Origin of the sequence: Pseudomonas sp. NPDC089392 (assembly GCF_044749595.1) — a bacterium.
Lineage (GTDB): Bacteria > Pseudomonadota > Gammaproteobacteria > Pseudomonadales > Pseudomonadaceae > Aquipseudomonas.
This window is the reverse complement of the sequence record NZ_JBIVIF010000052.1, coordinates 1-40,909: the sequence shown is the minus strand read 5'-3', so window position 1 is coordinate 40,909 and position 40,909 is coordinate 1. Positions and strand designations below refer to the sequence as shown.

The following is a 40,909-nucleotide window of genomic DNA, read 5'->3' as shown; positions in this document are numbered from 1 at the left end:
GCCGCCCGCGCGGCGCTTCGCGGCTAAAGCCGCTCCTACGTTTGTTTCGGGCCAATTATTCCTGTGGGATTTGCGCGCGTACGCCTTGGCGCATGCCTCGATATCGCGTCGTACAAACAAGGCGGTCGCGCGCGTCTGCACAGGAGGGACTGGCCCGAAACAAACGTAGGAGCGGCTTTAGCCGCGAAGCGCCGCGCGGGCGGCGCTCGATCTCATAGGCACTGAAAATGTTTCGGTGAACACCTGGCGGCGCTGGATCTCACAGGCACTGAAAATGTTTCGGTGAACACCTGGCGGCGCTGGATCTCACAGGCGCTGAAAATGTTTCGGTGAACACCTGGCGGCGCTCGATCTCACAGGCACCAAAAAGGCCAAGGCGAACACCCCGACCCACCCATCAATCCTCAGCCTGGTCCTCGCCACCCTGGCGGCTCATACCATACTTGCGCATCTTCTCGACCAGGGTGGTACGACGAATACGCAAACGTTCAGCCGCGCGCGCAACGATACCGTTGGCATCGTCCAGCGCCTGCTGGATCAGGCCTTGCTCCAGGCTACCAAGGTAGTCCTTCAGGTCCAGGCCCTCTGGCGGCAGCATGGCGTGGTTGCTGAAGTTCGGCGCATGGCCGTTGATGGCCACGCGCTCTTCCAGGTCGCTGCGCAGGCTGTCGACCATCTGCTCGTCCTCGTCATCGACATAGCGGAATTTCTTCGGCAGCTCGGACACGCCAATCACCCCGTACGGGTGCATGATGGCCATGCGCTCGACCAGGTTGGCCAGCTCGCGCACATTGCCCGGCCAGCCATGGCGGCACAGCGACATGATCGAAGCGGAGTTGAAGCGGATGGAACCGCGCTTCTCGTGCTCCATGCGCGAGATCAGCTCGTTCATCAGCAGCGGAATGTCTTCTACCCGCTCACGCAGGGGCGCCATTTCGATAGGGAACACGTTCAGGCGGTAGTACAGGTCTTCGCGGAACGTACCCTCCTCGATCATGGTTTCGAGGTTTTTGTGGGTCGCGGCGATGATGCGTACGTCGATGCTCTGGGTCTTGTTGCTGCCCACGCGCTCGAAGGTACGCTCCTGCAGCACGCGCAGCAGCTTGACCTGCATCGGCAGCGGCATGTCGCCGATTTCGTCGAGGAACAGGGTACCGCCATTGGCCAGCTCGAAGCGCCCGGCACGGCTGGTGATCGCCCCGGTAAAGGCACCCTTCTCGTGGCCGAACAGTTCGCTTTCCAGCAGCTCGGCCGGGATCGCGCCGCAGTTGACCGGCACGAACGGCGCTTCGCGGCGTTTGGAGTGGTAGTGCAGGTTGCGCGCCACCACTTCCTTGCCGGTGCCCGACTCGCCCAGGATCAGCACGCTGGCGTCAGTATCGGCCACTTGCTGCATCATCTGCCGCACATGCTGGATGGCACGGCTGGTGCCGACCAGGCTGCGGAACAGGTTGGGCTCGCGCTGGCGCCCGCGCTCGCGCGCCTGGTCGTACATTTCGCGGTAGACCTGGGCACGGTGCAGCGAATCCAGCAGCTGGCTGTAGCTTGGCGGCATTTCCAGGTTGGAAAGCACCCGGCGGCGAAGGTCTTCTGGCAGGTCTGCCGAAGAAATTTCACCTAAAAGCAGAACCGGAAGGAACTCATCCCACCCAGCCACTGTCTTAACGAGCCCAAGGAGATTGCCCGGAGCGCTGACAGTGCCAACGAGCACGCAAAGCACTTCGCGACTTGAAGACAACGGTTCGACGGCCTGCTGCCAGTCCTGGCTGGAGCACGCGATGTTTTCTTCGCCGAGAAAGTTCAGCACCACCGCAAGGTCGCGGCGGCGTGCGCTGTCGTCGTCTATCAGCAGAATCTTGGTTTCACGCCACATGCAATAGCAACTTCCCTAGTCATATCGGCGCCTCATGGGCGTGCTCGACATCATTCCGACTGAATGGTCAGTGTTCGGACGTCTGAAATTCGAAAACAGCCACTAGTAAAGTCAAAAAGGCCCACACAGTCAAATTTATGGCGCCTTTTGTTAAGTTGTGCGCATCTTAACTGAACAGATGGTAAACCTTCGAAGCATTTTTCGCTTGGTTGATCTGCATCATCTCTTCGGCAATTGCCTGGCGTTCGCCGGTTGTCACGTCGAGCAGGTTGCGGTAGACCTCCAGCACCCCTTCCAGCTTCTCGCGCAGCAACGCCTGGTCCATCGCGTGGGTTTCCAGCACCTCGTCGATGCAGGTGCGGCAGGCCACATCCAGCTTGGCAATGGCATCCCAGTCGCGTTCGCCCAAGGCGCCAACCAAAGCATCACAGGTGTCATCGAGGCGTTGCAGTGCGGTCACGGTAGTCTCCTTGCCGTCAGCTGGCCGGCTGAGCGTCGGCGATGCCGTCCCAGCCGCTTTTCACGGTAATCAGCAACTGGGCAACTTCGTCGATAATGCCGGCATCGTTGTCGACGTTGGCCTGCATCAGGCGGTTGGCCATGTACACGTAAAGTGCATCGAGCTTTTCGACGGACTCGGGGTTGTCGCTTTTTTCCGGCTGCAGGCCGTCGCGCAGGCCGATGATGATGTCGATCGCCTTGCCGAGCATCAGGCCCTTCTCCGCGATGTCACCGCGCGCCATGGCCCCCTTGGCCTGGGCCATGCGATCGAGGCCGCCTTCCATCAGCATCTGCACCAGGCGATGCGGCGTGGCTTCGGAAATCTGGGCATGGGAATTGACCTTCTGGTACTGACGAAGGGCTCTCATGGGATTCATCTTGCGACCTCGTGACGGGCAGGCTTAAGGGGGAGATATTCCTTGTATCGGGCGGACGGGGCAAAACTTTACCGGCCGATGACATGAAGCCCGGCATCATGCCCGGACTTCATGCAATGTTCACCCATCAATCGTCGCTGTTCGACTTGTTCAGCGCGTTGAGCGTGCTGAGCACCGAGCTCTGCTGCTGACGCAGCTGGGTGACCAGGGTGTCCATGTTGTTGTACTTGTCCTGCAGGCTCTTCTGCAGGGCTTCCATGCGGGCGTCCAGGGTGTCCTGCTCGGTCTTGAGCTTGGTCAGGCTTTCGCTGAGGACCTTGGAGCGCTCGGCCAGGGTGCCGGTAGCGGCCTTGGCAAAGGGCTCGGTGACCTTCTGCAGGCGCGCCAGCAGGCCGTCCTTGCCATTGAAGATGCTGGTCAGGTCGGCCGCATTGGTGGCTGCAGCCTTGTCCCACTTTTTGTCGTCCAGGCTCAGCGCACCGCCATCCTGGGCAGACGTGACGCCAAAAGCAGCCAGCGATTTCAAGGTACCGTTGCCCGAAACCGCATTGAGTTCTTCACGAATGGAAGTCATCAGTGTGCGCATCGTCGCATCACCGGTCAGCGCAGCAGCGGTCATGGTGCCATCGGCATTCTTGGTGACCTTGGTTTCTGCGTTCATCACAGTGAGCAAGGCATTGTAGGTATCGATGAAACCCTTGAGGCCCGACTTCAAGGTGGTGGAACTGGTCGCCAGCGAGAGGATGGTGGCTGTCTTTTCACCACTCGTAGCGTTTGTCGGCGAAGTGCCCACCAACTTGATATTGAGCCCGCTGACGGCATCATTGATGTCGTTGGTCTTGGACTTCATGGCGATGCCGTCGAGCGTATATTCGGCGTCTGTAGGCTCATCGACAACGGTATAATCAGTGTCGATGCCCGAGTTGCCCGAAAGGGTAATGTCGGAGCCTTCACCCATTTTGGTGGAGGTCACGATCAAACGAGAGCCATTGGCATCTGTCAGCACGTTGGCACTGAGACCAGCTACACCAAACTGGCTGTTGATGCTATCGCGCACCTGCTGCAACGTTGCGCCAGGGGGAACGCTCAGATCGAAGTTCTTACCGCCTTGACTCATGGTCAAAGTGGTCGGCGCGGTGCCACCATTGACTACCGAGCCCGCACCGTTCGCGTAAACCTTGGTCGACACCTTCGACGCGGTCGCCAACTTGTCCACAATCAACTTGAACGAACCGTTGGCAGCCCCGGTACCCATGGTGACGGTCGCGACTTTTTCATCCGAAGACTTCAGGCTCAGACCACCGAAGCTGTTGCTGTCTGTCATCGTGGTGAGTGCGCCACGGAAGGCATCCAGGGCTGCCTGAATCTTGCCGATAGAGGACAACGTGGTGGTTGCCTTCAGCGTTTGGGTATTGATCTGCGCCTGCTTCGGCGCCTTTTGCGCGGCCACCAGGGATTCTACGATCGCCTGGGTATCGATGCCCGAGCCAATACCGCTGACTGTTGTACCTGCCATCATTGCTCTCCTTGTTCAGTAGCTGCCGGATCCTTGGCGGAAATATCCATCAAATGTCGACAACAACAAAAATCATGCCAGCCTACGCCTGATCATCGAACAGCAAGCTGCTGGCTTCACTGAGGCTTTGCGCCAGCTTCAGCGCAAGTTCCGACGGAAGCTGTCGAATCACCTCACCGGACTGGGTGGCAATCACCTTGACCACCACCCGGCCCGTAGAATCATCAATGGAAAAGTCCAGCTGGCGCTGGCTCGACTGGACGAAATCACGAATCTCGCCAACTGCCTTTTCCAGGTCTTCACGCGAGTGCGGCTGTTTCTCGGGAGCTGCGACTGCTTGCACTTTGGCAGGGGCTGTAGGATCCCGATCAGCTACTGGCACCTGGGGTAACACCGAAGGGTACACCTGGCTCAGCTTGACACTCATGTCCATGTTTCGAACTCCTCACGTCCAAAACGGCAAAAGGGCACGTATACGCGCCCTTTCACCCTTTACTCAGGCGCCTGAATTACTGAAGCAGCTTCAGGACCGAGGATGGCAGCTGGTTGGCCTGCGACAGGATCGCAGTCGAAGCCTGCTGCAGGGTCTGCTGCTTGGTCAGCTCGGCAGTTTCCGAAGCGAAGTCCACGTCCTGCACGGTGGAACGGGCAGCGGTGGAGTTCTTCTGGATGTTCTGCAGGTTGTCCACGGTAGTTTGCAGACGGTTCTGGGTAGCACCCAGGCCCGAACGGACGCTGTCGATCGAACCAATGGCTTTGTCAATTACCGCCAGCGCGTTCTGGGCAGTAGTTGCATCGGTGACATTGGTTTCGGCGATAGAAGTCTTGGTCGAAGTAATCGCTTGTGCGCCGGTGACAAACAGGTCTTCAACACCAGGGCCGGTCAGCGAGTAGCCTTTGGCAGAATCCAGGTTCACTGCACCAGTGACGATTAGCGTGGCTGCATCCAGCGGGGCAGCAGTGCCGAGCTTGCCGGAACCATCTTTGGCAGCAACCTGGATACCTGCAACAGCACCAGCGTCGGCGCCAGTAAACTCAAGGTTTTCACCGGTATCGGACTTGACCGACAGAGTGCCCTTGGTCTCATCGTAGTTGACACTGATACCCAGTTTAGCGGCGTTGGACTTCAGCTGGTCAGCCAAGCCGGCAGTGTCAGTGACACCAACGAAGTCGACAGTCTGGCCACCCACTTCCAGCTTGAAGTTGGCGGATGCTGGGGAGGCAGCAGCGATAGCGGCTTTGTCGATGCTGAATTCGACTTCAGTGCTTGCAGTTGCGGTCAAGCCACCCACTGCACCATTCAGGGCCTTGGCGATTTCCTTGGCGGAAGCGCCTGCAGCGAGAGTCAAGTCAGTGCTCTGGCCGTTACCAGTGATGGTGACATCGCCACCAGCAATACCATCGGCATCCGGCAGGATGCCAACGCTTTTCACTTGCTGGGACCCAATGCTCTTGGCCGAAACGTTGTCCAGGGTCAGGTTGATGGTTTCGTTGGCGTTGGCGCCGACCTGGATGGCCTTGGTGCCGTACGAACCGTCCAGCAGCTTCTGGCCGCCGAAGGTGGTGGTGTCCGAAATACGGTTCAGCTCAGCGGTCAGAGCCTGGTATTCGTCGTTGTTCGACTTACGGTCGTCGGCGCTCAGGGAGCCAGTAGCCGAGGACAGGGCCAGGGTACGCATTTTCTGCAGGATGTCGGTCGAAGCCTGCATCGCGCCTTCGGCGGTCTGGGCGATCGAGATACCGTCGTTGGCGTTCTTGACTGCCTGGCCCAGGCCATTGATCTGGCTGGTCAGACGGTTGGCGATCTGCAGGCCGGCAGCGTCGTCTTTAGCGCTGTTGATGCGCAGACCCGAGGACAGGCGCTGCATCGAAGTGGTCTGAGCGTTGCTGGCCTTGGTCAGGTTGCTCTGGGTAGTGATCGACGCAATGTTGGTGTTTACAGTTAAAGCCATGACGAAATCCTCGTTGAATGGGTACTGCGGCTTCCGGCCTTGGCAACCGCCGGATTGGCCTAGAGAACCTTCGTAATAGTTATCGTCGGGTGCGCGGGTTGCTTGAGGGGTTTTTTTGAAAAAAAATGCTGGCAGGGGGCCAGCCCTGAAAAATCAAGGGGTTAAGGGCGGTTTATTGGCGTCAAAATTCGTTCGGAACACGTCGAAATTTCTGCAAGCCGCTTTCCCCTGTGGGAGCGGGTTCACCCGCGAACACCGGCAGAGCCGGTGCCATATACCGCGTTGCCCTCTTCGCGGGTGAACCCGCTCCTACACTGGCCGTTACAGGCCAGTGATAATCTTCAGGCATTAAAAAAGCGCCGGGCGGTGGCCGCCGGGCGCTTTTTGGAGCTGCTATGGATCAATCGCGATAGAGAATGGCCGAGCCCCACGACAGGCCCACGCCGAAGCCGCTGATCGCCACGCGCTTCCAGCTGCCGTCAAGCATGTGCTTCTGCAGCAGCAGCGGTACGCTGGAGGACACGGTATTGCCGGTTTCCAGCATGTCCTTGACGAACTTCTCCGGGTGCTGCTCCTCGAAGCGCCGGGCCACGGCGTCGACAATCGCCGCACTGCCCTGGTGGATGCAGAAGGCGTCGATATCCGCAGACTTCAGGCCGCTGGCATCCAGCAGCTCGTGCAGGTGCGCCGGCACCTTGACCAGGGCAAAGTTGAACACCTGGCGGCCGTTCATGAAGAACTTGCCATCGGTAACCTTCAGGTGCTCGGCACCAGAACCGTCAGTGCCGAAACGCGCCTGGCCCAGGTTCCACACCGCGTTTTCACCCATCCAGGTAGCCGTGGCGGCATCGCCGAACAGCATGGTGGTGTTGCGGTCTTCCGGGTCGACGATCTTCGAATACGGGTCGGCGGTGATCAGCAGGCCGTTTTTCAGCCCTGCCGCTTCCATGAAGCCTTTGATGGCATACAGCCCGTACACGTAGCCAGAACAGCCCAGCGACACGTCGAACGCTGCCACGCGGGTGGACAGGCCGAGTTTGCTCTGGACGATGGCGGCGGTGTGCGGCAGGCCTTCTTCGTCGCCGTTCTGGGTGACCACGATCAGCGCATCGATCGCTTGCGGGTCGAGGTCGGGGTTGCTGGCGAACAGCGCCTGGGCGGCTTCTACGCACAGGTCGGAGGTTTCCTGTTCAGCAGCCTTGCGCGGCAGGAACGACGCGCCGATCTTGCCGAACATGAACTCTTCGTCCTTGCCGAACTTCGCACCCTGGACGTAGTTGTCCAGGCCAGCGGTGGGCACGTAACTCGCAATGCTTTTGATGCCAATCATTCTGGCTTCCCAATGAAAACAGCCAAAGACCACCACTCGATGAATTGAGGGCGCCAAATACCGGAGCGTCACCGCTGGGGGCTGAAGGCAGTGCTCGCCTGCGCACCGGTAACAAAATGCTGCAACAGCTGCTGCATAGAATACAGGGAAGATGAACGTTTTGACTCATTGGTCACATTGAAATGCTACGAAAGCCGTGCCGAGGGTGTGGGGACCGGGGTTTTCGCAGGCATGAAAAAGCTGGGGCCGCTTTGCGCCCCTTCGCGGGCTTGCCCGCTCCCACAGGAAATGCGCAGGCTTCAAGCACACGCAAAACCTGTGGGAGCGGGCAAGCCCGCGAAGGGGCGCAAAGCGGCCCCAGTGATCGAAAAGTCAGCTTAGAGCTTGTTGAACAGGCTCAATTGCGAAATACGCGAGAAGGCCAGCTGCGAGGCCTCGAGCATGGCCTGTTGCAGGGTCAGGGTGATGGCCGCTTGCGACATGTCGGTGTTGCCGATGGCGTTCTGGGTGGTCTTGTTGGCCAGGCCCAGGCTGGTGTTCTCCTGGCGCTGGATCTCCAGCGAGTTGCCACGCGCACCGATCGAACCACGGGTGATGTCCACCTGCTCACGGGCACTGGCCAGGTTGGCGATTGCCGAGGCCGCCGCATCCTTCAGCGCATTGGCCGAGCCAGCGCCGGTCACCGGGGTGTCCAGGGCCGCACGCAGCTGGCTGATGGTTTCCAGCACGTTCTGGTTCTGGTGGGTATTGGCCGTGACCGCGAACTGGTCACCCGCCTCGGGCGAACCGGACACCTGGTAGGTCACCCCTGCCACGGTCAACGACGGCGCACTGAAAGTGCCTTTGGCGACCGGCTTGCTGTCGGCCGTCATCGGTTGGGCATAGAACTCGTAAGTACCCGGGCCGGTGAACTTGATCACCGCACCATTGCTCGGGAAGGTGCTGCGGTAGGCGGCTTCATCGGTCACGCTGCTGCCGGTAACCTGGGCACTGGAGGTGTTGCTGCCGTTACGGGTGGTGTTGAACGAGTCCGGCCGTGCTTCCAGGGAGAACTCGCGCCCCGCAATGGCCGCGTCGGCATCGGCGCCCTCTTCCAGGGTAACGGTGATTTCGAATTCCACGCCACGCAGGGCAATCTTGTTGGCGCCTTCGGTCTTGCTGTCGAAGGTACCGTTGGTGGCGGTTTCGGAGGTGATGTCCTTGCCGCTGGCGTCGGTGATGGTGTACTGGGTCGCGCTGGTGAAGGTCAGCTTGTAGGGCTGGCCTGCGGTGAAGCTGTTGTTGTAGGTGGTGCTCGAAGTCAGCAGGCCTGACGACACGCCGACCACGCTATCGTCGGTCGCCGGCACCAGCAGGGTCGACTGGGTGCGGCTCTTGTTGCTGGCCGAGTCGAAGATGCTGAAACCGGTGTCGTTGGTGGCCAGGTTCAGGGTATCGGACACCTGCAGGCTCAGCTGGGTCTGGTCACCGTGGTAGCTATAGGTGCCATCGGAGTTGCGCACATACGGTGGCGTGGTGCTCTTGGAGCCGCCGAACATGTAGTCGCCGTTGGCATCGCGCGAGTTGAGCAAACCAAAGATGTTTGCTTCGATCTCTTTCAGCTCGGTGCTGATGGCCACGCGATCAGAGTCGGTCACGCCGGCACCGCCGGCACGAATCGCCAGCTCGCTGGCGCGCTGCATGGCATCGTTGATGGTGGTGAGCACGCTCTCTTCCTGCAGCAGCGAGTTGCTCACCGTGTTGATGTTGCCGCTGTACTGGTCCAGCAACGACTGCTGCTGTTGCAGCAGCAGCAGGCGCGCAGCACCGACCGGGTCATCGGCGGCAGTCTGGATACGAATACCCGACGTCACCTGGTCGTTGGTCTTGTTCATGTCGGAGAAGTTCTTGGAGTAGCTGCTGGCGCTGGCCTCATAGAACTGAGCAGTGGAAATACGCACGAGAGTCTACTCCTTACAAAGCGTTGATCAGGGTGCTGAAGGTTTCTTGCGCCGCCTTGATGATCTGCGATGACGCCGTGTAGTAATGCTGGAACTTGACCAGGCTGGCCGCTTCGTCATCCAGGTTGACCCCGGACACCGCGCTGCGGCTTTCGCTGGCGGACTTGAGCACGGCCGTGGTCGCGGTGCTGTCGATGGACGCCTGGTTGGCCTTGGCACCCACACGCTCGACCAGCGAGGCGTAGGCGGAAGTGAAGCTGGTACCGCCGCCGGAACCGGTGTTCACCGTCGACTTGGTCTGCAGGTCGAGCAGCGCCGTGGCGTTGCGGTTGTCAGCCTTGCCGTCGGCGTTGAACGACAGGGTGAAACTGTCATTGGCTGCCGGGCTGCCGCCGATGGTGGTCTCGACACTGAAGGTACGCGGGTTGCCGCTGCCGTCGAGAATCGGGTCGCCGGCAGCATCGAGCATCGGCACGGCCACCGACAGTTTGTTGTCGGTACCAGGGACCACGCTGCCGGTGCCGATCTGGGTGCCCTTGGCATCGAACAGTTTGTAACCCTGGGAGCCGCCACTGGCCGCGTCGAACACCACGCGCACCGGCATCGAGTCGCGAATCGACTGCTGGATCAATGCAGTGTCGGCACCGCCGTAAATGTCCAGCGATTCGCTCAGGGTCGGCTGGGTAATGGTGCCGGTACCGCTGTTGCCGCTGCCGGCGGCGGCGCTGACCGGCCCGGCAAACGCCAGCTTGTTGGCATCGGTCAGGATGGTGGTAATGCTACCGGCGGCCGAACGGGTGGGGATGACCTTGAAGCTGTCGCCAGCCGCCAGGCCGCCGCCTTTCAACGCCAGGCTGAAGCCATCGATGACCGGCGCCGGGTCGGCATTCAGGTCGAAGCTGCCCATGTCGGTGCCGTCGGAGCGGCGCACACTGTACTGGTTGGCGCTGGTGAACTTCACCTCATAGTCGTAGGTGGTCAGCGCGCCGCTGTCGGCAATGGTCACATCCAGGTTGCCGGAGCCTGCGCTGTTGTTCGACGAGGCCAGGCTGCGTTGGGCAATGGCGGTGGCGCTGTTGATGCTGGAGAACAGCGAGCTGCCGAACTGGCCATTGGCATCCAGGCCCTGCCCCAGCTGGCTGTTGATACTGTCGGCGACCACCAGGGCGACACGCCCCAGCTCGTTCATCGACGGCGTCAGCACGTCCTGGCGATAGCGCAGCAGGCCGCCAATCGCGCCCCCGGAAACCACCGAGGTCACGTCCGAGCTGAACGAGTCATAGTTGATGCGCAGGCTGACCTGGCTCTTGTCGGCCACACCCGGCTCCACCGACAGGGTATTGGCCTTGGTACCGGTGACCAGCGACTGGCCACTGCCCAGGTACACGTCGTAGTTGCCGTCACGCTCCTGCACCGTCACCCCGACCAGCTCATTGAGCTGGCGCACGGCTTCGCTGCGCGCATCCAGCAGGCTGTTGGGGGTATTGCCAGAGGCGCTGGCCGCAGTGATCTGCTTGTTGTACTCGGCAATGTTGGCGGTGAGCTTGTTCACCTGCCCGGCCATGGTATCGAGTTGCGAGTTGATCGTGGCGTTCTGCTGGCTCAGCTGGGTGCTCACCGCGTTGAATCGGTTGCTCAGGGTTTGCGCCTGGGTCAGCAGCAGCTGGCGCGAGGCAACGTCACCCGGCTTGGCCGCGGCAGTCTGCAGGGCCGAGAAAAAGGCGGTAAGGACCGAGCTGATGCCGGTGTCGCGGTCGGCCAGCAGCTTGTCGACGCTGGTGATCTGGTCCTGGTACGTCAGCGAGTCAGCCTGCAGCGAGGTGGCCGTCTGCAGCTGGTTGTCCAGGTAGGAGCTGTAGATGCGCCGCACGTCTGCCAGTGTGGTGCCGGTACCGATGAAGCCAGCACCAATGTTATGCGACGGGCCCGCTGCCTGCAGCGTCTGCTGGCGCGAATAGCCACTGGTCGCGGCGTTGGCGATGTTGTTACTGGTTACCGACAATGCCGCCTGGCTGGCATTCAGGCCACTCAGGCCAATCGAAATCAGGCTCGACATGATTTAGTCCTTTTATAGATTCGTGGTTCTGCCAGCCATGGCGTATTGCGGGGTTGCTTGCATTTGCTGGGCGATGCTGATGATCTTTCGTGCATAGCCCGGGTCGGTCGCATAACCTGCCTTTTGCAGCTCTCTTGCAAACTGCTCAGGGTTATCGGCCGAATTCAGTGCTTCTTGATAGCGGGAGTTGTTCTGCAGCAGGCTCACCAGGTCATGGAAGCTGTCCTGATAGGAATCATAGGAACGGAACGCGGCCGTTTCCTTGACGAACTGGCCATCGCGGAACTCGCTGGTAATCGCCCGCGCCTGCTCACCCTGCCAGTTGCCAGTGGCCTTGATGCCGAACAGGTTGTGGCTGCTGCTGCCATCGCCATTGCGCATCACCGACTTGCCCCAGCCGGTTTCCAGGGCGGCCTGGGCCACCAGGTAGCGTGGGTCGATACCAATGCGCTTGGCGGCCTGCTCGGCCATCGGCAGCATGGTGGCGACGAATTCGTCACTGTCGGCAAAGGCCTTTTTCGGCGCCAGCGGCGGCTGTGCCACGGCGCGGCCGACAATGCGCAGGCCGTTGTCCGGTACGGCAAAGGCCTTGGCCACTTGCTGGCCGTCGCGGGCCGGCACGGCGGCGGTGTTGGTGCTGCCCGCCGACGGCACGATGCCCGCCAGCAGGCGGTCGGTGAGCTTGCTCGGCAGCGCCAGGCGCCGCGCGTTGAGCGCGGCGACGTCGTTGCGGGTGGTGGCCGAACCCGTGGCATGCACCGGCTCCGCCACCTTGTTGCCCCACAGCGCCGGGCCACTGTTGTCGGCGCGCGGGAACGGGCTGGTGTTGATCGACGCACTGCGGCCCTTGGTCAGCTGGCGTACCAGCACATCCTGCAGGCCGATACCGCCGCCCTCGCGGGACATGCTCACGGCCAGCTGCTGGTCGTACATGTCGCGGTACTGCTTGACCGTTTCGGTGTTCATCGGGTTGTCGTCGGCCAGCACGTCGCTGGCCTTGCGCGACGCCTTGAGCATTTCGCTGATGAACAGCGACTCGAACTCCTGCGCCACCTTGCGCACGTTGGCTTCGCTGTCGCGGTCACCATGCTTGAGCGCGTTCAGGCGGTTGAGGTCGGTGTAGGCGCCGCTGTCGCCGCTGCCGGAAACCAGGCTTTTGCTGTTCATCCGCGCCGTCCTCAGATCACGATCAGGTCGGCCTGCAAGGCGCCGGCCTGTTTCAGGGCTTCGAGGATGGCCATCAGGTCGCTGGGCGCTGCGCCCACCTGGTTGACCGCACGCACGATCTCATCCAGCGTGGTGCCCGGGCCGAACTTGAACATCGGCTTGGCTTCCTGCTCGGCGTTGACCCGCGAGCGTGGCACCACGGCGGTCTGGCCGTTGGAGAAGGCCCCCGGCTGGCTGACGATCGGGTCTTCGGTAATGGTCACGGTCAGGCTGCCGTGGGTCACCGCGGCTGGCGACACCTTGACGTTCTGGCCGATGACGATGGTGCCGGTACGCGAGTTGATGATGACCTTGGCCACTGCCTGGCCCGGGTCGATTTCGAGGTTTTCGAGAATCGACAGGTAATCCACGCGCTGGCTTGGGTCCATCGGCGCACTGACCCGCACCGAGCCACCGTCCACAGCCTGGGCCACACCGGGGCCGAGCAGGTCGTTGACCTTGTCGACGATGCGTTTGGCGGTGGTGAAGTCGGGGCGATTGAGGTTCAGGGTCAGGCTGTTGCCCTGGTTGAAGCCGCTCGGCACGGCACGTTCAACGCTGGCACCGCCAGGGATGCGACCAGCCGACGGAACGTTGACGGTGATTTTCGAGCCGTCACGGCCCTCGGCGTCAAAGCCGCCCACCACCAGGTTGCCCTGGGCGATGGCGTACACGTTGCCGTCGATACCCTTGAGCGGGGTCATCAGCAGGCTACCGCCACGCAGGCTCTTGGAATTGCCGATCGAGGAAACGGTAATGTCCACCACCTGGCCAGGCTTGGCGAACGGCGGCAGGTCGGCATGCACCGACACCGCCGCGACGTTTTTCAGCTGCACGTTGCCGGAGCCTGCCGGCACCTTGATGCCGAACTGCGACAGCATGTTATTGAAGGTTTGCAGGGTGAACGGGGTCTGGGTGGTCTGGTCACCCGTGCCGTTCAGGCCCACCACCAGGCCGTAACCAATCAACTGGTTGGAACGTACGCCAGAGATGCTGGCGATGTCCTTCAGGCGCTCGGCCTGGGCAGCAAAGGCACAGGACAGGAGCAGGGTTGCGGCAAGCAGCTGCCTCACGTTGAACATGGTCATCCGTACTCAGAAAGGCCAAAGCGGGCTGATGAAGAAGCGGTCCAGCCACCCGGGCTGGCTGGCATCGGCGAACGAGCCGGTACCGGAATAGGTGATGCGCGCGTCGGCCACTCGGGTGGACGGCACGGTGTTGTCGGTGGCGATGTCGTCAGCGCGAACCATGCCGGCAATGCGCACCAGCTCTTCGCCGGTGTTCAGGGTCAGCCACTTCTCGCCGCGCACGGCAATGATGCCGTTGGGCAGCACTTCGGCCACGGTGACGGTAATGGAGCCGGTCAGGGTGTTGCCCTGGGTGGCCTTGCTGTCGCCCTTGGTGGCGCGATCACCGCTGTAGCCGGCTTCCAGCGACAGGTCGCCACTGCCAAACGGGTTGTTGGTGTTTGGCGTGGTGCCGAACAGCGAGGTCAGGCCGATGTCGGCCTTGCTGTTCTTGGCGATCTGCGAACCGGCGTTCTTGCTGGCCGAGGTTTTCTCGTTGAGGGTGATGGTGATGATGTCACCCACCCGGAACGCCTTGCGGTCGCTATACAGGTTCTGCTCGAAACCGGCCTGGTAGATCGAACCGTTGTTGGCCGCTGCCGGCAACGGGGTGCGCGGCAGTACCGGCGCGTAGTACGGGTCGTTGGGCTTGGGCGTCGGCGCGACGCAACCTGCCAGCAACACCGCCCCCCCCAGGGCGAACACGGACAACAGACGATTCATGACGCTTACCTCACGGGTGCAATGGAACTGCCAGGCTTGAAGCTGCCTGCCTTAAAGCTGTTGAGTAACGAACGACAGCATCTGGTCGGCGGTGGAAATGACCTTGGAGTTCATCTCATAGGCACGTTGGGTGGTGATCATGTTCACCAGCTCTTCCACGGTGCTGACGTTGGAGTTTTCCAGGGTCTGCTGCTGGGTGGTGCCGAAACCGTTCAGGCCCGGGGTGCCGACTTGTGGCGCGCCACTGGCGGCGGTTTCGAGGAACAGGTTGTCGCCGATGGCTTGCAGGCCGGCCGGGTTGATGAAGTCGGCGGTCTGGATGTTGCCGATCACTTGCGCGGCCGGGTTGCCGGCAGTGGTGATCGACACGGTGCCATCCTGGCCGACGGTGAAGGTTTGCGCGTCGTTCGGTACGACCACGGCAGGCTCCAGGGCGTAGCCGTTGGCGGTTACGATCTGGCCGTCGGAGTTCAGGTGGAAAGTACCGTCACGGGTGTACGAAACAGTGCCGTCCGGCTGCAGGATCTGGAAGAAGCCACGGCCGTTGACCGCCATGTCCAGCGGGTTTTCGGTGGTTTGCAGGCTGCCGGCGACAAAGCTTTTCTGGGTGCCGACGATGCGCACACCGGTACCGACCTGCAGGCCCGAAGGCAGCTCGCTGTCCTGGGTGGACTGGGCACCGGGCTGGCGGCGGATCTGGTAAAGCAAGTCGGCAAACTCGGCACGGTCACGCTTGAAGCCGGTGGTGGAGACGTTGGCCAGGTTGTTGGAAATGACCGTCAGGTTGGTGTCCTGGGCGGACAGGCCGGTTTTAGCGACCCAAAGAGCCGGAAGCATGTAAGTTCTCCTCGTGCGCCTGTTTTACGGCACCCGTTCAAAAGTGATTAGCCGATTTGCAAAACCCGAGCCATGGCTTCGTCGCCTTCCTTGGCCGTGTTCATCATCTTGACGTGCAGTTCGAACTGGCGGGACAGCGCCAGTACCGAGGTCATTTCCTCGACGGCGTTGACGTTGCTGCCTTCCAGAAAGCCCGATACCACCCGCACGTTGACGTCGGCGTCGGCCGGCTGGCCAGTGGCGGTGTGGATCAGGCCGTCCAGGCCCTTTTTCAGGCCCTTGGTGTCCGGGTTGACCAGCTTGATGCGGTCGACTTCGGCGATCACCCGCGGGTCTTCACCCATGGAGCGGATGCTCAGGGTGCCGTCGGCGCCCACTTCCACCTTCTGCTCTGGCGGGATGGCGATCGGGCCACCGTTGCCGATCACCGGCATGCCGTTGCCGGCGCGCAGCACGCCAAGGGCGTCGATGTTCAGGCTGCCGGTACGCACATAGGCTTCACTGCCGTCCGGCGCCTGCACGGCGATGAAGCCCTTGCCGGTCACCGCCACGTCGAGTTCGCGGCCGGTTTCGACCAGCGGGCCTTCGCTGAAGTCGGTGGCCGGGCGCTCGGTCATGGCAAAGGCGCGCGCCGGAAAGCTGTCACCAAACACCGGCATCGAGCGCGCCTGCTCCAGGTCACGCTGAAAACCGTTGGTGGAAACGTTCGCCAGGTTGTTGGCGTGGGCCTTTTGCGCCAGCGCGTTCTGGCTGGCGCCGGTCATGGCCACATAAAGCAACTTGTCCACAGTATCTCCTCTGCGCGCACCTGCCGCGCTGTCACTGGGCAGGTTCAAAGCAATAATCGAACCAAGTCTTAAACGCCCGATTTACGGGGCTTTCAGCGTAGCAAGGGGCAATAACCGTCAGTTTGTCGGCGGATGTTTGCCGCCTGCGGCAAGGGTTTGCTCAATGGCTGCGGCAGCCCGCGTTGTTGTAGGGGCCGGCATGGCGTACCCAGCCTTTGCCCGGGTTGTGGGCCGAGCACAGGTAGCGGCCGGTGACCAGGCTTTGCCATAGGTAGAACGGGGCGGGGGCGGCGGAGAGCGGCAGGGCCGTGGCCAGCAGGGCTATCAGCATTAGCCTTATCATGAGCGTTAGCCTTTCAGAATTTGGGGCCGCGTTGCGGCCCATCGCGACGCAAGGCCGCTCCTACATGGATCGCGGTCACCTGTAGGAGCGGCCTTGCGTCGCGATGGGCTGCGCAGCAGCCCCAACCATCATCAGGTCATCTGAATGATGGTCTGCATGATGGTGCTTTCGGTGGAAATGGTCTTGGCGTTGGCCTGGTAGTTGCTCTGCGCCTTGATCAGGTTGACCAGTTCGCCGGTCAGGTCGACGTTGGAGTCTTCCAGCGCACCACCGGAAATCTGGCCGAGGGTACCGGTGTCCGGGGCGCCAACCACTGGCACGCCCGAGGCGTAGGATTCTTTCCAGTTGGTGCCACCAATCGGCGTCAGGCCCTGCATGTTGGCGAAGCTCGCTACCGCCACCTGGCCAATCACCTTGTCCTTGCCGTTGGTGAAGCTGGCAAACAGGTAGCCGCTCTGGTCAATGCTCAGCCCGGACAGCTCACCGGTGGCGTAGCCATCCTGGGTCTTGGCAACTTCTGCGGACGACGCGTTGTATTGGGTAGCCCCCAGCATGTCCAGCTTCACACCGTCGGCATTGGCGATGGCACCATTGGCCGACCACTCGCCAGCGGCATTTTTCTGCGCCGGGATCCAGCTGTCGAGCCTGAAGATCTTGTCTTCGCCAATGGTCAGGCCGCCGGTGACCGCACCCGCAACCATTGCATCCTTGTCCAGCGTACCATCGGACTTGAACGGCACCGCGTTGACCAACGGCGTGGTCGAGGCCGGGTCAGCCGGGTTTCGGCCATCGATGGTGGTGTGCATCGACCAGGTGTTGGTGGTGTCGTCCTTGATGAAGTACTGGTTCATCTGGTGTTCGTTGCCCTGGCTGTCGAAAACCGGGGTGTTGAACGTGAAGTTGTAGGAACTGGCGTTGGTAGGGTCGAACGGCGTTACCGACGGGGCGGTTGCACCCGAGTTGAGGTTGATCTTCTCGGTGATCAGGCTGGTCGGCTTCGGCGTCAGGTTAGACGTATCGATCTGCAGGTTGGTCAGTATGCCCTGGATGACCTTGCCATCTTCACCCACCGCATAACCCTGCAGGTTGGCACCCCCGGCATTCACCACATAACCTGCCTTGTCGCTGTAGAACGCGCCAGCACGGGTGTAGATCTTCGAGCCGTTATCGTTCAGGGCGAAGAAGCCATTGCCATCGATGGCCATGTCCAGCGCCTGGCCGGTCGAATTGATGTTGCCTGGCGTGAACAGCTGGGAAACCGCAGCGGTCTTTACCCCGGTGCCGATCACTGTCTTGCCGGCGCTGGTGCCACGGATGGAGTTGGAATACTGGTCAGCGAACTCGGCACGCGACGACTTGAAACCGGTGGTGGCAACGTTGGCAATGTTGTTGCCGGTAACGTTCAGGGCCTTGTTTGCTGCATAGAGGCCGCTAAGGCCGATATTGAAAGACATGTGTAACTCCTGTCGTTTTGCTCAGGCCCTAGATGCCGATGCTTTGGATTTTGGAAAGCGCAACACTGCCCAGCCCGGCCAGGTTGAGCGTCATCTCCGAACCGTTGGTGCCCATGGTCACACTGGTAACCGAGGCCGGCAGGTTGGTGGTCATGGCCGTGGCCGTGCCATCGATCGAGGCGGTTGCCTTGAAGGTGTAGGTGCCAGCGGCCGCGACCTCACCGTCATCGTCCAGGCCATCCCAGGTGAAATCGATGCTGCCGGCCTTCTGGGTACCCAGCTCGATGGTGCGTACCAGCTTGTCGTCCTTGTCGTAGATGCCTACCGAAGTAGAGGTACTGGACGACGTCAGGTTGACCGAGCCCTTCATGTCCTTGCTGGTGTCGACCACGGCCTTGTCGGTCTGCACAATCACATTGCGCCCGACCAGCGACGAGGCCTGCAGGGCTTGGGAAGACTGCAGCCCGGCCGCGATATAGGTCACCGCGTCATTCAGCGACTGCATGCTTTCGAGGCTGCTGAACTGCGCCAGCTGGGCGACGAATTCGCCGTTTTCCTGCGGGTCGAGCGGGTTCTGGTTCTGCATCTGGGTAACCAGCAACTGCAGGAACGCATCCTTGCCCAGCGCGCTGCCGGCGGCACCGGTGCTGTCGCTGTTCTTGCTCTGCTGTTTTTGCAGCGAAGTCAGGTAGGCGCTACCGACGTCGGTGGTGGAATTGGTAGTGGTCATGTCGGCTTCCTATCACTGCCCCAGGGTCAGGACTTTCTGCATCATGCTCTTGGCCGTGTTCATCAGCTCGGCGTTGGTCTGGAACGCGCGGCTGGCAGAGATCATGTCAGCCATTTCCTCGACCACGTTGACGTTCGGGTAGTAAACGTAGCCGTCCTTGTTCGCCGCCGGGTGGTTCGGCTCGTAACGCGCTTCCAGAGTGCTCTGGTCCTCGACGATGCCTTTTACCTGCACGCCCTGCCCTGCTTCGCCCTGGTCTTCGAACAGCGACTGGCTGCTGCCGGCCTGCGCGTCCTGGAAGGTGGTGGCGAACACCGGGTGGCGGGCGCGGTAGGTCTGGTCGATGCTCGAAGACACCGTCTCGGCGTTGGCAATGTTGGAGGCGACGGTGTTCAGGCGCGTGTTCTGCGCGCTCATGCCGCTACCGGCAATATTGAAGACACTGGAAAGGGACATGGTCATTCTCCCCGCAGGGCGGAAACCAGCCCTTTGAATTTACTGTTGAGCAAGGTGAAGCTGGCCTGGAAGCCAATGGCGTTTTCGGTGTAGTTCGATTGCTCGATCTGCGCGTCGACGGTGTTCTGGTCGATCGACGGCTGCAGCGGCGTGCGGTACTTGAGCGTGTCGTCAGCGGCGATGGCCAGGCCTTCGGCTTCGATGTGCCGGCTGTTGGTACGGTCCATGGCGAAGCGGCCGCTTTGCTGCTTGCCGGTCTCGGCGGCCAGCACCGAAGAAAAGTCCATGTCGCGCGCCTTGTAGTTGGGCGTGTCGGCGTTGGCGATGTTGTTGGCCAGCACTTCGGCGCGCTGGGCGCGGAAGCCCAGGGCCTTTTCGTGAATGCCAAGCGCCTTGTCGAAGCTGATGCTCATGTCGGGGAAACCTTCAGAGGTTGACCGGAATTTCGTTGAGCAAGGATTAGCAAGGGCTGTGCCAACCCTGGCAAGTGCAACAAAACCGGGCCTTCATGCACCGACCGCACGGGCGTGCTGCCAGAAAAGCGGCAAAGGTTTACCTCAAAGGCGGCACAAAGCGGCAATAGTCAGTCGATCAACGTGGCAACCCAAAAAATTGACGACATATCCAGCAACACAGCAGCACGATGGCATTCGACAAAATATTTCAAGGCCCCCTTAAAGTATCAAAAGGCCATGCCGATGCAATTTGCAGGCAAAGCGCTCGTTGTCTCGCATCGTGGTGACGCGAGAGAGTCTGGATGCCGCCCTCCTAACCTGGATTACTATCTATGACTTCAATCGTCACGGCGATGTCGACGGCACAAGTTGCCGCTCTGTCAACTAAACAAATTTCGGCGCTGGGTACATCCGATATCGCAGCCCTGAGCTCCGCTCAGGCCGGCGTACTGTCTACCGCGCAGATTGCAGCACTGTCGACTTCCGATGTCGTTTCGCTGAGCACGGCAGCGATTGCAGCCTTCAACGCATCGCAGCTGGCGGCGCTGGGCAAAGATGACGTTGCAGTACTTGCCACCGCACAAGTAGCAGCCCTGTCGTCGACGCAAGTGGCAGCGTTCTCTACCACTCAGATCGCCGCCATGACCGCTAACCAGGTTGGCGCACTGGCTGGCAACATGAGCACCGCACAGATCGGCGTACTGTCGACCAAACAGGTCGCTGGGGTGTCGACCACCACGATGGCGGCGCTGAGCGCCACCCAGATGGCCGCATTCACCACCAAAGACATCGCTGCCCTGACGACTACCCAGCTGGGCGCTGTAACTACAACCGCCCTCGCCGCCCTGTCCACGGCCCAGGTCACGGCAATGACCACCGCCCAGATCGGCGCCCTGGCTGCCAAGCTGTCAACCACCCAGATCGGCGCTTTGACTACTGGGCAGACTGCAGGCCTGACGACCACAGTCATTGGCTCGCTCAGCACAGGCCAGCTTCAGGCAATCTCCACCAAAGACATCGTGGCGTTGTCGACATCGCAGGTAGCCGGCCTGTCGACCACCGTGCTGAGTAACTTGACTACGCCGCAGTTGAAGGCGATCGAGGCGAAAGACCTCGCCGCCATGTCGACCACTCAACTGGGGTCGCTCAGCACATCTCAAGTCAACACCCTGACTACCGCTCAAATGGCCGCCTTGAGCAGCACCCAGGTAGGTAGCCTGGGGACCAAGCTCAGCACCGGGCAGATCAGCCTGCTGTCGACCAAGCAAGTCGTGGGCATGACCACCACCACGATCGCCGCCCTGGACAACGCTCAGCTGGCAGCGATTTCGACCAAGGACATTGCCGCCTTGTCGACGACCCAGCTCGGTGCGGTGGCAACAGCCAGCCTCGCCACCTTGTCGACGGCGCAGGTCACGGCAATGACCACCGCGCAGGTCGGCGCTCTGGCCGGCAAGATGTCGACTACCCAGATTGGCGCCCTGACAGCCGCACAAACCGCAGGTTTGTCCACCACCGTCATTGGTTCGCTGACTTCGGGCCAACTGCAGGCGATCTCCACCAAGGATATCGCTGCACTGTCGACATCGCAGGTCGCCGGGTTATCTACCACGGTATTGGGCAGCTTGACCACCGCGCAGCTGACGGCGATCGAGACTAAAGACATTGCCGCGATGTCCACCACCCAACTGGGCGCACTGACAACGTCTCAAGTGGGCAGCCTGAGCAAAGCCCAGATTGCCGCACTGAGCAGCACCCAGGTTGACAGCGTGGGCGCCAAGCTTGGCACAGCCCAGATCAATGCCTTGTCGACCAAGCAAATCGCTGGGGTTTCCACAACCACGATGGCTGCTCTGAGCCCCGCTCAGCTTGCCGCCATTTCGACCGCCGACATCGCGGTCCTGACCACAACTCAGCTGGGCTCGGTGACCACGACTGACCTCGCAGCCCTGTCGACAACCCAGATCAGCGCAATGACCACCACCCAGGTCGGCGCCTTGGCTGCGAAGATGTCGACCGCCCAGATCGGCGCGTTGACAACGGCACAGACAGCGGCACTGTCGACCACTGTCATTGCCTCGCTGGCCACAGGCCAGCTCCAGGCGATCAGCACCAAGGACATCGCCGCGCTGTCGACATCGCAAGTCGCCGGCCTGTCGACCACCGTGCTGGGCAACCTGACTTCGGCGCAGTTGACGGCCATCGAGACCAAAGACATTGCGGCAATGTCCACCACTCAGCTGGGCGCGCTGACAACGCTTCAGGTCGGTAGCCTGGGAACCGCCCAGATTGCTGCCTTGAGCAGTGCCCAAGTCGGTAGCCTGGGTGCCAACCTCAGCACCCTGCAGATCGGCTCGCTGTCGACCAAGCAAATTGCGGGTGTTTCCACCACCACAATGGCCGCACTGAGTACCGGCCAGGTAGCAGCGATCACCACCAAGGATATCGCCGCGCTGTCGACCACCCAACTGGCAAGTCTGACGACTGCCGCCGTGGCCGGGTTGTCGACTGCCCAGATTGGTGCCTTGTCGACCGCCCAGGTGGGCACACTACAAGCCAACCTCTCGACCGCGCAGATCGCCGCCTTGTCGACCCGCCAGGTCACTGGCCTGAACACTGCCAGCCTGACCACTGCGCAACTGCAAGCGATCGAGACCAAAGACCTGGTCTCGCTGGCTACGTCGCAGCTGACGGCGCTGAGCACAGGTCAGGTCGGTAACCTGACTACCTCGCAGGTGGCGGCACTGAAATATGCCCAGGTCAATGCGCTGGTCTCAAGCTTTACCACCAGCCAGATTGGCTCGCTGACCACCGCGCAAGCGGCAGGCCTGAGCACTTCCGCCCTCAATAGCCTGAGCACTACCCAACTGCAGTCCATCACCACCAAGGACATCGCCGCACTGACCACCAGCCAGGTAGCCGGGCTGTCGACGACCGCACTGGCAGCCCTGAGCACCACCCAGGTCGGGGCGATGGAGGCGGTAGACGTTGCTGCATTGACGACTACCCAGACAGGTGCGATGAGCAGCGCCCAGGTCACCAGCCTGACCACCAAACAGGTCGCTGCCTTGAAGTACGCGCAGGTCAGCACGCTGGCCAACAACCTGTCCACAGGCCAGATCGGCTTGTTGAGCACCGCGCAAATCTCGGGCATCAGCACTACCGTGCTGGCCGGCCTGACCACCACTCAAGTCGCCGCGATCACGACCAAGGATATCGCCGCCTTGACGACTGCCCAGGTGAGCTCGCTCACCACTGCGCAGATCGCCACGCTGTCGACCTCCCAGATCAACGCACTGTCGCACACCCAGGTCGGTTCCATGACCACTGCGCAAATCGGCCAGCTTTCCACTACCCAGATTCCTTATCTGAACGTGTAAGGCAGGCTCGCTACAGCTGATCCATCATCGGCCCTGACCCGTACCGTATCACCGCTACGGGGCAAGGCCGGTGATGATGATCAACCTGGCAAACCCAGGCTTTGGGCGGTCACCTGCCCAATCCTTGCGCTCATCCCTTGCCTGTGGACGACTTCCGCCATGCCCCCTAGGATGTGCCGTTCGGGTACCTGCAACTGCGCAGTCCCACCCGTTTTCTTTTCAAGCCCAGGCACCTATGCGTGTCTCCGTCGCGATTTTGCGATCTTTTTTTGAAAACCTATCTCTATGACCATTCAGGAAGGGCGCCTTGAGGCGCTACTCGCTCAGATCAATGGCGGCCAGGCTTGCGAGGCCCTGCCTGAACTAGAGCTGCTACTTGCGCAGCTACCGGACAACCCCGCCCTGCTTGGCATGAAAGCCGAGGCCCTGCGCCTTGCCGGGCGCCATGCCGAGGCTGTCGAAGCATTTCGGCTGGCCGCCGTAAAAGGTGCCGGCGCGCGCAACTGGCTCGCTGCCGGCGTGCTGCTGGCCGCCATGCGCACCACCGACGAAGCCTTGCAGTGCCTGCTCAAGGCCCATGAAGAAGCACCCGATAACGAGGAAGTGCTCGACGCGCTGGTGACCACCTGTTTCAACGCCAACCGCCAGCACGAGGCTATCGGCTTTGCCCGCCTGCAACTGTCGCTCAGCCAGAACCCCCGGCTGCTGACCCATGCGGCGCTGCTGCTGCAAAGCAATGACTGCTATGAAGAGTCATCCAATGCCTTCAAGCAGATCCTGCAGCTGGCACCGGAAGATCCGGCAGTCATTGGCGCCGCCCTGGTACCTGCACGCTTTACCTGTGACTGGGACTGGATCGAAGCCCTGCAAGAGAAAATCGGCGCCTGGTACGACCAGGGGGCATTCGAGCTTGCGCAAGAATACCCTTTGACCCACCTCACCTGGTGCGTGGACGAAGCCCGCAACCTTGGCGTGACACAAGCCTACGTCAAGCGCATGGTGCCAACGGTTACCCCACTGGTACTACCTGCTACTGGCACCGCACAGGGCAGGCGCATCCGCGTCGGTTATGTGTCTTGCGACTTCCGCAACCACGCAACCATGCACCTGATGGCCGGCCTGCTCGAATGCCATGACCGGGAACGTTTCGAGATTTTTGCCTACGACTACAGCGCTTTCGATGTTTCAGACTATCGACAACGCTTCGTCGACGCCGTCGAGCACCACATCGCCATCGATGCCATGAGCGATCAACAGGCCGCCGAGCGCATTGCCGCCGATCGGCTGGACATCCTGTTCGACCTCAAGCTTTACACCGGTGGCGGTCGCCCCGGCATTCTCGCCTACCGCCCTGCAGCGCTTCAGGTCGCTTACCTGGGCTTCCCGGGCAGCGCAGCCAGCCGCGACATCGACTACATCGTTTCGGACCGCTTCGTCACCCCTGACAGCAGCACCGCGCATTACCCGGAAGCGTTCTGCCGCTTGCCGCATTCGTACCAGTGCAATGACCGCAAACGGGGCTCCGCCTGCGCGCCTACCACCCGCAATGCGAACGGGCTGCCGGACGACAAGGTGGTGTTCGCGGCCTTCAACCAGTCCTACAAGATCGACCGTAGCAGCTTTGCCGTGTGGCTCCGCGTGCTACAGGGCGTACCCGACAGTGTGCTCTGGCTGCTGGGGCAGTGCGAAGCCGCCATCTCCCACCTCAGCCGCCAGGCAGCGCTCGCGGGGGTCGATCCGCAACGGCTTATCTTCGCGCCCTTCGCCGCGCCGGAGCAGCATCTTGCCCGCCTGCAATTGGCCGACGCAGTGCTGGATACCTTGGTGTGCAATGGCCACACCACCACCTCGGACGCACTTTGGGCCGGCGTTCCAGTCATTACTGCGCGCGGCAGCCACTTCTGCTCACGGGTCAGCGAGAGCCTGCTCAATGCCATTGAATTGCCAGAGTTGGTGGGCGCCAACCAGGATGACATGGTGCGCATCTGCCAACGGATCGGCAGCGACGGCGACTACCGAAGGGCGCTACGCGACAAGGTTGCCGCCAATCGCTTGACGACACCGCTGTTCGATACCCTGCGCTTCACCCGCAATTTTGAAACAGCCATCGAATTGATGACGCAGCAGCATCGTAATGGGGTAAAGGGCGAGCACATCGATGTGCCGGACTGCGGCCCGCTGATGCCGCAAGAGAATTGGCAAGTGCGGCCGCACACCCGCCCGCAGCCTCTGCAACTGGCTTATACAGCCTGCCCGCTGTGCAATGGGGCAAGCACGACGCTGGGCTTCGCCAACTGCTCGGGCCATCCTCTCTGGCACGAACCGCTGCCTCAAGCCATTGAGTGGATGCAGTGCCCGGGGTGCGCACATGTGCATAGTCGCCACTACTGGACCGAAGCAGGCCTGGCCGAGGTGTTTCGCAACGCCAACCCGGGCCAGCTTGCCCGGCACGCCGACAACCATGACAACAAGCGCGCACTCTGGGCGCCAGTGGTGGATAAAGTCATGGGATTGCTGGGTGGCTATCAAGCCACCTTCAATCGCGCCTGCCAGCCTTCATGGCTTGATGTGGGCTGTGGGGACGGCTCGCTGGTAATGACCGCCGGTGACTTCGGTTTCTCGACCACTGGGCTGGATGCACGCGCCGAAACTGTCAGCCGCCTGCAGCAGTTGGGCTTCAATGCAATCCAGCACGACTTCATGACATTGCAACTCGAGGTCTCACTCGACGCCCTGTCGATGATGGACCTGCTTGAGCACATACCCTATCCCATCAAGGCCCTGCAAAAAGCTGCACAACTACTTCGCCCCGGTGGCGTACTGGTTATCAGCCTGCCGGACCTGACTTCGTCGAGCTGGAAAATCATGGATGCGGAGAATGCCAACCCGTATTGGATGGAAATCGAGCATCATCATAATTTCAGCCGCGCACGGTTGCTTGCCCTGCTTAACGACAACGGTTTCAGTGTCGCCGATTTCGCCGTACCCAACCGCTACAAGGCCCAGATGGAGCTGTACGCAATACGCCGCTAGAACGGTGTGTGGCAAGGCTCGGCAGCCACTGGCGTGCACGAGCCTTGCCAACCCCGCAGCGTTACTTGGCCTGGTAGATGATCCCCGGGCTGCACTGCACCATCTGGTAATGGTCCGGCAAGCCATTCAGCGCCTCCGAGGCACCAAGGAACAGGTAGCCACCTGGCTTCAAGGTGCTGTGAATGCGCAACAAAATGTCCTTCTTCACCTGCGCCGAGAAGTAGATGAGCACGTTGCGGCAGAACACGATGTCGAACTTGCCCAGGCTGGCATAGCTGTCGAGCAGGTTGAACGAACGGAACTCGACGCGGCTGCGAACCGCCGGCTTGACCGCCCAGCGCCCCGGCCCCTTGGGGTCGAAGTAGCGCTGCAGGCGCTCCTGCGACAACCCGCGGGCAATCGCCAGGCTGTCGTACTCACCGGTCTTGCAGTTGTTCAGCATGGTGCCGGACAGGTCGGTAGCAACAATCTGCGCGCCCATCTTCAACTGGCCGAGGTTGCTGCGCTCGAACTCGTCGATGGCCATCGAGATGGAGTACGGCTCCTGCCCCGACGAACAGGCCGCCGACCACATGCGCAGGCGCTGGCCGGGGTTGTTGCGGATGAACTCGGGAATCACCTTGTTTTTCAGCACTTCGAACGGGTAGGTATCGCGAAACCACAGGGTCTCGTTGGTGGTCATGGCATCGACCACCTGCTCGCGCAAGCCGCCGCGCGGTTGGGCCTGGATGCGCTGCACCAGCTCGCCCAGGCTCTTGATGCCCTGTTGTTCCATCAGCTTGTTGAGACGGCTGGAAACCAGGTACTGCTTATTCTCGCCCAGCAAGATGCCACAGGCTTTTTCCAGGAATACCCGGAACTGTTCGAAATCCAAATTACCCGTAGACACTACTGCCGCCTCTTTTCAATCACTGGTGCCGGGGGGGCTGCCCCCGGCCGCTTCAATGCGCTGCCTTGATCCGGTCGACTACCCGTTGGGCCAGGTCGTCCGGCTTGAACTTGGCCAGGAAGTCATCGGCGCCGACCTTCTTGACCATCGCCTGGTTGAACACCCCGGAAAGCGAAGTATGCAGGCAGATGTGCAATTTTTGCATGCGCGGGTCGCTGCGGATCTCTGCCGTTAGCGTATAGCCGTCCATTTCCGGCATTTCAATGTCCGAGATCATCATCAGGAACTCTTCTTCCGGCTTTTTGCCCTCGTCCACCAGCTGGCGCAGGTAGTTCAGGGCTTGGCGGCCGTCGTTGAGCGCCACTACCTCCACCCCCACGGTCTGCAGGCAACGGCTGACCTGCTTGCGCGCCACCGACGAATCGTCGACGGTCAGCACCCGCATCAGCACGGCCTTGTCCTGCACCTCGGCATCGATCACCCCGGCCGAGACCGACTCGGACGACGGCGACACTTCGGCCAGCACCTTTTCCACGTCGATGATCTCGACCATGCGCTTGTCCACCCGGGTGACCGCGGTCAGGTAGTGATCACGCCCAGTGCCCTTGGGTGGCGGATGGATCTCTTCCCAGTTCATGTTGACGATGCGCTCTACCGAGTGCACCAGGAAGCCCTGGGTCTTGGTGTTGTACTCGGTGATGATCACAAAGCTGTTGCGCGTTTCTTCCTGCAGGGGTCGCATCCCGGTGGCCATCGACAGGTCGAGGATAGGGATGGTAGCCCCGCGAATATTGGCAACGCCACGCACCACCGGGTGCGCCTTGGGCAGCAGGGTCAGCGCAGGGCATTGCAGCACTTCCCTGACCTTGAATACGTTGATGCCGTAAAGCTGCTCGCCGTTAAGGCGGAACAGCAGCAGTTCCAGGCGATTCTGCCCCACCAGCTGCGTGCGCTGGTTGACCGAATCCATAACACCCGCCATGCCAGACTCCTTTACATTTCAGCTTTTCGTTGCAACTCAACTAGCGAGTCGGCACGGGCTTTGCTTTTTTGAGCGCCATGTACACGAAAACGACATTTTCCCGACGATTGACGCACCTGCTGACGGGCTCGCTGGCCACGTTGTGCTTGCTGGTGCCCGGCGTTCGCACGGTAGCGGACGCGTTCACCTTGCCTGAACAGCTTATCGGTGTCACCCAAGGGTTTCTTGAATTCACCGTCGAAGATTACCTGGCCACCACCCAGACCGCTGGCCGTTACGAGATCCAGGTCAACCCGCTGGACCCGCGCCTGCGCATGCCGTTGTGCAGCCAGCAGCTGGACGCCACGCTGGAGAGCCCGTCCCAGCCGCTGGGCCGCGTGACCGTGCGGGTACGCTGCGACGGCAGCGCGCCGTGGACGGTATTTGTGCCAGCCACCGTGCGGCTGTTCCGCAACGTGGTGGTGGTGACCCGCCCGCTCAAGCGCGGCAACGAAGTGGGCGAAGGCGACGTGGCGCTGCGCGAGCGGGATGTCGGCACATTGGGCCAGGGCTTCCTCAGCGAACTGGACCAGGCGGTGGGCATGAAGATGCTGCGCCCCACGGTGATCGACCAGGTGCTTACCCCGCAGCACCTGGAGCAGGCCGAGGTGGTGCGCAAGGGCGACCACGTGGTGATCATCGCCCGCAGCGGCAGCCTGAGTGTGCGCATGCCTGGCGAGGCCCTGAGCAAGGGCGGCCTGAGCGAGCAGATAAGGGTACGCAACCTCAATTCCAAACGGGTGGTCAAGGCCAGGGTGACCGGCCCCGGCCAGGTCGAGGTGAGCATGTAGCCAGTTACCACATTGCGCTGGCAGTGAGGAACCGCTTTTCCTAAACTGTGTCAGAACCGGGTACGTGAGCTTGCTGACAGGCGGCTATGCATTTGTGCCTAAAGTTTCTATCGGGTTGGCCGAAAACAAGGCAAGCGTCCAAATACCCAGAGGTTTCTGATCATGGTCATCGACTTCAGTCGTTTGAATAACTCTCCGTCCGTCACGGGCGGCGTGCGCGGCAACACCGCGCCCGGCAGCGCCGAACAGCCGGCAGCCAGCCAGGAAGCGGCAAAAGGCACCAGCGCCAGCGGAGAAGCGGTACACCTCAGCCAGGAGGCCCAGCAGTTGCAAAAGATCAGCGACAAGCTGCGCGACGAGCCAGTTGTCAACAGCGCCCGTGTGGCCCAGTTGAAACAGGCGATCGCCGATGGCAGCTACCAGGTCGATGCCGGCCGGGTCGCCAGCAAACTGCTCGATTTCGAAGGCCAGCGCTGACCGTACGGCGCGCTGACTTCACGGACGCTAGAAAAGCCAAGAGTTAGCCATGCACGACACCACCTTGCTGCAACTGATCGAAGATGACATTGCCCCGATGCAGGAACTGCGCGACCTTCTGCACCAGGAAGCGATCGCCCTGCATGGCCGCGACATGCCGCTGCTGGAACAGATCCTGGCGCGCAAGCAGTCGCTGATCATCCTGATCGAGCAGCATGGCCAGCGCCGCAGCCAGTTGCTCGCCAGCCTGGGCCTGAGTGCCGACCGCAACGGGGTGCAGGCATTGGCCGCGCAATCGTCGCATGGCGAAGCGCTGCTGCAGCGGCTCGACATGCTGTCGCAGCTGATGGACGACTGCCAGCAGGTCAACCAGACCAACGGGCGGATCATCCAGGTGCAACAGCACGTCACCAACAACCAGATTCGCATCCTGCAGGGCGGCGATGCGCCGTCACTGTACGACAGCCGCGGCGGCACCTCGCTGCTGGCCAAGCCAAGGGCTCTCAGCCAAGTCTGATTTTTCTGTCAAGGCACGGAACATACTGGCAAAATGCCGTTAATTGCGTGTGTCGCTTTTGCCTGGAGAACGATAAGCCGTGTTCAATGAATCCGATGCACCGCAACCACCAAAGGTGCTGAGCACCCCTTTGGAGATTGCGGCCAACTTGCGGCAACTGCAGGAAAGCCACGACCCCCTGATCATCACCTTCCATGACCGTAGCCAGCGCTTCCAGAGCTACGTGGTGCATGTGGACCGTGACAGCAACACCCTGGCACTGGACGAGATGATCCCCCGCGACGGTGAGAAGTTCATCGAGAACGGCGAACACTTTCGCGTAGAAGGCTTCCACGATGGCGTGCGCATCGCCTGGGAATGCGACCACGAGCTGAAGATCAGCGAAGTCGACGGCCACCGCTGCTACCGTGGCGCCATGCCGCTGGAGATGACCTACCACCAGCGCCGCAACGCCTTCCGCGCCGCGCTGAAGTTGTCGCAACTGGTCGACGTCATCCTCGATGGCACCCACCTCAAGGGCAATGGCGCCCTGCGTGGCAAGCTGCTGGACATCTCCGCCACCGGCTGCAAACTGCGCTTTGACGGCAATGTCGAGGATCGCCTGCAGCTGGGCCAGGTTTACGAGCGCTTCAAGGCAGGCAACCCGCTGGGCCTGGTGGATACCATGGTCGAACTGCGTCACCTGCACTATGAAGAGCGCATCAACACGACCTTTGCCGGTGTGCGCTTCCATAACCTTACCGGGCAGGCACAGCGCAAGATCGAGAGCTTTGTGTACCAGCTGCAGCGTGAGGCGCGGCGGTTCGACAAAGACGACTATTGATCGTCGTCCTGTAAAACAGAAACGCCACCTGCTCGGGTGGCGTTTTTGTTTGTGTTTCTCCTGTACCGGCCTATTCGCGGGTAAACCCGCTCCTACATGGTGTTGCACAGATCTTGAAATCGGCGCCGTACCCTGTAGGAGCGGGTTTACCCGCGAATAGGCCGGTACAGGCTTACACCGACTTACTGGTCTCTTCCGGCTTGGGCGCCTGCTGTTCAGCCCCCTTCTCTTCCGCCTCGGTATCCTCCGCCGCCACCGGCGCCTGCATCACTTCCTGTACGGTCTGCTCATCCACCCGCGGGTCGAGCGCCGCCGACAACGGCGAACCGGCCGCCGGCATCGCCACGTGACCCAATGGCGCGTCCTGCACCTGGTGCAGGCCGGTAACCGCCTTCGGCCGGATGCGCCACACCAGCACCAGCGCAAAGAACACGAAGAAGGCATACAGCATCTGCGCGCCCAGCACCTTCATCAGCACACCCGCCGCCAGCGGCCCGATGCACGCGCCCACGCCATAGGTCACCAGCAGCATCGCCGTCAGCGACACCCGCCGCTCGCTTTCCACATGGTCATTGGAAAACGCCACCGCCAGCGGGTACAGGCAGAACTGCAACAGCGAAATCAGGAAGCCAATACCGAACAGCAACTCCAGCGGCACATTGGGCATTATCGCCAGCGGTGCTGCCGCCAACGCCAGGCCCACCGCCACGCTGCGAATCAATACCGCCCGGTCGTAACGGTCAGACAACCAGCCCAGCGGCCACTGCACCAGCAGGCCGGCAAAAATACAGCTACCCATGAACAAACCAATCTGCTCGGTGGTCATGCCCTGGCTGGAGGCATACAACGGTGCCAGGCCGTAGAACGAGCCGACGATCAGCCCGGAACCCAGTACCGTGCTGAGCGACTGCGGTACGCGCTTGATGAAGAACTTCGGCTCCATCGGCGCCGGGCGCAGCGGCGCCGGGTGAATGCGCCGGGTCATCGCCACCGGCACCAGGCACAGGGCAAAGCACATCGCCACCAGCATCAGCAGCTCCGGGCCAAGCGCGGGGTGCACGACCAGGATCAGCTGGCCAAGCACCAGCCCCAGGTACGAGGCAATCATGTAACCGCTGAACACCGCGCCGCGGTGCTTCACATCGGCCTGCTCGTTGAGCCAGCTCTCGATGACCATGTACTGGCACATCATGCCCAGGCCGACGATCATCCGCAGCCCGATCCACACCGGCAACCAGTTGGTCATGCCATGGCCGAGCACCGCCGCACAGACAATGCCGGCGCAGGTGGCATAGGCGCGTATGTGCCCGACCCGGCCAATCAGCCGGTGGCCGACTTTGCCGCCGACCGCCAGGCCAAAGTAGTTGGCCGCCATCAACGCACCCACCCACAGGCTGTCGACATGGTCGGCCGCCAGGCGCAGGGCCAGGTAGGTACTGAGCAGGCCCGAGCCGATCAACATCATCAGCGCGGCGAAATACAACGACTGAAACGGCTTCCATATATTTCGCATAGGTCCCGTGAAGCTCCCTTGGTCAGGTGGCGGGGTGCTAAGCAGCATAAGGGCAAAAACCACCCGGCGCAGGCCCCCTTCAGCGATTTGGCGCTGCGGGGACGCGTCCGGTGCAGGTCGTGTCGCGATCAGGCTTGTGCCGCCAGCACCCGGCGCTCCCACGGGGTGATCTCGTCAAAGAAATCGGTCAGCTCCAGGGTCTTGCTGGCGATGTAGCCTTCGATGAACTCGCTGCTGAACAGTTCACGCGCCAGTGCGCTGCGCTTGAGGCGCTCGAGGGCGGCATGCAGGGTGCACGGCAGGCTCAGGTGCTCCGGCACTTCGAACTCGCCCTGGATCGCCGGCGACGGCTGCAGGCGCTGCTCAATGCCGTGCAGCCCGGCGGCCAGGCTGGCGGCAATGGCCAGGTACGGGTTGGCGTCGGCGCCAGGCAGGCGGTTTTCCACCCGCCGCGCCACGGGTGCACTGGCGGGGATGCGCAGGCCGGCGGCGCGGTTGTCCTCCGACCAGCAGGCATTGTTCGGTGAGGCATAGGGGTGGCACAGGCGCTGATAGGAATTGACGTTGGGCGCGAACAACGCGGTGAAATCGGCCATGCACGCCTGCAGGCCGCCGATGAAGTGGTGGAAGGTGTCGGTTGGCAGGCCTTGCTCGTCGCTGAACACGTTACGCCCGCTGGCCACCTCCACCAGGCTTTGGTGAATGTGCATGGAACTGCCGGGTGTGCGCGCCAAGGGCTTGGCCATGCACACCACGGTCAGGCCATGCTTGAGCGCCACTTCCTTGAGCAGGTGCTTGAACAGGAAAGTCTGGTCGGCCAACAGCAGCGGGTCGCCGTGCAGCAGGTTGATCTCAAACTGGCTGACGCCCATTTCATGCATGAAGGTGTCACGCGGCAGGCCGAGCGCGGCCATGCACTGGTACACCTCCTTGAAGAACGGACGCAGGCCGTTGTTGGAGCTGACACTGAACGCCGAATGGCCCAGCTCGCGACGGCCGTCGCTGCCCAGCGGTGGCTGGAACGGCTGCTGCGGGTCGCTGTTGGGGGCAAACACGAAGAACTCCAGCTCGGTCGCCACCACGGGCGCCAGGCCCAGCGCGGCGTAGCGGGCGATTACCGCCTTGAGCTGGCCACGGGTGGAGAGTGCCGAGGGCCGGCCATCCAGTTCGTTGGCATCGCAAATAGCCAGGGCGCGGCCGTCATTGCTCCAGGGCAGGCGGTGGACCTGGCTGGGCTCGGCCACCAGCGCCAGGTCGCCATCGTCGCTGCCGTAGAACCTTGCCGGCGGGTAGCCGCCCATGATGCATTGCAGCAGCACACCCCGGGCCATCTGCAGGCGGCGGCCTTCAAGGAAGCCTTCGGCGGTCATCACCTTGCCGCGCGGGACGCCGTTGAGGTCGGGGGTGACGCATTCGATTTCATCGATGCCCTGGAGCTGAGCGGTGCTCATGACGCTTGTCCTTGTTGTTGTAGGCTGACAACAACATAGGCTGGGGGTGTTTAAAATTTCAAGCACCCTCTGTAGTGCCTGTGCCGGCCCTTTCGCGGGTGAACCCGCTCCTACAACGATCGCGCGATCCTTGTAGGAGCGGGTTCACCCGCGAAAGGGCCGGTACAGGAGACAACTATTCGCGCAAGGTCATGCCATTGGCCGGCAACGGCAAGGCAGTCTTGTAGCGCACCTGCTTGAGGGCAAAACTCGACCGTATATTGGCCACCCCCGGCAACCGCGTCAGGTAATCGAGAAACCGCTCCAGCGCCTGGATGCTCGGCAGCAACACCCGCAGCAGGTAATCCGGGTCGCCGGTCATCAGGTAACACTCCATTACCTCGGGCCGCTCGGCGATTTCTTCCTCGAAGCGGTGCAGCGACTGCTCCACCTGCTTTTCCAGGCTGACATGGATGAACACATTCACATCCAGCCCCAGCGCCTCGGGCGACAGCAAGGTCACTTGCTGGCGGATTACCCCCAGCTCTTCCATGGCCCGCACCCGGTTGAAACACGGTGTGGGCGACAGGTTTACCGAGCGTGCCAGCTCGGCGTTGGTGATGCGGGCGTTTTCCTGCAGGCTGTTGAGAATGCCGATATCGGTACGATCGAGTTTGCGCATGAGACAAAATCACCGGTTTTTTGTGTTTATGCGGAATGTTTATCTGGCCCGCTCGGCAAAGGCAATCAACTTGAGAGAAAAATTCTCCTGCCGGGCCACTAAGATGTAGGGGACGCTGACCTACCAGTCACGAGCCGGTATTCAGCGGCGGCCGCTTCAGAGCTCACAAAAACAAATACCCGAGCGAGCGTAAAAAGCATGAACGAGTACGCCCCCCTGCGTTTGCATGTGCCCGAGCCCACCGGCCGGCCAGGCTGCCAGACCGATTTCTCCTACCTGCGCCTGAACGACGCAGGTCAAGCCCGTAAACCCCCTGTCGATGTCGATGCTGCCGACACCGCCGACCTGTCCTACAGCCTGGTCCGCGTGCTCGATGAGCAAGGCAACGCGCAAGGCCCATGGGCCGAAGACATCGACCCGCAAATCCTCCGCCAGGGCATGCGCGCCATGCTCAAGACGCGCATTTTCGACAGCCGCATGGTGGTCGCCCAGCGCCAGAAGAAGATGTCCTTCTACATGCAGAGCCTGGGCGAAGAAGCCATCGGCAGCGGCCAGGCACTGGCGCTCAACCGCACCGACATGTGCTTCCCGACCTACCGCCAGCAAAGCATCCTGATGGCCCGCGACGTGTCGCTGGTCGAGATGATCTGCCAGTTGCTGTCCAACGAGCGCGACCCGCTCAAGGGCCGCCAGCTGCCGATCATGTACTCGGTGCGCGAGGCCGGCTTCTTCACCATCAGCGGCAACCTGGCGACCCAGTTTGTGCAGGCCGTCGGCTGGGCCATGGCTTCGGCCATCAAGGGCGATACCAAGATCGCTTCGGCGTGGATCGGCGACGGCGCCACCGCCGAATCGGACTTCCACACCGCCCTCACCTTTGCCCACGTGTACCGCGCCCCGGTGATCCTCAACGTGGTCAACAACCAGTGGGCGATCTCGACCTTCCAGGCCATTGCCGGTGGCGAGTCCACCACCTTCGCCGGCCGTGGCGTGGGTTGCGGCATTGCTTCGCTGCGGGTTGACGGCAACGACTTCGTCGCCGTGTACGCCGCTTCGCGCTGGGCCGCCGAACGCGCCCGCCGTGGCCTTGGCCCAAGCTTGATCGAGTGGGTCACCTACCGTGCCGGCCCGCACTCGACCTCCGACGACCCGTCCAAGTACCGCCCCGCCGATGACTGGAGCCACTTCCCGCTGGGCGACCCGATCGCCCGCCTGAAGCAGCACCTGATCAAGATCGGCCACTGGTCCGAGGAAGAACACCAGGCCACCACGGCCGAGTTCGAAGCCGCAGTGATTGCCGCGCAGAAGGAAGCCGAGCAGTACGGCACCTTGGCCAACGGTCACATCCCGAGCGCCGCCTCGATGTTCGAGGACGTGTACAAGGAAATGCCCGACCACCTGCGCCGTCAACGCCAGGAACTGGGGGTTTGAGATGAACGACCACAACAACAGCATCAACCCGGAAACCGCCATGGCCACCACCACCATGACCATGATCCAGGCCCTGCGCTCGGCCATGGATGTCATGCTTGAGCGCGACGACAATGTAGTGGTGTACGGCCAGGACGTCGGTTACTTCGGCGGCGTGTTCCGTTGCACCGAGGGCCTGCAGAACAAATACGGCAAGTCCCGTGTGTTCGACGCCCCGATCTCGGAAAGCGGCATCGTCGGCACGGCCGTGGGCATGGGTGCCTATGGCTTGCGCCCGGTGGTGGAAATCCAGTTCGCCGACTACTTCTACCCGGCCTCCGACCAGATCGTCTCGGAAATGGCCCGCCTGCGTTACCGTTCGGCCGGCGAGTTCATCGCCCCGCTGACCCTGCGCATGCCTTGCGGTGGCGGTATCTATGGTGGCCAGACCCACAGCCAGAGCCCGGAAGCAATGTTCACCCAGGTGTGCGGCCTGCGCACCGTCATGCCGTCCAACCCGTATGACGCCAAAGGCCTGCTGATTGCCTCGATCGAATGCGACGACCCGGTGATCTTCCTGGAACCCAAGCGCCTGTACAACGGCCCGTTCGACGGCCACCACGACCGCCCGGTGACGCCGTGGTCCAAGCACCCGCACAGCGCCGTGCCCGACGGCTACTACACCGTGCCGCTGGACAAGGCCGCCATTACCCGCCCCGGCAATGACGTGACCGTGCTGACCTACGGCACCACGGTATACGTGGCCCAGGTGGCCGCCGAAGAAACCGGCGTCGACGCCGAAGTGATCGACCTGCGCAGCCTGTGGCCGCTGGACCTGGACACCATCGTCGAGTCGGTGAAAAAGACCGGCCGCTGCGTCGTCGTGCATGAAGCCACCCGCACTTGCGGCTTCGGCGCCGAACTGGTGTCGCTGGTGCAAGAGCACTGCTTCCACCACCTGGAGGCGCCGATCGAGCGCGTCACCGGTTGGGACACGCCCTACCCTCACGCACAGGAATGGGCTTACTTCCCAGGGCCTTCGCGGGTAGGTGCGGCATTGAAAAAGGTCATGGAGGTCTGAATGGGCACGCACGTCATCAAGATGCCGGACATTGGCGAAGGCATCGCGCAGGTCGAGTTGGTGGAATGGTTCGTCAAGGTCGGTGACATGATCGCCGAGGACCAGGTAGTGGCCGACGTCATGACCGACAAGGCCACCGTGGAAATCCCTTCGCCGGTCAGCGGCAAGGTGCTGGCCCTGGGTGGCCAGCCTGGTGAAGTGATGGCGGTCGGCAGCGAGCTGATCCGTATCGAAGTGGAAGGCAGCGGCAACCATGTGGATGTGCCAACGGCCAAACCGGTCGAGGCCCCTGCTGCCCCGGTGGCGGCCCAGCCAGCGCCACAGCAACAGGTAAAACCTGCAGCGTACCAGGCACCTGCCAACCACGAGGCAGCCCCGGTCGTGCCGCGCCAGCCGGGCGACAAGCCACTGGCCTCGCCAGCGGTGCGCAAGCGCGCCCTGGATGCCGGCATCGAACTGCGTTACGTGCATGGCAGCGGCCCGGCCGGGCGCATCCTGCACGAAGACCTCGACGCTTTCATGAGCAAGCCGCAGAGTTCAGCCGGGCAAACGCCGAATGGCTATGCCAAGCGCACCGACAGCGAGCAGGTACCGGTGATCGGCCTGCGCCGCAAGATCGCCCAGCGCATGCAGGACGCCAAGCGCCGGGTCGCGCACTTCAGCTATGTGGAAGAAATCGACGTCACCGCCCTGGAAGCCCTGCGCCAGCAGTTGAACAGCAAGCACGGCGACAGCCGCGGCAAGCTGACCCTGCTGCCGTTCCTGGTGCGCGCCTTGGTCGTAGCCCTGCGCGACTTCCCGCAGATCAACGCCACCTATGACGACGAAGCCCAGGTCATCACCCGCCATGGCGCGGTGCATGTGGGCATCGCCACCCAGGGTGACAACGGCCTGATGGTACCTGTGCTGCGCCACGCCGAAGCGGGCAGCCTGTGGGCCAATGCCAGCGAGATTTCGCGCCTGGCCAACGCTGCGCGCACCAACAAGGCCAACCGCGAGGAGCTGTCGGGCTCGACCATTACCCTGACCAGCCTGGGCGCCCTGGGCGGCATCGTCAGCACGCCGGTGGTCAACACCCCGGAAGTGGCGATCGTCGGCGTCAACCGTATGGTTGAGCGGCCGGTGGTGATCGACGGCCAGATCGTCGTGCGCAAGATGATGAACCTGTCCAGCTCGTTCGACCACCGCGTGGTCGATGGCATGGACGCCGCACTGTTCATCCAGGCCGTGCGTGGCCTGCTTGAACAACCCGCCTGCCTGTTCGTGGAGTGAGCATGCAACAGACTATCCAGACTACCCTGTTGATCATCGGCGGCGGCCCTGGCGGCTACGTAGCAGCCATCCGCGCCGGGCAACTGGGCATTCCTACCGTGCTGGTGGAAGGCCAGGCACTGGGCGGTACCTGCCTGAACATCGGCTGCATCCCGTCCAAGGCGTTGATCCACGTGGCCGAGCAGTTCCACCAGGCCTCGCGCTTTACCGAGCCATCGCCGCTGGGCATCAGCGTGGCATCACCACGCCTGGACATCGGCCAGAGCGTGGCCTGGAAGGACGGCATCGTCGACCGCCTGACCACCGGTGTAGCCGCCCTGCTGAAAAAGCACGGGGTGAAAGTAGTGCACGGCTGGGCCAAAGTGCTCGACGGCAAACAGGTCGAGGTCGATGGCCAGCGCATCCAGTGCGAGCACTTGTTGCTGGCTACCGGCTCCAACAGCGTCGAACTGCCGATGCTGCCGCTGGGCGGGCCGGTGATTTCCTCGACCGAAGCCCTGGCGCCGAAAGCCCTGCCGCAACACCTGGTGGTGGTGGGCGGTGGCTATATTGGCCTGGAACTGGGCATCGCTTACCGCAAGCTGGGCGCACAGGTCAGCGTGGTGGAGGCGCGCGAGCGCATCCTGCCCACCTACGACAGCGAATTGACCGCCCCGGTGGCCGAGTCGCTGAAAAAGCTGGGCATCGCCCTGCACCTGGGCCACAGCGTCGAGGGTTACGAAAATGGCTGCCTGCTGGCCAACGACGGCAAGGGCGGGCAGCTGCGCCTGGAAGCGGACCAGGTGCTGGTCGCCGTGGGCCGCCGCCCGCGCACCCAGGGCTTCAACCTGGAATGCCTGGACCTGAAGATGAACGGCGCCGCCATTGCCATCGACGAACGCTGCCAGACCAGCATGCGCAACGTCTGGGCCATCGGCGACGTGGCCGGCGAACCGATGCTGGCGCACCGGGCCATGGCCCAGGGCGAAATGGTGGCCGAGATCATCGCCGGCAAGGCACGCCGTTTCGAGCCGGCTGCAATTGCCGCCGTGTGCTTCACCGACCCGGAAGTGGTGGTGGTCGGCAAGACCCCGGAGCAAGCCAGCCAGCAAGGCCTGGACTGCATCGTCGCGCAGTTCCCGTTCGCCGCCAACGGCCGGGCCATGAGCCTGGAAGCGAAAAGCGGTTTCGTGCGCGTGGTGGCGCGGCGTGACAACCACTTGATCGTGGGTTGGCAGGCGGTTGGCGTGGCGGTTTCCGAGCTGTCCACGGCGTTTGCCCAATCGCTGGAAATGGGCGCGTGCCTGGAAGATGTGGCCGGTACCATCCATGCCCACCCGACGCTGGGTGAGGCGGTACAGGAAGCGGCACTGCGCGCCCTGGGCCACGCCCTGCATATCTGATCTGACACTGAAGCGGCTGAGGCCGATTTGGCCCGCTGCGCCGTGAGGCGCCGCGGGTCTTTTTTTATTCAGGTCATATGAAAAACCAGAAAGCAGCGCGGTCTCTGTGGGTGCGGGCACGCCCGCTCCCACAGAGACCGCGTACTACTCGGCTATGGTGTTCTTGCCAGCACCTTTGGCCCGGTACAGCGCCTGGTCAGCCCGCCCCAACAGCGCATGCTGGTCATCCCCTTCCTGCCACTGCACCACGCCATAGCTCATGGTCAGCCGGCAATCGCCCACCGGCGCCACTTGTTCCATCACGCGCTGCAAGCGCGCCGCCACATCCAGTGCCTCACCCAGCGTGGTCTGCGGCAGCACAATGACAAACTCGTCCCCACCCCAGCGCGCCAGCAGGTCCAGCTCGCGCAGGCAGGTGCGCAGGTTTTCGGCCACCCGCACCAGCGCCGCATCGCCACGCGCATGGCCGTAGCGGTCGTTGATCGGCTTGAAATCGTCCATGTCCATGGCGATCAGCGACAACGGCTGGCGAAAGCGTTGAGCGCGCTCGCACTCCAGTTGCAGCGCCTTCTCCAGCCGATAGCGGTTGGCAATGCGTGTCAAGGCATCGCGTTCGGCCAACTCGCGGTTTTCGTCCAGTTGCCGCTGCAACTGCTGGTTGACCCAGGACAGCTCGCGGGTGCGTTCGGCCACCTGGCCTTCCAGCGACTGGTTCTTCTGCTCCAACTGCGCCACCAGGCGCTTGCCGGCGTCGATATTGCGGTGGGCGCCCAGCATGCGCGCCACCGAGCCGTTCTCGTTGCGGGCAATGATGTAGCCGCGGTCCTCGATCCACAGGTAGCTGCCATCCTGGCAACGGCAACGGTATTCGACGAGGTAGTGCTCGTTGCGCTGGTTGATGTACGCCTCGAAATGCGCCATTACCCGCGGATAGTCCTCTGGGTGGATCACGCTTTCCCAGGTGAGTACCGAGTTGGCCATGGAGTGGCTGGGGTAGCCGAGCATGGCGTACCAGCCGGGGTTGCGATAGACGTAGCCGGTGTTGGCATTCCAGTCCCAGATGCCATCGCTGATCAATTCGAACAAGGTGTGCAACTGCTGTTCACTGAAGCCGGCTGGGGCCGGCCTGGTTTCCTGACTCATGGACACTCTCCCTGATGCCCGGCAACTGCGCTCCGTCTAGGGGCTGCCGACAGTGGTGGTAATTGCCGCAGGTGGCAAGGTCATGCCTCTGAGGGGCTAGCATATGCCCAGCGTGGCACGACCGGAATAGCGCCAGTACCCAGAGTGTTCAATTCTTTGAATGCGTCTGGGCTGGAAGGTGCTTGCCACAGCATTTTCTGCGCCTGTGAGATCGAGCGCCGCCCGCGCGGCGCTTCGCGGGACAAGCCCGCTCCCACTGTCTGTTTCGGGCCAGTCCATCCTGTGAGGTCACCGCTGTCCGCCTTGTTTGTTCCCTTCGATATCGAAGGGGACGCAGTTTCTCTTCATCGATCTCCAGCCATGCACCAAGGCTGCAACCCACCTGGCACAGGAGTCATTGGCCCGAAACAGACAGTGGGAGCGGGCTTGCCCCGCGAAGCGCCGCGCGGGCGGCGCTCGAT

General features: G+C 62.1%; 35 protein-coding genes. 10 read left to right on the top strand and 25 right to left on the bottom strand.

Annotated elements, in window-relative coordinates:
• Window positions 1-397: 397 nt before the first annotated feature.
• The 19 genes from fleQ to flgB all read right to left on the bottom strand — a co-directional run bounded on the left by fleQ (window position 398) and on the right by flgB (window position 19,562).
• Window positions 398-1,873 carry a transcriptional regulator FleQ gene (gene fleQ / locus ACIP1G_RS28300; protein WP_400743076.1) on the bottom strand — a complete coding sequence of 492 codons (1,476 nt, stop codon included), beginning with the start codon at window positions 1,871-1,873 and terminating at the stop codon, window positions 398-400.
• 166 nt (window positions 1,874-2,039) lie between these two features.
• A complete protein-coding gene (locus ACIP1G_RS28295) occupies window positions 2,040-2,333 on the bottom strand; it encodes a flagellar protein FliT (RefSeq protein WP_400743073.1) in 294 nt (97 codons plus the stop codon).
• Window positions 2,334-2,349: 16 nt separating this feature from the next.
• Window positions 2,350-2,751 carry a flagellar export chaperone FliS gene (fliS, locus tag ACIP1G_RS28290; RefSeq protein ID WP_400743071.1) on the bottom strand — a complete coding sequence of 134 codons (402 nt, stop codon included), beginning with the start codon at window positions 2,749-2,751 and terminating at the stop codon, window positions 2,350-2,352.
• Between the two features lie 127 nt (window positions 2,752-2,878).
• The gene (gene fliD / locus ACIP1G_RS28285; protein ID WP_400743068.1) at window positions 2,879-4,267 is read right to left on the bottom strand and encodes a flagellar filament capping protein FliD; all 1,389 of its coding nucleotides are present in this window, start codon (window positions 4,265-4,267) and stop codon (window positions 2,879-2,881) included.
• A gap of 82 nt (window positions 4,268-4,349) precedes the next feature.
• Window positions 4,350-4,700, bottom strand: coding sequence for a flagellar protein FlaG (locus ACIP1G_RS28280; RefSeq protein WP_400743065.1), 351 nt, complete (start codon window positions 4,698-4,700; stop codon window positions 4,350-4,352).
• A 76-nt stretch (window positions 4,701-4,776) separates the two neighbouring features.
• Entirely contained in the window at window positions 4,777-6,219 is a 1,443-nt protein-coding gene (locus ACIP1G_RS28275) for a flagellin (protein WP_400743062.1), read from the bottom strand.
• Between the two features lie 400 nt (window positions 6,220-6,619).
• Window positions 6,620-7,549 carry a ketoacyl-ACP synthase III gene (locus ACIP1G_RS28270; RefSeq protein ID WP_400743059.1) on the bottom strand — a complete coding sequence of 310 codons (930 nt, stop codon included), beginning with the start codon at window positions 7,547-7,549 and terminating at the stop codon, window positions 6,620-6,622.
• Window positions 7,550-7,926: 377 nt separating this feature from the next.
• The gene (locus ACIP1G_RS28265) at window positions 7,927-9,489 is read right to left on the bottom strand and encodes a flagellar hook-associated protein 3 (protein WP_400743057.1); all 1,563 of its coding nucleotides are present in this window, start codon (window positions 9,487-9,489) and stop codon (window positions 7,927-7,929) included.
• Between the two features lie 13 nt (window positions 9,490-9,502).
• Window positions 9,503-11,545, bottom strand: a complete 2,043-nt coding sequence (gene flgK, locus ACIP1G_RS28260) for a flagellar hook-associated protein FlgK (RefSeq protein ID WP_400743054.1) — start codon at window positions 11,543-11,545, stop codon at window positions 9,503-9,505.
• Between the two features lie 12 nt (window positions 11,546-11,557).
• Complete coding sequence (gene flgJ / locus ACIP1G_RS28255) at window positions 11,558-12,712, bottom strand: flagellar assembly peptidoglycan hydrolase FlgJ (RefSeq protein ID WP_400743051.1); 1,155 nt, start codon at window positions 12,710-12,712, stop codon at window positions 11,558-11,560.
• Between the two features lie 11 nt (window positions 12,713-12,723).
• The gene (locus ACIP1G_RS28250; protein ID WP_400743048.1) at window positions 12,724-13,833 is read right to left on the bottom strand and encodes a flagellar basal body P-ring protein FlgI; all 1,110 of its coding nucleotides are present in this window, start codon (window positions 13,831-13,833) and stop codon (window positions 12,724-12,726) included.
• Window positions 13,834-13,845: 12 nt separating this feature from the next.
• Complete coding sequence (gene flgH, locus ACIP1G_RS28245) at window positions 13,846-14,541, bottom strand: flagellar basal body L-ring protein FlgH (RefSeq protein WP_400743046.1); 696 nt, start codon at window positions 14,539-14,541, stop codon at window positions 13,846-13,848.
• Between the two features lie 51 nt (window positions 14,542-14,592).
• Complete coding sequence (gene flgG / locus ACIP1G_RS28240; RefSeq protein WP_016498523.1) at window positions 14,593-15,378, bottom strand: flagellar basal-body rod protein FlgG; 786 nt, start codon at window positions 15,376-15,378, stop codon at window positions 14,593-14,595.
• Window positions 15,379-15,425: 47 nt separating this feature from the next.
• Window positions 15,426-16,166 carry a flagellar basal body rod protein FlgF gene (locus tag ACIP1G_RS28235; protein WP_400743043.1) on the bottom strand — a complete coding sequence of 247 codons (741 nt, stop codon included), beginning with the start codon at window positions 16,164-16,166 and terminating at the stop codon, window positions 15,426-15,428.
• A gap of 160 nt (window positions 16,167-16,326) precedes the next feature.
• Window positions 16,327-16,509 (bottom strand): hypothetical protein, encoded by a 183-nt coding sequence (locus tag ACIP1G_RS28230; protein WP_400743040.1) that lies wholly within the window; start codon window positions 16,507-16,509, stop codon window positions 16,327-16,329.
• Window positions 16,510-16,640: 131 nt separating this feature from the next.
• Entirely contained in the window at window positions 16,641-17,963 is a 1,323-nt protein-coding gene (flgE, locus tag ACIP1G_RS28225) for a flagellar hook protein FlgE (protein WP_400743037.1), read from the bottom strand.
• Between the two features lie 28 nt (window positions 17,964-17,991).
• Entirely contained in the window at window positions 17,992-18,693 is a 702-nt protein-coding gene (flgD, locus tag ACIP1G_RS28220; RefSeq protein ID WP_400743034.1) for a flagellar hook assembly protein FlgD, read from the bottom strand.
• Window positions 18,694-18,705: 12 nt separating this feature from the next.
• On the bottom strand, window positions 18,706-19,149 hold the full coding sequence (gene flgC / locus ACIP1G_RS28215; protein ID WP_024087485.1) for a flagellar basal body rod protein FlgC: 444 nt from the start codon (window positions 19,147-19,149) through the stop codon (window positions 18,706-18,708).
• Between the two features lie 2 nt (window positions 19,150-19,151).
• Window positions 19,152-19,562, bottom strand: coding sequence for a flagellar basal body rod protein FlgB (gene flgB, locus ACIP1G_RS28210; protein WP_400743031.1), 411 nt, complete (start codon window positions 19,560-19,562; stop codon window positions 19,152-19,154).
• A 374-nt stretch (window positions 19,563-19,936) separates the two neighbouring features.
• Between flgB and ACIP1G_RS28205 the strand changes: the two genes are divergently transcribed.
• Window positions 19,937-22,984 (top strand): beta strand repeat-containing protein, encoded by a 3,048-nt coding sequence (locus ACIP1G_RS28205; RefSeq protein ID WP_400743030.1) that lies wholly within the window; start codon window positions 19,937-19,939, stop codon window positions 22,982-22,984.
• A gap of 285 nt (window positions 22,985-23,269) precedes the next feature.
• The gene (locus tag ACIP1G_RS28200) at window positions 23,270-26,017 is read left to right on the top strand and encodes a methyltransferase domain-containing protein (protein ID WP_400743027.1); all 2,748 of its coding nucleotides are present in this window, start codon (window positions 23,270-23,272) and stop codon (window positions 26,015-26,017) included.
• A gap of 61 nt (window positions 26,018-26,078) precedes the next feature.
• Here the strand turns inward: ACIP1G_RS28200 and cheR are convergent, their stop codons facing one another.
• Window positions 26,079-26,906 carry a protein-glutamate O-methyltransferase CheR gene (cheR, locus tag ACIP1G_RS28195; protein ID WP_400743025.1) on the bottom strand — a complete coding sequence of 276 codons (828 nt, stop codon included), beginning with the start codon at window positions 26,904-26,906 and terminating at the stop codon, window positions 26,079-26,081.
• A gap of 52 nt (window positions 26,907-26,958) precedes the next feature.
• On the bottom strand, window positions 26,959-27,888 hold the full coding sequence (locus ACIP1G_RS28190; RefSeq protein WP_400743022.1) for a chemotaxis protein CheV: 930 nt from the start codon (window positions 27,886-27,888) through the stop codon (window positions 26,959-26,961).
• Window positions 27,889-27,965: 77 nt separating this feature from the next.
• Here ACIP1G_RS28190 and flgA point away from each other — a divergent pair, with 77 nt between their 5' ends.
• The 4 genes from flgA (at window position 27,966) to ACIP1G_RS28170 (ending at window position 30,535) form a co-directional block, all read left to right on the top strand.
• Window positions 27,966-28,718 carry a flagellar basal body P-ring formation chaperone FlgA gene (flgA, locus tag ACIP1G_RS28185; protein WP_400743019.1) on the top strand — a complete coding sequence of 251 codons (753 nt, stop codon included), beginning with the start codon at window positions 27,966-27,968 and terminating at the stop codon, window positions 28,716-28,718.
• 162 nt (window positions 28,719-28,880) lie between these two features.
• Window positions 28,881-29,195, top strand: a complete 315-nt coding sequence (gene flgM / locus ACIP1G_RS28180) for a flagellar biosynthesis anti-sigma factor FlgM (RefSeq protein ID WP_400743017.1) — start codon at window positions 28,881-28,883, stop codon at window positions 29,193-29,195.
• Window positions 29,196-29,244: 49 nt separating this feature from the next.
• A complete protein-coding gene (locus tag ACIP1G_RS28175; RefSeq protein WP_400743014.1) occupies window positions 29,245-29,712 on the top strand; it encodes a flagella synthesis protein FlgN in 468 nt (155 codons plus the stop codon).
• Window positions 29,713-29,791: 79 nt separating this feature from the next.
• Complete coding sequence (locus tag ACIP1G_RS28170; protein ID WP_400743011.1) at window positions 29,792-30,535, top strand: flagellar brake protein; 744 nt, start codon at window positions 29,792-29,794, stop codon at window positions 30,533-30,535.
• A 172-nt stretch (window positions 30,536-30,707) separates the two neighbouring features.
• Here the strand turns inward: ACIP1G_RS28170 and ACIP1G_RS28165 are convergent, their stop codons facing one another.
• From ACIP1G_RS28165 to bkdR, 3 genes are all read right to left on the bottom strand, one after another.
• Window positions 30,708-32,048, bottom strand: a complete 1,341-nt coding sequence (locus tag ACIP1G_RS28165; RefSeq protein WP_400743009.1) for an MFS transporter — start codon at window positions 32,046-32,048, stop codon at window positions 30,708-30,710.
• Between the two features lie 128 nt (window positions 32,049-32,176).
• A complete protein-coding gene (locus ACIP1G_RS28160; protein ID WP_400743079.1) occupies window positions 32,177-33,418 on the bottom strand; it encodes a glutamine synthetase family protein in 1,242 nt (413 codons plus the stop codon).
• A gap of 256 nt (window positions 33,419-33,674) precedes the next feature.
• Window positions 33,675-34,160: a Bkd operon transcriptional regulator BkdR gene (gene bkdR, locus ACIP1G_RS28155; protein WP_012273540.1), complete on the bottom strand. Its 486-nt coding sequence runs from the start codon at window positions 34,158-34,160 to the stop codon at window positions 33,675-33,677.
• A 198-nt stretch (window positions 34,161-34,358) separates the two neighbouring features.
• Between bkdR and ACIP1G_RS28150 the strand changes: the two genes are divergently transcribed.
• From ACIP1G_RS28150 to lpdA, 4 genes are read left to right on the top strand one after another with little or no spacing between them, the layout of a single operon-like run.
• Window positions 34,359-35,591, top strand: a complete 1,233-nt coding sequence (locus ACIP1G_RS28150; protein WP_110743639.1) for a 3-methyl-2-oxobutanoate dehydrogenase (2-methylpropanoyl-transferring) subunit alpha — start codon at window positions 34,359-34,361, stop codon at window positions 35,589-35,591.
• A 1-nt stretch (window position 35,592) separates the two neighbouring features.
• A complete protein-coding gene (locus tag ACIP1G_RS28145) occupies window positions 35,593-36,651 on the top strand; it encodes an alpha-ketoacid dehydrogenase subunit beta (RefSeq protein WP_346643156.1) in 1,059 nt (352 codons plus the stop codon).
• The gene (locus ACIP1G_RS28140; protein ID WP_400743005.1) at window positions 36,652-37,923 is read left to right on the top strand and encodes a dihydrolipoamide acetyltransferase family protein; all 1,272 of its coding nucleotides are present in this window, start codon (window positions 36,652-36,654) and stop codon (window positions 37,921-37,923) included.
• Between the two features lie 2 nt (window positions 37,924-37,925).
• The gene (gene lpdA, locus ACIP1G_RS28135) at window positions 37,926-39,305 is read left to right on the top strand and encodes a dihydrolipoyl dehydrogenase (protein WP_400743003.1); all 1,380 of its coding nucleotides are present in this window, start codon (window positions 37,926-37,928) and stop codon (window positions 39,303-39,305) included.
• 144 nt (window positions 39,306-39,449) lie between these two features.
• On the opposite strand, the gene ACIP1G_RS28130 is transcribed toward lpdA, so the two are convergent.
• Window positions 39,450-40,448: a diguanylate cyclase domain-containing protein gene (locus ACIP1G_RS28130; RefSeq protein ID WP_400743000.1), complete on the bottom strand. Its 999-nt coding sequence runs from the start codon at window positions 40,446-40,448 to the stop codon at window positions 39,450-39,452.
• Window positions 40,449-40,909: the final 461 nt, after the last annotated feature.

Coding starts and splice junctions, on each gene's coding strand:
- flgG (WP_016498523.1), bottom strand. CDS start 15,378: ATGCTTCCGGCTCTTTGGGTCGCTAAAACCGGCCTGTCCGCCCAGGAC.
- flgJ (WP_400743051.1), bottom strand. CDS start 12,712: ATGAACAGCAAAAGCCTGGTTTCCGGCAGCGGCGACAGCGGCGCCTAC.
- ACIP1G_RS28160 (WP_400743079.1), bottom strand. CDS start 33,418: ATGACCGCCGAAGGCTTCCTTGAAGGCCGCCGCCTGCAGATGGCCCGG.
- lpdA (WP_400743003.1), top strand. CDS start 37,926: ATGCAACAGACTATCCAGACTACCCTGTTGATCATCGGCGGCGGCCCT.
- ACIP1G_RS28190 (WP_400743022.1), bottom strand. CDS start 27,888: ATGGCGGGTGTTATGGATTCGGTCAACCAGCGCACGCAGCTGGTGGGG.
- ACIP1G_RS28270 (WP_400743059.1), bottom strand. CDS start 7,549: ATGATTGGCATCAAAAGCATTGCGAGTTACGTGCCCACCGCTGGCCTG.
- bkdR (WP_012273540.1), bottom strand. CDS start 34,160: ATGCGCAAACTCGATCGTACCGATATCGGCATTCTCAACAGCCTGCAG.
- ACIP1G_RS28145 (WP_346643156.1), top strand. CDS start 35,593: ATGAACGACCACAACAACAGCATCAACCCGGAAACCGCCATGGCCACC.
- flgB (WP_400743031.1), bottom strand. CDS start 19,562: ATGAGCATCAGCTTCGACAAGGCGCTTGGCATTCACGAAAAGGCCCTG.
- ACIP1G_RS28140 (WP_400743005.1), top strand. CDS start 36,652: ATGGGCACGCACGTCATCAAGATGCCGGACATTGGCGAAGGCATCGCG.
- flgM (WP_400743017.1), top strand. CDS start 28,881: ATGGTCATCGACTTCAGTCGTTTGAATAACTCTCCGTCCGTCACGGGC.
- flgD (WP_400743034.1), bottom strand. CDS start 18,693: ATGACCACTACCAATTCCACCACCGACGTCGGTAGCGCCTACCTGACT.
- ACIP1G_RS28200 (WP_400743027.1), top strand. CDS start 23,270: ATGACCATTCAGGAAGGGCGCCTTGAGGCGCTACTCGCTCAGATCAAT.
- flgH (WP_400743046.1), bottom strand. CDS start 14,541: ATGAATCGTCTGTTGTCCGTGTTCGCCCTGGGGGGGGCGGTGTTGCTG.
- ACIP1G_RS28175 (WP_400743014.1), top strand. CDS start 29,245: ATGCACGACACCACCTTGCTGCAACTGATCGAAGATGACATTGCCCCG.
- flgK (WP_400743054.1), bottom strand. CDS start 11,545: ATGTCGAGCCTGATTTCGATTGGCCTGAGTGGCCTGAATGCCAGCCAG.
- flgC (WP_024087485.1), bottom strand. CDS start 19,149: ATGTCCCTTTCCAGTGTCTTCAATATTGCCGGTAGCGGCATGAGCGCG.
- fliS (WP_400743071.1), bottom strand. CDS start 2,751: ATGAATCCCATGAGAGCCCTTCGTCAGTACCAGAAGGTCAATTCCCAT.
- ACIP1G_RS28130 (WP_400743000.1), bottom strand. CDS start 40,448: ATGAGTCAGGAAACCAGGCCGGCCCCAGCCGGCTTCAGTGAACAGCAG.
- flgA (WP_400743019.1), top strand. CDS start 27,966: ATGTACACGAAAACGACATTTTCCCGACGATTGACGCACCTGCTGACG.
- ACIP1G_RS28150 (WP_110743639.1), top strand. CDS start 34,359: ATGAACGAGTACGCCCCCCTGCGTTTGCATGTGCCCGAGCCCACCGGC.
- ACIP1G_RS28250 (WP_400743048.1), bottom strand. CDS start 13,833: ATGTTCAACGTGAGGCAGCTGCTTGCCGCAACCCTGCTCCTGTCCTGT.
- fliD (WP_400743068.1), bottom strand. CDS start 4,267: ATGGCAGGTACAACAGTCAGCGGTATTGGCTCGGGCATCGATACCCAG.
- ACIP1G_RS28275 (WP_400743062.1), bottom strand. CDS start 6,219: ATGGCTTTAACTGTAAACACCAACATTGCGTCGATCACTACCCAGAGC.
- ACIP1G_RS28280 (WP_400743065.1), bottom strand. CDS start 4,700: ATGGACATGAGTGTCAAGCTGAGCCAGGTGTACCCTTCGGTGTTACCC.
- ACIP1G_RS28230 (WP_400743040.1), bottom strand. CDS start 16,509: ATGATAAGGCTAATGCTGATAGCCCTGCTGGCCACGGCCCTGCCGCTC.
- flgE (WP_400743037.1), bottom strand. CDS start 17,963: ATGTCTTTCAATATCGGCCTTAGCGGCCTCTATGCAGCAAACAAGGCC.
- ACIP1G_RS28165 (WP_400743009.1), bottom strand. CDS start 32,048: ATGCGAAATATATGGAAGCCGTTTCAGTCGTTGTATTTCGCCGCGCTG.
- ACIP1G_RS28205 (WP_400743030.1), top strand. CDS start 19,937: ATGACTTCAATCGTCACGGCGATGTCGACGGCACAAGTTGCCGCTCTG.
- fleQ (WP_400743076.1), bottom strand. CDS start 1,873: ATGTGGCGTGAAACCAAGATTCTGCTGATAGACGACGACAGCGCACGC.